The organism is Arthrobacter sp. MSA 4-2, assembly GCF_016405885.1.
Classification (GTDB): Bacteria; Actinomycetota; Actinomycetes; order Actinomycetales; family Micrococcaceae; genus Arthrobacter_D.
This window is the reverse complement of the sequence record NZ_JAEKGC010000004.1, coordinates 55,185-110,561: the sequence shown is the minus strand read 5'-3', so window position 1 is coordinate 110,561 and position 55,377 is coordinate 55,185. Positions and strand designations below refer to the sequence as shown.

The window sequence follows — 55,377 nt, the reverse complement described above, 5'->3', positions numbered from 1 at the left end:
TGCCCTGCTTGCCGCGGTCGCCGCCGCGCTCCTGCTTGGCTCCGGTGATGACCTGAACCAGGTCACCCTTCTTGATCTTGAGCTTTCCAGTCTTCTGTGCCATGGGCTAGAGCACCTCCGGCGCCAGTGAAATGATCTTCATGAAACGCTTGTCGCGCAGTTCGCGGCCGACAGGGCCGAAGATACGGGTACCGCGGGGGTCGCCGTCGTTCTTCAGGATCACTGCTGCGTTTTCATCAAACTTGATGTAGGAACCGTCCGCGCGGCGGCGTTCCTTCTTGGTGCGGACGATGACCGCCTTGACGACGTCGCCCTTCTTGACGTTGCCGCCGGGGATTGCGTCCTTGACGGTGGCGACGATAACGTCGCCGATGCCTGCGTAGCGGCGTCCGGATCCTCCGAGAACACGGATGGTCAAGATTTCCTTGGCCCCCGTGTTGTCGGCGACCTTGAGCCGCGACTCCTGCTGAATCACTTATTACTCCTGTCGTCGCGCTGGTTCTCTCATCGAGCCTTGCGGAACGGATATGGGTGGGCCCCGTAATACTGGTACTCAGCACAAACGCGCGCCGAAACGCGCTGCGGTTTAGAGCGGATTTGTGTTGAACAAGATCATCGGGCTTTTGCCTATTTGCCGGTGTGAGGGCATGCGCCAGCCCACCAGACAGACAAGATTCTTATCGTATCGCGAAAATGCCCCGGACACGAATCCGTGTCCGGGGCATCTGCGCAGCTGGTGCTACTTGGCCTTTTCGATGACCTCGACCAGGCGCCACCGCTTGGTGGCGGACAGCGGCCGGGTCTCCGAGATGAGAACCATGTCGCCGATGCCGGCGGTGTTCTCTTCGTCGTGGGCCTTGACCTTCGACGTACGGCGCAGAACCTTGCCGTACAGTGCGTGCTTGACGCGGTCCTCGACCTGGACGGTGATGGTCTTGTCCATCTTGTCCGAAACGACGTAGCCGCGGCGGACCTTGCGGTATCCGCGTGCCTCGGCGTCGGTCACGGGTGCGTTTTCGCTCTTCTGCTCACTCATTTGGCGTCCTCCTCAGAAGCCTCGGTGTCCACGGACTTGGCGTGCTTCGTGGAGGCCTTCTTGGATTTCTTGGCCGGCTTTTCCTCGGTCTTTGCTTCCTCAACGGTCACAACGACGTCGGGCCGGATGCCCAGCTCGCGCTCACGCAGCACCGTGTAGATGCGGGCGATGTCGCGCTTGACCAGGCGCAGGCGGCCATGGCTCTCCAGCTGGCCGGTGGCCGACTGGAAGCGGAGGTTGAACAGCTCCTCCTTGGCCTTGCGGAGCTCCTCGACGAGACGATCCTTGTCGAACCCGTCAAGCTGATCCGTTCCTAGTTCCTTTGAACCCACTGCCATGCTATTCACCACCCTCACGACGCACGATGCGTGCCTTCAACGGCAGCTTGTGGATCGCGAGGCGCAGGGCTTCGCGGGCTACCTCTTCGGAAACACCGGACAGTTCAAAGAGAACCCGTCCCGGCTTGACGTTGGCCACCCACCACTCGGGCGAACCCTTACCGGAACCCATGCGGGTTTCGGCAGGCTTCTTGGTCAACGGGCGGTCCGGATAGATGTTGATCCAGACCTTGCCGCCACGCTTGATGTGGCGGGTCATGGCGATACGGGCCGACTCGATCTGGCGGTTGGTGACGTATGCCGGGCTCAGAGCCTGGATACCCCATTCGCCAAAGCTGACCTCGGTGCCGCCGGTCGCAGCGCCGGAACGACCCGGGTGGTGCTGCTTACGGAACTTGACTCGACGTGGGATAAGCATTTAAGCCTGTCCTCCTTCAGCCGCTGCGGGTGCTGCGGCGGTTTCGGCGGGTGCAGCTGCCGGCGCCTCGGCGGCGGGACGGCGGCGGCGGTCTCCGCCACGGTCGCGGTCGCCACCGGCGGGGCCACGGCCCGGACGGTCTCCGCCACGGCCACGCGACGGAGCTGCTGCAGCCTGGGCTGCCAGTTCCTTCGCGGTGACGTCACCCTTGTAGATCCAGACCTTCACGCCGATGCGGCCGAAGGTGGTCTTGGCTTCGAAGAACCCGTAGTCGATATTCGCGCGGAGGGTGTGCAGGGGCACACGGCCTTCGCGGTAGAACTCCGAGCGGCTCATTTCGGCGCCACCCAGGCGGCCGGAGCACTGGACACGGATGCCCTTGGCTCCTGCGCGCTGTGCCGACTGCATTGCCTTCTTCATCGCGCGGCGGAAGGCCACGCGGGAGGAAAGCTGCTCGGCGACGCCCTGGGCGACAAGCTGTGCCTCGATCTCGGGGTTCTTGACCTCGAGGATGTTCAGCTGAACCTGCTTGCCGGTGAGCTTTTCGAGCTCGCCGCGGATGCGGTCCGCTTCGGCGCCGCGACGGCCGATGACGATGCCCGGACGTGCCGTGTGGATATCCACGCGGACACGGTCGCGGGTGCGCTCGATCTCGACCTTGGCGATGCCGGCGCGGTCCATGCCCGTGGACATGAGCTGACGGATCTTGATGTCCTCGCGGACGAAGTCCCTGTAGCGCTGGCCCGGCTTGTTGCTGTCAGCAAACCAGTGAGACCTGTGGTCCGTGGTGATGCCGAGTCGGAACCCATGCGGGTTTACTTTCTGTCCCACTTAGCGGACCTCCACTTTCTCAGGGGTAGCGACTACAACTGTGATGTGGCTGGTCCGCTTGTTGATGCGGAACGCGCGGCCCTGGGCACGCGGACGGAACCGCTTCATCGTGGGGCCCTCATCGACAAATGCTTCGCTGATGACCAGGTCGCCCTCGTCGAAGGCAACGCCATCGCGGTCCGCGAGAACGCGGGCGTTGGCCATTGCCGACTGAACTACCTTGAATACCGGCTCTGAAGCAACCTGTGGGGCAAACTTCAGAATAGCCAGAGCCTCATTCGCCTGCTTACCACGAACAAGGTTGACGACGCGCCGGGCCTTCATAGGCGTTACGCGGATATGACGCGCAATTGCCTTGGCTTCCATTGCTTTCCTTCTCTCGTCTTAGCCGTAAAAGCCAGCGCCTAGCGGCGCTTGCCCTTGCGGTCGTCCTTAACATGGCCGCGGAAGGTCCGCGTAGGAGCGAATTCGCCGAGCTTGTGCCCGACCATCGACTCGGTGACAAACACCGGAATGTGCTTGCGCCCGTCGTGCACCGCGATCGTGTGCCCGAGCATGTCGGGGACGATCATGGAGCGGCGGGACCACGTCTTGATGACGTTCTTTGTGCCCGATTCGTTCTCGCGAGCGACCTTTACGTAAAGGTGCTGATCGACGAAGGGGCCTTTCTTCAGGCTGCGTGGCATGTTCCCAGGCTCCTATCGCTTGTTCTTGCCGGAACGACGGCGACGCACAATGAGTGAATCGCTTTCCTTGTTGGGACGGCGGGTGCGTCCCTCTGCCTTGCCGTTGGGGTTGACCGGGTGGCGTCCACCGGAGGTCTTACCTTCACCACCACCGTGGGGGTGGTCAACGGGGTTCATGGCCACACCACGGACGGTCGGGCGGATGCCCTTCCAGCGGTTACGGCCGGCCTTGCCCCAGTTGATGTTCGACTGCTCGGCGTTGCCGACCTCGCCGACCGTTGCACGGCAGCGGACGTCGACGTTGCGGATTTCGCCGGAGGGCAGACGCAGCTGGGCGAAGCGGCCTTCCTTGGCGACGAGCTGGACGGACGCACCGGCGGAGCGGGCCATCTTGGCGCCGCCGCCCGGACGGAGCTCCACAGCGTGGATGACCGTACCAACGGGGATGTTGCGCAGCGGAAGGTTGTTGCCGGGCTTGATGTCAGCCCCGGCTCCGGCCTCGACGAAGTCGCCCTGCTTGAGCTTGTTCGGCGCAACGATGTAGCGCTTGGTGCCATCAACGTAGTGCAGGAGTGCGATGCGCGCCGTGCGGTTGGGATCGTATTCGATCTCAGCTACGCGGGCGTCAACGCCGTCCTTGTCGTGGCGGCGGAAGTCGATCAGACGGTACTGACGCTTGTGTCCACCACCCTTGTGACGGGTCGTGATCTTGCCGGTGTTGTTACGGCCGCCCTTCTTGGGGAGCGGACGCACCAGGGACTTCTCCGGTGTCGATCGTGTGATTTCTGCGAAGTCGGCAACGCTGGAGCCGCGGCGGCCCGGCGTTGTCGGCTTGTATTTACGGATTCCCATGTGTCATTTCCTCGTTAAAGTGGTCTCCGCTCTAGGCGAGCGGACCGCCGAAGATGTCGATTGTGCCTTCTTTGAGGGACACAATGGCACGCTTGGTGCCCTTGCGCTGTCCCCAGCCGAACTTGGTGCGCTTGCGCTTACCGACACGGTTGATGGTGTTGATCGAGTCGACCTTGACGGAGAAAATCTTCTCCACGGCCAGCTTGATCTCTTCCTTGTTGGAACGCGGGTCGACCAGGAAGGTGTACTTACCTTCGTCGATCAGGCCGTAGCTCTTTTCCGAGACGACGGGTGCAATGACGACGTCGCGCGGATCCTTTGCGATGCTGCCGCTCACTTGGCCTCCTCCTTCGATGTTGCGTCAGCCGACTGGACGAACTCGTCGTAGGCGGCCTTCGTGAAGATCACATCGTCGGAAACCAGCACGTCGTACGTGTTGAGCTGGTCAACGTACAGCACGTGAACCCCGGGGACGTTGCGTACCGACAGTGCCGATACGTCGTTGGCGCGCTCGATGACCACGAGCAGGTTGGGCCGCTCGGAGATCGAACGCAGCGTCTCGATAGCACCCTTAGTCGACGGCTTCTCGCCGGCCACCAGGGACTCAAGAACGTGGATGCGGCCGTTGCGGGCGCGGTCCGAGAGGGCTCCGCGCAGGGCGGCGGCCTTCATCTTCTTGGGGGTGCGCTGGCTGTAGTCGCGGGGCGTGGGCCCATGGACAACGCCACCACCGGTCATGTGGGGGGCGCGGATCGAACCCTGGCGGGCGCGGCCGGTGCCCTTCTGCTTGAACGGCTTGCGGCCTGCACCGCTCACCTCGGCGCGGGTCTTGGTCTTGTGGGTACCCTGACGGGCAGCCGCAAGCTGGGCCACGACAACCTGGTGCAGCAGCGGCACGTTCGTCTGAACGTCGAAGATCTCGGCGGGGAGATCGACCTTTACTGTTTGGACAGCCATCTGGCTATGCTCCCTTCACGGCAGTGCGTACGAGGACGACCTGGCCGCGGGCGCCGGGTACAGCGCCCTTGATCAGCAGCAGCGACTTCTCGGCGTCCACGCCGTGAACCGTGAGGTTCAGCGTGGTCTGGCGAACGGCGCCCATGCGGCCTGCCATTTTCATGCCCCGGAAGACGCGGCTGGGGGTGGACGCACCACCGATGGAGCCGGGCTTGCGGTGGTTCTTGTGGGCACCGTGCGAGGCACCGACGCCGTGGAAACCGTGGCGCTTCATGACGCCGGCAAAGCCCTTGCCCTTGGTGGTGCCGATAACGTCGACCGTCTGGCCGGCAGCGAACATCTCAACGGAGAGTTCCTGGCCCAGCTCGTAGGTGTCGGCGTCGGCGGTGCGCAGCTCGACCACGTGACGGCGCGGGGTGACCCCGGCCTTATCGAAGTGGCCTGCCAGCGGCTTGGTCACCTTGCGGGGGTCGATCTGGCCGAAGCCGATCTGCACGGCGCTGTAGCCGTCCTTGTCCGCGGTGCGCAGCTGCGTGATGACGTTCGAGTCCGCCTGAACGACGGTGACAGGAACGAGGATGTTGTTCTCATCCCAGACCTGGGTCATGCCGAGCTTGATGCCCAGCAGGCCCTTGACCTGGCGCGTAAGTGAAGTAGACATGTGTATCCGCTCTCCCTTACAGCTTGATTTCGATGTTCACGTCCGCAGGCAGGTCGAGACGCATCAGCGAATCAACGGCCTTAGGCGTGGGGTCAATGATGTCGATCAGACGCTTGTGAGTCCGCATTTCGAAGTGCTCACGGCTGTCCTTGTACTTGTGCGGGGACCGGATCACAACGAAAACGTTCTTCTCCGTCGGCAGCGGCACGGGGCCAACTACCGTAGCGCCTGCGCGCGTCACCGTCTCAACGATCTTCCGCGCTGAAACATCAATGACCTCGTGGTCATATGACTTCAGCCGGATGCGGATCTTCTGTCCCGCCATGGCGTCTCGACTCTCTCTCTACATGAAAACTGCCGGGGGCAGTTCCGGTACGTACATTGTCTGCGCCCGTTGTTCGGCGCTCCCCCACAGGCTGAATCCGGACGATTCCGGGTTCCTCACCCTGCTGAGGCTCCGACCCCCGCGCTCGGGCGTGTCGCGTTTTTCTCGACACGCACATTCCGCGCATATCAGCCAGGCTGAACGGGATGGATTATATTTGGGCCACGCTGACCGGTGAACCTTGACCCTGCATCAGGCATTATCCTGACCGGGACCCGGGTCTCAAACCGCACGCGCAAGCACTTGAACAACTTGTCTAGTCTGGCAGAGATACCGCGCAAACGCCAATCCGCGGGGATTTGCGGCTATCTGGGCGGCGTGTCGTGCCCGGCGCGCGGGGGTGACGAGCCTCTCCCCCGGCCGGCCGCAGTGCGTCGGGTGCCGCGCCGGGCGGAGGGAGCCGCCGGACGGCGGGAGCCGCGCCGGCTGCGCCCGATTACGGCCCGCGCACCTAATCCCGATCAGCACGCCTGGAAGCGACCTGCGGACCGGAAATACCGGGGCGCTTTGTCGTTTTCGGGTTAGAACGTCGCCATGAGGAGGTCTCCGACCTGCCTCTGGCCCGCCGCCGACGCCGCGCTGGCCGGGACTGTCGCCCCTCCCGCCATGCATGCCACGCTGGCCGGAGCCTTCACCCCGCTCGCCGCGCTCAGGAGCCAGCACGACCAGCGCGCCCTACTACTGCCAGCGCGCCTGGAAGCGACCTGCGGACCGGAAATACCGGGGCGCTTTGTCGTTTTCTGGCTCGGCCGACGTTTCAAAGTGCGCCGGTCGTTGCGGATTGCAACCACCCCTGCCGGGCACTGGCAATCTGATAGATGCGTCGACGCGCTCCAGAGAGTCAGCTGGTTCTTATCCTTGGGCGCGAAGTACACGCGCCGGAATGACGGGTCGCCCAGGAACAAGGCCTGCCGAGGTGAGAAGGTCACGCAAGAATGCAGGATCTCGAAGGTCGTCCCAGGTCCAGCGCACGACACGCAGCCCGAGCGCCCGCAGCCGGTCTTCTCTGCGCTTTTCCTCGATGACGACCTCGCTGGGGGTCCTGCCGTTGAGGAACTCCGGCTTCGAGTACTTCACCAGCCCATCGAACTCCCCTACGTGACGCGCCTCCGGCCAGTAGAAGTCGACCCGGCCGATGAATCCCCGCGCATCGGTGAACACCCGCTGCAGTTCCGGCGCCTGAAAGCCCATCACCATGACCTGCACCCGGCTCAGGGACTCCCCCGGTGACTCTGCGTCGCCGCGGGCAAATTCGAGCACCGCTGCGAGCCGCGTCCGGGCTGCAGCCGTGCGTGGCATCTGCTCCAGCTCGGAAAACCGTCCCAGATCGGTCGTTCCCCGACGCAGCGCTTCATCGAGCGCGAGGACGCCGGCAGGGAAACCCGAACCGACGGCGAGGGCGACGATCGTGGACTCGAGCGAGGTCACCTGCAGCCCGGAAATCCGGATCACCGGGGGCGCAGCCGAAGAGCTGCAATGACGCCGGACCCCTCCCCGGGAGTGCGCCGAGCCGTCGGCGATTTGCTGGACATGCACGTGGGAAGGAACCGTGACGAGCGGTAGTCCATGGACCAGCGCCGCCGTTTCACGGCAAAAGACGGGTGGGCGGTGCGCTGTCAGGTGCACGGCCAGGATCCTCATTCGATAGCGGTCCCATCGATCGAGGACGGCCCACCTTTCGCTGGTGACATAGAGCCCCTGCCGGATCCGCACCAGTTCTCCTGCTGCGCAGCTCCGCTGAAGCGATCGGGAGCTCCGGCCCTGAGCCGAGAGTTCCGCAGTCGACAGCACTAAGGTTCTGAGCGTGGAAAACGTCGTCATGTCTCAACATTGACGGCGAGGCCCCGCTTCGCCCGCCGCCGCCGTCGGTATGTGGACAGGGACCCTGGACCGCGGCAGTGGCGGCGTTGCAGATCGCGACCGGCATCCCTGATTGCGACGAACGCACCGCATAAATCCGGCACCACGGTCGCTTTCGAGGGCGGCCGACGCCTTCGCGGCGCCTTCGGGTGTGCCCGACGCTTTCGGGTGCGCTGACGGCGACCCCCGGCTCTAATGGGGTACCCGTCGACGGGTCAAAGTCCACCGCCGACGCTTAAACTGTGGGTGTCCATCGGAACGAAAGGAGTTTTGCCATGCTCAGCACCAGCAAGGCGACGACGATCCTGCCTGTGAGAGACATGGACCGTGCACGAATGTTCTATGAGGAGTCCCTCGGCCTCACGCCAACGGGCCCCATGGAGGAGGGAACCTTCCTCTTCAGCGACGACGGCCGCAACGGAATCGAGCTCATGCTGAAACCGGACGGTGGTCCCTCCGGCAACACGGAAGTCAGCTTCGAGGTGGAGGACCTCGCATCTGAACTCAAAACTTTGGAGTCGAAGGGAGTCCAGTTCGAGGACTACGACCTCCCCGGCCTGAAGACCGTCAACCATGTCGCAGAAAGCGAAGCCCATAGGGCGGCCTGGTTCACCGACACGGAGGGGAACATCCTCTGCCTCCATGAGATCGTGAGCTGAGTCGACCCGGGCGGCTGACAGGGAGTGAAGGGCTCGAGCCCCGGACGACGAAAGGCGTGACACACAAAAAGGCCCCGCTGCCGAAGCAGCGGGGCCCTTCCATTAAGACTCAGGCAGTCGGAAGACTACTTGATGATCTTGGTGACACGTCCTGAACCAACGGTGCGGCCGCCTTCGCGGATAGCGAAGCCGAGGCCCTCTTCCATTGCGATCGGCTGGATGAGCGCAACGGTCATCTCAGTGTTGTCGCCGGGCATAACCATTTCGGTGCCCTCGGGGAGGGTGATGACGCCGGTTACGTCCGTGGTGCGGAAGTAGAACTGCGGGCGGTAGTTCGAGTAGAACGGGTTGTGACGCCCGCCCTCGTCCTTGGCCAGGATGTAGACGTTGGCCTCGAAGTCGGTGTGCGGGGTGATCGAACCCGGCTTCACGATGACCTGGCCGCGCTCGACATCTTCGCGCTTGATGCCGCGGAGCAGCAGGCCACAGTTCTCGCCGGCCCATGCCTCGTCGAGCTGCTTGTGGAACATCTCGATACCGGTAACCGTGGTCTTCTGGACCGGACGGATGCCGACGATCTCGACCTCGGAGTTGATCTTCAGGGTTCCACGCTCGGCGCGGCCCGTAACAACGGTGCCACGGCCGGTGATGGTGAAGACGTCCTCGACAGGCATGAGGAAGGGCTTGTCCTTGTCGCGGATCGGGTCCGGAACGGACTCGTCCACAGCAGCCATCAGGTCCTCGACAGACTTGACCCACTGGGCGTCGCCCTCGAGGGCCTTCAGGCCGGAAACGCGGACGACGGGAGCTTCGTCACCGTCGAAGCCCTGCGCGCTGAGCAGCTCGCGGACCTCCATCTCGACGAGGTCAAGCAGTTCCTCGTCTTCGACCATGTCGGACTTGTTCAGCGCGACCAGCAGGTAGGGAACACCAACCTGGCGGGCGAGCAGAACGTGCTCGCGGGTCTGGGCCATCGGACCGTCGGTGGCAGCAACAACGAGGATGGCGCCATCCATCTGTGCCGCACCGGTGATCATGTTCTTGATGTAGTCAGCGTGACCGGGAGCGTCTACGTGTGCGTAGTGGCGCTTCTCAGTCTGGTACTCAACATGCGAGATGTTGATGGTGATGCCGCGCTGCTTCTCCTCGGGAGCCGAGTCGATCGACGCGAAGTCACGCTGCTCGTTGAGAGTGGGGTACTTGTCGTAAAGCACCTTGGAAATGGCAGCCGTCAACGTCGTCTTTCCATGGTCAACGTGACCGATGGTGCCGATGTTAACGTGCGGCTTAGTCCGCTCGAACTTTGCCTTCGCCACGGGTTCCTCCTAGAACGTTTGAGAAGATTTGCTTCCCAGCCGCGCTTTTCGCAGCTGAAACTCATGCAAGTCTACTTGGGGGCTTTGGTTTTCTTGAAATTGCAGGGTACTGCCGGCCCCGAGGGGCCGTTGGCTGGTGGAGGGCCGGCGGACGGGATGTCCGCCGGCCCCACCGGATGCCTCAGTCGTTGCCGACCGGGGATCCGAAGTTACTCACCGCGGGTCTTCTGGATGATCTCGTCGGCAACAGCCTTGGGGACCTCCGAGTAGCTGTCGAACTGCATCGAGTACACGGCGCGGCCCTGGGTCTTGGACCGCAGGTCGCCGATGTAGCCGAACATTCCGGACAGGGGCACGAGGGCGCGGATGACCTTTACGCCGCTTGCGTCCTCCATGGACTGCATCTGGCCGCGGCGGGAGTTGAGGTCGCCGATAACTTCGCCCATGTACTCCTCGGGCGTGCGGACCTCAACATCCATGAGCGGTTCGAGCAGCACCGGCTGCGCCATCCGAGCGGCTTCCTTGAATGCCATGCGACCGGCGATCTTGAAGGCCATTTCGGAGGAGTCGACGTCGTGGTAGGCGCCGTCAAGCAGCGTCGCCTTGATGCCGACAACCGGGTAGCCGGCGAGCACGCCGTCGTTGAGGGCATCCTGGATGCCTGCATCAACGCTGGGGATGTACTCGCGCGGAACGCGTCCACCGGTGACCTTGTTGTCGAAGGTGTACAGCTCGCCTTCGGCGGTGTCCAGCGGCTCGATCGCGATCTGGATCTTCGCGAACTGGCCCGATCCACCGGTCTGCTTCTTGTGCGTGTAGTCGTGCTTGGCGACTGTGCGCTTGATCGTCTCGCGGTAGGCGACCTGGGGCTTGCCCACGTTCGCCTCGACCTTGAATTCGCGGCGCATGCGGTCCACCAGGATGTCCAGGTGGAGCTCGCCCATGCCGGCGATGATCGTCTGTCCGGTGTCCTCGTTGAGGGAGACCTGGAAGGTCGGGTCCTCGGCCGAGAGCTTCTGGATAGCCGTGGACAGCTTCTCCTGGTCGCCCTTGGTCTTGGGCTCGATCGCAACCGAGATCACGGGCTCCGGGAAGCTCATGGACTCGAGGACGATCTGGCTGCCGGAGTCGGAGAGGGTGTCACCGGTGGTGGTGTCCTTCAGCCCGATCGCTGCGTAGATGTGGCCGGCCAGTGCCTCTTCAACAGGGTTTTCCTTGTTGGCGTGCATCTGGAACAGCTTGCCGATGCGCTCCTTCTTGCCCTTGGTGGAGTTGACCACCTGGGTGCCGGCGGAGACCTGTCCGGAGTAAACCCGGATGAAGGTCAGCTGGCCGAAGAACGGGTGGGTCGCAACCTTGAACGCCAGAGCCGAGAACGGCTCGTCGGTGCTCGGCTTGCGGGTCATCTCGACGGTCTCGTCGCGGGGGTCGTGACCGACCATGGCGGGAACGTCGAGCGGGGACGGCAGGTAGTCGACGACGGCGTCAAGCATCGGCTGGACGCCGCGGTTCTTGAACGCGGAGCCGCAGAGGATCGGGTAGACCTCGGAGGCGATCGTCATCTTGCGGATGCCGGCCTTGATTTCCTCGACGGTGAGTTCTTCACCCTCGAGGTACTTGCCCATGAGGTTGTCGGAGGACTCTGCAACGGTCTCGACGAGCGCGGCGCGGTATTCCTCGGCCTTTTCCTGAAGATCGGCGGGGATCTCCTGGACCTCGTACTTGGCACCCATCGTCACGTCGCCCTTGGCGTCGCCCGGCCAGACCAGGGCGCGCATTTCGATCAGGTCGACGACGCCGATGAAGTCGTTCTCGGCACCGATGGGCAGCTGGAGGACCAGCGGCTTGGCGCCGAGGCGGCTGATGATGGTGTCGACGGTGAAGTAGAAGTCGGCGCCCAGCTTGTCCATCTTGTTGACGAAGCAGATGCGGGGAACTTCATACTTGTCGGCCTGGCGCCAGACGGTCTCGGACTGGGGCTCAACGCCCTCCTTGCCGTCGAACACGGCGACGGCGCCGTCGAGGACGCGCAGTGAGCGCTCAACCTCGACGGTGAAGTCAACGTGGCCGGGGGTGTCGATGATGTTGATCTGGTTGTTGTGCCAGAAGCTGGTCACGGCGGCAGACGTGATGGTGATGCCGCGTTCCTTTTCCTGTTCCATCCAGTCGGTCGTCGAGGCGCCGTCGTGGGTCTCGCCGATCTTGTGGTTTACACCCGTGTAGAACAGGATGCGCTCGGTAGTAGTGGTCTTGCCGGCATCGATGTGCGCCATGATGCCGATATTGCGGACCTTTGTAAGGTCTGTAAGCACGTCCTGTGCCACGGTGTCTCCCTTTTGACGAAGATGGAGTTCTGCTGGACCCCCGGGCGGGAACTGCCGATCGGCAGGCCCCGCCGGGAGCTCGTTTTACCAGCGGTAGTGTGCGAAGGCCTTGTTGGACTCGGCCATCTTGTGCGTGTCTTCGCGGCGCTTGACTGCAGCACCGAGGCCGTTGGAGGCGTCGAGGATTTCGTTCTGCAGACGCTCGGTCATCGTCTTCTCGCGGCGGGCCTTGGAGTACCCGACCAGCCAGCGGAGGGCGAGGGCGGTCGAACGCCCCGGCTTGACCTCGACGGGAACCTGGTAGGTGGCGCCACCGACACGGCGTGAGCGGACCTCGAGGGTCGGCTTGACGTTGTCCATTGCCTTCTTCAGTGCTGCGACGGGGTCGCCGCCGGACTTGGCGCGTGCGCCTTCGAGTGCACCGTAGACGATGCGCTCGGCGGTGGACTTCTTGCCGTCGACGAGAACCTTGTTGATCAGCTGAGTGACCAGGGGGGAACCGTAGACGGGATCTACAACGAGCGGCCGCTTCGGGGCCGGGCCCTTACGAGGCATATTACTTCTTCTCCATCTTTGCGCCGTAGCGGCTGCGGGCCTGCTTACGGTTCTTGACGCCCTGGGTATCCAGCGCCCCACGGACAATCTTGTAACGGACACCCGGAAGGTCCTTCACACGTCCGCCGCGCACCAGCACGATGGAGTGTTCCTGAAGGTTGTGCCCAACACCGGGGATGTAGGCGGTGACTTCGATGCCGCCGTTGAGACGCACGCGGGCAACCTTGCGGAGCGCGGAGTTCGGCTTCTTCGGGGTGGTCGTGTAGACGCGGGTGCAGACGCCGCGCTTCATCGGGCTGCCCTTCAGTGCGGGCGCCTTGGTCTTGGCGACCTTCGGTGACCGGCCCTTGCGGACCAGCTGGTTAATCGTAGGCACTTTCGTGTTCTCCGTAATGTCTCGGATGAGTTCTCTGTTAGCCCGACCCTGCGGTCATCCGGAACCACATGGGCAGCGGACCACCCGTGAGCGGGGGTTCTCAGTCGTTTGGCGCCGCCTGACAAGCTGCCGCAAAACGACCGTAGGCGTGCAAAAATGTGGCATTCGTTGTACAAGATCCCTACAACACGGAGATACGTTTCGCAACGCCAATCCACTGCCACACAAACAATTGAGGTCAAGTCTATCAGAGATTGGGCCGCGGCCGCGCCGCTCCCGGCGCCCCGCCCCGGAAACACGCGGATCTGAGCGGTAGAATGCCCCGATAAGGACGGCGTATGAAGCCGGGACGACGACGGTGGCTGGGGCCGGCCGGGCGCCCGGAGACCCGGGAACGGGAAAGGCCCCGGACCGTCTCGGGTCCGGGGCCTTTCGCCGTGTTCTACCGCTGCTCGCGCAGCGCGGGCTTCCTAGCGGAAGTCGTTGCCGAGGTCGTAGTCATCCAGGGGGATGGCGTGGAACTCGGGGTTCATTCCGCCCTCGACGCCGGCGTAGTCGAAGTCGCTGAACGCGCTCGGGCCGGTGAAGAGGTTGGCCTTGGCTTCCTCGGTGGGCTCGACCGTGATCTTCGTGTAGCGGTCTAGGCCGGTTCCGGCCGGGATGAGCTTACCGATGATCACGTTCTCCTTCAGGCCGAGCAGCGGATCGCTCTTGCCTTCCATGGCGGCCTGCGTGAGAACACGCGTGGTCTCCTGGAAGGAAGCGGCCGACAGCCACGACTCGGTGGCGAGTGAGGCCTTGGTGATGCCCATGAGCTCGGGACGGCCTGAGGCCGGCTTCTTGCCCTCGGACACCACGCGGCGGTTCTCGTCCTCGAAGCGGCGGCGCTCGGCCAGCTCTCCGGGGAGGAGATCCGATTCACCGGACTCGATGACGGTCACGCGGCGCAGCATCTGCCGGACGATGACTTCCACGTGCTTGTCGTGGATGCCAACACCCTGGCTGCGGTACACGCGCTGGACCTCGTCCACCAGGAACTCCTGGGCCTTGCGGGGGCCAAGGATACGCAGGATCTGCTTGGGGTCGACCGCGCCGAAGACGAGCTGCTGCCCGACCTCGACGTGCTCGCCGTCGGCGACCAGCAGGCGTGCACGGCGCAGGACCGGGTACGCGATCTCCTCCGAGCCGTCGTCAGGGGTGACCACCAGGCGAAGCTGCTTTTCGGCATCCTCGATGGTGACGCGCCCTGCGACCTCGGAGATCGGGGCGACACCCTTGGGGGTACGCGCCTCGAAGAGCTCCTGGATACGGGGCAGACCCTGGGTGATGTCCTCGGCCGAGGCAACACCGCCGGTGTGGAAGGTACGCATGGTCAGCTGCGTGCCGGGCTCACCGATGGACTGTGCGGCGATGATGCCGACGGCCTCTCCGATGTCCACGGTCTTGCCGGTCGCAAGCGAACGGCCGTAGCAGAGGGCGCAGGTTCCGACGCTCGACTCACAGGTCAGCACGGAGCGGACCTTGATCTCGGTGACACCTGCGGCGAACAGCTCGCCGATCAGGACGTCTCCGACGTCGGAGCCGGCAGCCGCCAGCACCTCGCCCTTGGAGTCGACGACGTCGGTGGCGAGCGTACGGGCGTACGCCGAGTTCTCGACCTCTTCGTGAAGGACCAGTTCGCCGTTGGCGTCAGGCACCGCAATGGTGACCTTCAGGCCGCGCTCGGTGCCGCAGTCGTCCTCGCGGACGATGACGTCCTGGGACACGTCCACGAGACGGCGGGTCAGGTAACCCGAGTTCGCCGTACGCAGCGCGGTGTCCGCGAGGCCCTTACGGGCACCGTGGGTCGCGATGAAGTACTCCAGCACCGACAGGCCCTCACGGTAGGAGGACTTGATCGGACGCGGGATGATCTCACCCTTGGGGTTCGCCACCAGGCCACGGATACCGGCGATCTGCCGGACCTGCAGCCAGTTACCACGGGCACCGGAGGACACCATGCGGTTGATGGTGTTGTCCTTCGGCATTGCCTCGCGCATGGAGGCGGCCACCTCGTTGGTTGCCTTGTTCCAGATGTCGATGAGCTCCTGGCGGCGCTCCTCGTCGGCGATCAGGCCCTTGTCGAACTGCGACTGGACCTTGGCGGCCTGCGTCTCGTAGCCCTCCATGATTCCGGCCTTGTTGATAGGCGCGGAGATGTCGGAGATGGCGACGGTAACACCGGAGCGCGTGGCCCAGTAGAAGCCGGCGTCCTTCAGGTTGTCCAGCGTCGCGGCGGTGACGACCTTGGGGTAGCGCTCCGCGAGATCGTTGACGATCGTGGAGAGCTGTCCCTTGTCGGCGACCTTCTCGACCCAGGGGTAGTCCTCGGGAAGGGTGTCGTTGAACAGGACCTGCCCGAGGGAGGTCTCGATCAGCGCCGGGGTGCCCGGCTCCCAGCCCTCAGGCGCGGGGGTGTCCGCGCTGGGGACGAAGTTGGGAACGCGGATGCGCACCACGGAGTTCAGGTGCAGCTCGCCGGCGTCGTGCGCCATGATGGCCTCGGCGGGGCTGGTGAACACGCGGCCTTCGCCCGCACTGCCCTCACGCTTGGTGGTGAGGTGGTGCAGACCGATGATCATGTCCTGTGACGGGAGGGTCACGGGGCGGCCATCGGAGGGCTTGAGGATGTTGTTCGAGGAGAGCATCAGGATGCGCGCCTCGGCCTGGGCCTCGGGGCTCAGCGGAAGGTGCACTGCCATCTGGTCGCCGTCGAAGTCCGCGTTGAAGGCGGCGCAGACCAGCGGGTGGAGCTGAAGGGCCTTGCCTTCAACCAGCTGGGGCTCGAACGCCTGGATGCCGAGGCGGTGCAGGGTAGGTGCACGGTTCAGCAGCACGGGGTGTTCGGTGATGATCTCTTCGAGAACGTCCCAGACCTGCGGGCGGTAGCGCTCGACCATCCGCTTGGCGCTCTTGATGTTCTGCGCGTGGTTGAGGTCTACCAGGCGCTTCATCACGAACGGCTTGAAGAGCTCCAGCGCCATCTGCTTGGGCAGGCCGCACTGGTGCAGCTTCAGCTGCGGGCCGACGACGATCACGGAACGGCCCGAGTAGTCGACGCGCTTGCCCAGGAGGTTCTGGCGGAAGCGTCCCTGCTTGCCCTTGAGCATGTCGGAGAGCGACTTCAGCGGACGGTTGCCCGGCCCGGTGACGGGACGGCCGCGGCGGCCGTTGTCGAACAGGGAGTCAACGGCTTCCTGCAGCATGCGCTTTTCGTTGTTCACGATGATCTCGGGGGCACCGAGGTCAAGCAGGCGCTTCAGGCGGTTGTTCCGGTTGATGACGCGGCGGTACAGATCGTTGAGGTCGGACGTCGCGAAACGGCCACCGTCGAGCTGGACCATCGGGCGCAGTTCCGGCGGGATCACCGGGACGGCGTCCAGCACCATGCCCAGAGGGCTGTTGGTGGTGGTGAGGAACGCGTTGACAACCTTCAGGCGCTTCAGGGCACGCGTCTTGCGCTGGCCCTTGCCGTTCTGGATGATGTCGCGGAGCATCTCGGCCTCGCCGGGCATGTCGAAGTTCTCAAGACGCTTCTTGATCGCCTCGGCGCCCATGGAGCCCTCGAAGTACAGGCCGTAACGGTCGCGCAGCTCGCGGTAGAGGCCCTCATCGCCTTCAAGGTCGGCGACCTTGAGGGTCTTGAAGCGCTCCCACACCTGGACCAGGCGCTCGATGTCGGCGTCGGCGCGCTTGCGCACGTTGGCCATCTGACGGTCCGCGGAGTCGCGGGCCTTCTTCTTGTCGGCGGCCTTGGCGCCCTCGCCCTCGAGGCGGGCAAGCTCGTCCTCAAGGTCCTTGGCGATCGCAGCGATGTCGGAGTCGCGCTGGTCGATCATCTGCTTCTTCTCAAGGTCGTGCTCGGCCTGGAGGTTCGGCAGTTCGGCGTGACGGTTCTCTTCGTCGACCGAGGTGATCATGTAGGCAGCGAAGTAGATGACCTTCTCAAGGTCCTTCGGTGCAAGGTCAAGCAGGTAGCCAAGGCGTGAGGGAACACCCTTGAAGTACCAGATGTGCGTGACGGGAGCGGCGAGCTCGATGTGGCCCATGCGCTCGCGGCGCACCTTGGCACGGGTGACCTCGACGCCACAGCGCTCACAGATGATGCCCTTGAAGCGCACGCGCTTGTACTTGCCGCAGTAGCACTCCCAGTCGCGGGAAGGGCCGAAGATCTTCTCGCAGAAGAGGCCGTCCTTCTCGGGCTTGAGCGTGCGGTAGTTGATGGTTTCCGGCTTCTTGACCTCGCCGTAAGACCAGCCGCGGATTTCGTCCGCGGTGGCAAGGCCGATTCGCATGAGGCCGAAGGAGGATTCGCTGGACATATGGTCCCTGTTCTCTCTTTGTTCTCTAAATTCTTGAAGTCTTGTGGGGTGCGGTGGGAAGTGCTGGCGCCCGGGTGTCCGGCCCGGCGCCTGGAACGGCGGCAACGAAATTTCCTCGGCCGCTGACGGCCTCCGAAATATTAAAGCCGCCTTCCTCCAGGCGCCGGACCAGACAGGATCCGGATGTCGCCTTAGACTTCCTCGACAGAGCTCGGCTCGGCCCGTGACAGGTCGATGCCCAGCTCTTCCGCGGCCCGGAAGACTTCTTCATCCGAGTCACGCATCTCAATCGTCGTTCCGTCGGTGGAAAGGACTTCCACGTTCAGGCACAGCGACTGCATTTCCTTGATCAGCACCTTGAAGGACTCGGGAACGCCCGGCTCGGGGATGTTCTCGCCCTTGACGATCGCCTCGTAGACCTTGACGCGTCCGTGGATGTCATCCGACTTGATCGTCAGGAGCTCCTGGAGCGTGTAGGCGGCGCCGTAGGCCTCGAGGGCCCAGACTTCCATCTCACCGAAGCGCTGTCCGCCGAACTGCGCCTTACCACCCAGCGGCTGCTGCGTGATCATGGAGTACGGTCCGGTGGAGCGTGCATGGATCTTGTCGTCGACAAGGTGGTGCAGCTTCAGGATGTACATGTAGCCGACGGAGATCGGGTCCGGGAACGGCTCGCCGGAGCGCCCGTCGAATAGACGCGCCTTGCCGGACTCGCCGATCAGGCGCTGGCCGTCGCGGGTCACGTTGGTCGAGTTGAGCAGACCGACGATCTCGTCCTCGGTGGCGCCGTCGAACACAGGGGTCGCGACGGTGGTCGAGGCGACCTCGCGGGGCAGGTTCGGAAGGTTCTTGACCCAGTCGGGCTCCCCTTCGATTTTCCAGCCCTGCTTGGCGGCCCAGCCCAGGTGAATCTCCAGGACCTGTCCGACGTTCATGCGGCCCGGAACACCCAGCGGGTTCAGGACGATGTCGACGGGGGTGCCGTCCTCGAGGAACGGCATGTCCTCGATCGGCAGGATCTTGGAGATGACGCCCTTGTTGCCGTGGCGGCCGGCCAGCTTGTCGCCGTCCGTGATCTTGCGCTTCTGCGCAACGTAGACGCGGACGAGCTGGTTGACGCCCGGGGGCAGCTCGTCGTCGTTGTCGCGGTCGAAGATGCGCACGCCGATGACGGTTCCCGACTCACCGTGGGGAACCTTCAGGGAGGTGTCGCGGACCTCGCGGCTCTTCTCACCGAAGATGGCGCGCAGCAGGCGCTCCTCCGGGGTGAGCTCCGTTTCACCCTTGGGGGTGACACGGCCGACGAGGATGTCGCCCGCCTCAACCTCGGCACCGATGTGGATGATGCCGCGCTCGTCGAGGGCGCCAAGGACCTCTTCGGAGACGTTCGGGATGTCGCGGGTGATTTCCTCGGCACCGAGCTTGGTGTCGCGGGCGTCGACCTCGTGCTCCTCGATGTGGATCGAGGTCAGCACGTCGTCGGAGACGATGCGCTGCGAGAGGATGATCGCGTCCTCGAAGTTGTGGCCTTCCCAGGACATGAACGCAACGAGCATGTTCTTGCCCAGGGCCAGTTCACCCTGGTCGGTGGAGGGACCGTCGGCGATGATCGAGTTGTACTCGACGCGGTCGCCCTCGCCCACCAGCACACGCTGGTTGTACGCGTTGCCCTGGTTGGAGCGGGCGAACTTCATGATCGGGTAGCTGGTCTCGGTGCCGTCGTCGTTGAGCACGGTGACGAGGTCGGCGGAGACTTCGCGCACGACGCCGGCCTTGGCGGCGGTGACAGCGTCACCGGCGTCGACGGCGGCGTACTTCTCCATGCCGGTGCCCACGAGCGGACGCTCGGAGCGCAGCAGGGGAACGGCCTGGCGCTGCATGTTCGCACCCATGAGGGCGCGGTTGGCATCGTCGTGCTCGAGGAACGGAATCAGGGCCGTTGCCACCGACACCATCTGGCGCGGGGAAACGTCCATGTACTCGACCTCGTCGGCGGCGACGAGCACGGGCTCGCCGGAGCCACCGCGGGTACGCACCAGGACCATGTCCTCGACGAACTTGCCCTCGGCGTCGAGCGGGGCGTTGGCCTGTGCGATCAGGCGCTCCACCTCGTCATCGGCGGTCAGGTAGTCGATCTGCTCGGTGACGATACCGTCGACGGCCTTGCGGTACGGGGTCTCGATGAACCCGAACGCATTGATGCGTCCGTAGGAGGCCAGCGAACCGATGAGGCCGATGTTCGGGCCTTCAGGGGTTTCGATGGGGCACATACGGCCGTAGTGCGACGGGTGGACGTCACGGACCTCCATGCCGGCGCGGTCGCGGGACAGACCACCCGGGCCCAGCGCGGACAGGCGGCGCTTGTGCGTCAGTCCGGCGAGCGGGTTGTTCTGGTCCATGAACTGCGAGAGCTGGGAGGTTCCGAAGAACTCCTTGATCGCAGCGACGACCGGACGGATGTTGATCAGGGTCTGCGGCGTGATCGCCTCGACGTCCTGGGTGGTCATGCGTTCGCGGACGACGCGCTCCATGCGGGACAGGCCGGTGCGGACCTGGTTCTCGATGAGCTCGCCGACGGCGCGGATGCGGCGGTTGCCGAAGTGGTCGATGTCATCGACCTCGACGCGCAGCTCGACGTCTTCGCCGTCGCGCTTGCCGCCGATGGTCTTCTCACCGGCGTGCAGGGCAACGAGGAACTTGATCATCGCGACGATGTCGTCGATGTTCAGCACCGACGCATCGGAGTCGGTGAGGTCCTTGTCGATGCCGAGCTTGCGGTTGATCTTGTACCGGCCGACCTTGGCCAGGTCGTAGCGCTTGGGGTTGAAGTACAGGTTGTCCAGCAGGGTCTGGGCAGCCTCAACCGTCGGCGGCTCTCCCGGGCGCAGCTTGCGGTAGATGTCGAGCAGGGCGTCCTCACGGGTTTCCGTGGCGTCCTTCTCCATGGTGGCGCGGATGGAGTCGTACTCGCCGAAGGTCTCGAGGATCTGGCCTTCGGTCCAGCCGAGGGCCTTGAGCAGCACGGTGACGGACTGCTTGCGCTTGCGGTCGAGGCGGACGCCGACCTGGTCGCGCTTGTCGATCTCGAGCTCGAACCAGGCGCCGCGGGACGGGATGATCTTCGCACTGAAGATGTCCTTGTCGCTGGTCTTGTCGGCGGTGCGCTCGAAGTAGGCGCCGGGCGAACGGACCAGCTGCGAAACGACGACACGCTCGGTGCCGTTGATCACGAAGGTGCCCTTGTCCGTCATCAGCGGGAAGTCGCCCATGAACACGGTCTGCTGCTTGATCTCGCCCGTGTTGTTGTTCATGAACTCGGCCTTGACGTACAGCGGAGCCGAGTACGTTGCGTCACGGTCCTTGCACTCGGCCATGGTGTACTTCGGGTCGGCGAACTCCGGCTCGGAGAAGCTCAGGGACATGGTGCCCTGGAAGTCCTCGATCGGTGAGATCTCTTCAAAGATGTCGGCCAGACCCGAGGTCGTGGCTACGCCCTGAAGTCCCTTCTCCAGAGCTTCCTCAACGCGCGCCTTCCAGCGCTCGTTGCCGACCAGCCAGTCAAAGCTGTCGGTCTGAAGGGCGAGGAGATTCGGAACATCGAGGGGTTCGTGAATCTTTGCGAATGAGAGCCGGGGTGCGGCGCCGTCGGCGTCGACCTGGCTGTTAGCGGTTGCATTATTAGAGGTGCTCGAGGCGACCAAGAGGGATCCTTCCACAGACCTTCAGGCTTGTCAGCGATCCGCCCTCAGCACCACCGCCGCAGATTGGTGCGGGGATCGAGTGCTAACCTGATGTCTCCACGCGTCATCTGAACCAAGTGGCCCGTTAAATGACGAGAGCAGAACAAAGCCCACCGCTATATGAAGGCTGAGGTTTAGAGGGAAGACGCAAATCCCCACACTACGGGACTCCTAGCGCAATGTCCAATGCCGCGTCAACCTCGCCACGCCCCTCAAGTGTCGCCTCCCTGATCTGCGGCGGGTATGCACTCCCCTTCTGGAACCCGTCCGCGGGGTGTCCGCCCGCCGTCAGGCCGGCTCCGGCAGCGGCCCGGTCGAGGTGTCGGAGCGCAGCCGCTTCACCACGAGCTCGGCGCTGATCAGGCACATCGGGATGCCGATGCCCGGCACGGTGGAGCTTCCCGCGTAGTAGAGCCCCTCCACCTTCCGGCTGCGGTTCGATCCGCGCAGGAAGGCGCTCTGCCGCAGGGTGTGGGCCGGGCCGAGGGAGGTCCCCCGCCAGGCGTTGAGGTCGGAGGCGAAGTCGCGCGGACCGTAGGTGCGCCGGAGCACGATCCGTTCGGCGAGGTCCGGGATGTGCGCCCACTCGGCGATCTGCGCGATCACGGCGTCGGCGAGCTCCTCGACCCGCGCGTCCCCGCCGCGGTCCACGCCCCCGCCGCCGATGCCGACGTCCGCGGGGATGGGCACCAGGACGAAGACGTTCTCGTCCCCGGCCGGGGACACCGAGGGGTCGGTGGCGCTGGGGCGGCAGACGTAGAGCGAGGCCGGGGACGGGATGGAGGTCTCGGCGCCGAAGATCCGCCCGAAGTTGTCCTTCCAGTCGGCGGTGAACAGCAGCGTGTGGTGCTCGAGCTGCGGCAGGGAGCCCTTCACGCCGAGGTAGAGCAGCAGCGCGCTGGGACCCGGAACCCGCCGGGACCAGTACTTCTCGGGGTAGGTCTGCCGGTGATCGGGCAGCAGGACCGTCTCGGTGTGGTGGAGGTCGGCGGCGGAGACCACGACGTCGGCCTCCACCCGGTGCACGGCTCCGCCGGACCGGTAGCTGACCCCGGTGACCTGGGCGCCGGGACGGCGGGGGCCCCGGCGGCGGGAGGAACCAGCGTGCGCGGCTGCCGTATCGAGGGGGGCGGTGTCGATGGGGACGGTGTCGATGGAGACCACGTCGGCGCCGGTGCGGATCTCCACGCCGGCCCCCTCGGCAACCCTCGTCATCGCCGCGATCAGGGAGGTGAACCCGCCCATCGGGTAGAGCACGCCGTCGTCGAGGTCCAGGTGGCTCATCAGGTGGTACATGCTGGGGGCGTCGAACGGTGAGCTGCCGAGGAAGACCGCCGGGTAGCCGAGGATCTGGCGCAGCCGCGGATCGGCAAACCGGCTGGCCACGAATCCGGAGAGGGGCTGCAGCAGCAGCCGGACGAGCTTGGGCAGGCGGACCAGGACGTCGGGTCGAAGCAGCGGCAGGAAGGATTCGAAGGTGGAGTACAGGAAGCGCCGCTTAGCGATCGTGTAGGTGTCTTCGGCCGAGTCGAGGTACTTCTCCAGCGCCTCCCCCGCGCCGGGCTCGAGGGATTCGAAGAGCTTCACCACGGCCGGGCGGTCGGCCGGGACATCCACGGCGTCGCGGTTTTCCTCGAAAATCACCCGGTAGCCGGGGTCGAGCCGGATCAGCTCGAGCTGCTCGGCGGCGGAGGTGCCCATCAGCCTGAAGAAGTGGTCGATCACCTCGGGCATGAGGTACCAGGACGGTCCGGTGTCGAAGCGGAACCCGCTGGCCTCCCAGGATCCGGCGCGGCCGCCCACCTGGTCCTGCTTTTCGAGCAGGGTCACGGTGTGCCCCTCGGCGGCCAGCAGCGCCGCGGTGGCGAGCCCGCCGATTCCGCCGCCGATGACGGCGACCCGCCGGCCGCCGACGCGGGGCGTTCCGGTGTTTCCCTGGACGCTCATGGTGTCCTCTCCTTCAGCTGGGTTTCCGGAGCCGAGCTTCCGGCCAGGGTCCGCGCCAGGATGCGCAGCTTGACCGCGTTGGGCACCCGGATGCGGGCCCTGAGCAGTTCCTCGGCCGGGGTGCGCCGCAGCCTCAAGGCCAGCTCGGTGAAGAGGGCCTGGGCCAGGGCCACGGCCCGGCGCGGTGCAGGGGGAAGTCCGGGCAGGCTCGCCAGGGAGATCCTGAGGTCCTCGTCGATGTCGTCGAGCAGGCGGTGCTTGTCCTGCTCGGTGAAGGATCCCGGCCGGATGCCGGGAAAGTAGCTGCGGCCCAGCGTGGAGAAGTCCTCGGCGAGGTCGCGGAGGAAGTTGATCTTCTGGAAGGCTGCCCCGAGGTGCCGCGCCCCGTCCGCGAGGATCTCCTCCTGCGCCGCATCGGTGGGGCGCCCGGCCAGGAACGCCTTGACGCACATCAGCCCGACCACCTCCGCGGAGCCGTAGACGTACCGGGAGAACGACTCGGGCGTGTGTTCGCGCTGGGTGATGTCGGCGCGCATCGACGCGAAGAAGGGGCGGGTGAGGTCCATGCCGATGCCGGTGGCCCGGGCGGTAACGGCAAAGGCGTGGACCACGAGGTTGGCGCTGTACCCGGTGGCGAGGGCGGTTTCGGTCTCCCGCTCCAGCGCGTCCAGCGTCGCTTCGACCTGTCCGGCGTCGAGCCCGGCGGCGGCGGCCGGCCCGTCGACGACCTCGTCGGCGACCCGGACCAGGGCGTAGACGGCTTCGATCCGCGCCCGGGTGGGGCCGTCGAGGAGCCGGCAGGCCAGGCCGAAGGACGTCGAGTAGCAGCGGATCACCTCGGCCGAGGTCTTCAGGGCCGCGGCGTTGTACCGCTCGAGCGCTGTCGTGTTCGCCATGGTCACCGTGTCCTGTCCACGGCCGCGGAGGCCACCGGTTGAAGTACGTCGCGCAGCCCGCGCGGCACGAGGTCGGAGTCGAGGTGGCGCCGGGCGCGGGAGGCATAGTCCACCGCGAGCCCCGCCGAGTACTCGCGCGCCCCCGAGTCTTCGAGGACCCGGCGGACGTAGTCGGCTTCGGCGGCGGACATCGCCGGTGACCCGACAAGGGAGGAGATCTCCTCCCATTCCGGGCGGTCCGCGACGAAGGACATCAGGGCCGTCCGCTTGCCTTCGCGCAGGTCCCCCCAGTTCGTCTTGCCCGTGCGGGATTCACTGCCGAAGACGCCCAGCAGGTCGTCGGCGATCTGGAAGGCGATGCCGGCGTCGCGGCCGAACTCGCCCAGGCAGTCCACCAGGGGGTCCTCAGCACCGGCGAGCACTGCCCCGGCCTGCAGGGGCCCTTCGAAGGAGTAGACGGAGGTCTTCAGCCGGGCCATGTTCAGGATGTCCTCAAGCGGTGGCATCCGCGGGGCCAGCATCGCCTCGATGTCGAGGTATTCCCCAGCCGCCGAGGCGAACACCGCCTCGTCGAGGATCTCGTTGAGCCGGCGGTGGGTCGCCGGGGCCGTGTGCACCCGGTCGAGGAGCCGGTAGGCGTTGGAGAGCGCGAGGTCCCCGGCAATAACCCCGGCGGAGAACCCGATGTGGTCGGCGGCGGCGGGTGCCATGCCGGCGTCGCGCGCAACCGCGCGATAGCGGCCCGACACGTTGGGGACGCCCCGGCGCACGAAGTCGCGGTCGATCACGTCGTCGTGGATGATGAACGCCGTATGCAGCAGTTCGAAGGACGCACCGACCAGGGCGGCGCTGGCCAGGTCCGTCCCGCCCAGCAGGGAGTACGCGGAGAGCACCAGGCGGGGACGGAAGCGCTTGCCGCCGGCGGTGCACGCTTCAAGCGTTTCCCACAGCCCCAGGTACCCGGGGCCTACCGCTGCGGCCCGCTGCCTGGACCTCTCAAAGAAACACCGGAGCACGTCCTCGACCTGCTCGAGCCCGTCCGGCTCGACCAACAGATCGTCGATGTTCATAGGTAAAGTAAACACGGACAAGCCGCCTTCAACTAACCAGGCGGACCACCGCACGGCCGGGCAGCATCCCGCCGTGGGAAAACCTCCCGAAATCCTTGCGGGAGACGATCGGGATGAGGACAATGGCGCGACATCTTGAAGAGCACCCCGCCGACCCCGAACTGGTGGTGCTGCTGGCCGAGGACGGCACGCCCATCGGCACCCAAGACAAGGCGAGTGTCCACACCGAGGACACCCCACTTCACTTCGCCTTCTCCACCCATGTCTTCAACGACGCCGGGCAGATCCTCGTGACGCGCCGTGCGCTGACCAAGAAGGCCTGGCCCGGCGTGTGGACCAACTCCTTCTGCGGACACCCGGGGCCCGGCGAGACGCCGAAGGAGGCGGTGGTGCGCCGCGCGCGTCAGGAGCTCGGCATGACGGTCCGTTCGATCACGCCTGCGCTTCCCGATTTCCGCTACCGTGCCGTCGATGCCTCGGGCATCGTCGAAAACGAAATCTGCCCGGTCTTCACCGCGGTGATCGATGGTCCGATCGCTCCGTCGCCGGAGGAGGTCATGGACATTCAGTGGGTTGAGCCTGGCCGTCTGGTCAACGCCGTGGAGGCGACGCCGTGGGCCTTCAGCCCCTGGCTCACGCTCCAGCTGCCGCTGCTCTACCCCTCCGGGAACCAGTTAATAACCGTTAGCTGAAATGGGCGGGGAGCGGTAGCCTTAAGGGGAGTACTTCAGGATTTCAATGACGAAAGCGAGCACTCCCCGCCATGGCCTTTCCAACCAACGCGCCCGACGACGTAGTCATCGTCGGCGGAGCACGTACCCCGTCCGGCAAGTTGAACGGCCAGCTGTCGGCCTTCAGCGCCGTTGAGCTCGGCGGCTTCGCCGTCGCGGGCGCCCTGGCCAACGCCGGCGTGCCACCCGAGTCCGTCGACACAGTGATCATGGGCCACGTCGTGCAGGCCGGCTGCGGCCAGAACCCGGCACGCCAGGCGTCCCTGCGCGCGGGCATCGGCTGGGACGTTCCGGCCGTGACCGTGAACAAGGTGTGCCTCTCGGGTCTCACTGCGGTGATCGACGCCGCCCGCCTGATCCGCAGCGGCGAGGCCTCCGTGGTCGTCGCCGGCGGCCAGGAATCGATGTCCCGCGGACCGCACCTGCTGCCGGGGTCCCGCCAGGGCTGGACCTACGGCAATATCGCCGCCCTCGACTCGGTCGCCCACGACGGGCTGACCGACGCCTTCGACAACGAGTCGATGGGCGCCTCCACCGAGCGGGGAAATCGAAAGCTCGGCATCGACCGGACCGCCCAGGACGAGGTGGCCGCGGCGTCCCACCAGCGGGCTGCGGCGGCCATTGAGTCGGGCATCTTCGCCGAGGAAATCGTGCCGGTCACCGTGCCGCAGCGCCGGGGCGACGACGTCGTCCTCACCACCGACGAGGGAGTCCGCCCGGCCACGACGGTTGACACCCTGGGCGGGCTCCGTCCGGCGTTCGACAAGGAGGGCACCATCACGGCGGGCAACTCCTCGCCGCTGTCCGACGGCGCCTCCGCGCTGGTGCTGACCTCCCGCGCCACCGCCGAACGGCTCGGCCTGAGGATCCTCGCCGTCACCGGGCAGCCCGGGCAGGTCGCCGGCCCGGACAATTCGCTGCATTCCCAGCCCTCCAACGCCATCACCCACGCGCTCAAGCGGGCCGGCTGGACGGCCTCGGAGCTGGACTTCATCGAGATCAACGAGGCCTTCGGCGCGGTGGCCGTGCAGTCCCTCAAGGACCTCGACTACCCGGCCGAGAAGTGCAACCTCCACGGCGGGGCTATCGCACTCGGGCACCCCATCGGCGCCTCTGGGGCACGGCTCGCGCTGCACGCGGCCTTCGAACTGCACCGCCGGGGCTCAGGCAAGGCGGCTGTGTCCCTGTGCGGCGGCGGCGGGCAGGGCGAGGCCCTCCTGCTCTGGCGCGAATAGCACCCGGCACGGCTTAAACGGAGAAGGCCCCGACCTGAGGTCGGGGCCTTTCCTGTCTGGCAGCGGGGCAGACCCCAGCTGCCGGATCTGCTACTTGAGGGAGACGGTGGCGCCGGCAGCTTCGAGAGCTTCCTTTGCCTTCTCCGCAGCTTCCTTCGTGGCGCCTTCGAGAACAGCCTTCGGAGCGCTGTCGACAACGTCCTTGGCTTCCTTCAGACCCAGTGAGGTCAGCGCGCGGACCTCCTTGATGACGGCAATCTTCTTGTCGCCGGCAGCTTCGAGGACAACGTCGAAGGAGTCCTTCTCTTCCTCGGCTGCTTCGCCTGCGCCGCCGCCGGCGGGGCCTGCGACTGCAACAGCGGCTGCGGTGACCTCGAAGGTCTCCTCAAACAGCTTTACGAAGTCGGAGAGTTCGATGATCGACAGTTCCTTGAAGGCTTCAATGAGCTCTTCGTTGGTGAGCTTCGCCATGGCTAAAGCATCCTTCCGTGAGTGGTGCACTGCACCGAGATGAATGGGTGAAGAGAACTACTTCTCTTCGGGTGCCGCAGCTTCTTCGGCCGGAGCCTCTGCCGGAGCAGCGGTCTCGTCGGCGGCGGGAGCATCGGCGTCTGCGGATGCAGCACCATTGCCCTCGTCGAGCTTGATGCGCAGGGCATCGATGGTGCGGGCGAGGGCTGCCATGGGTGCCTTGAGCACACCGGCAACCCGGGAAAGCTGGAGTTCGCGCGACTCGAGGGCTGCCAGGGCAGCGACCTCGGAGGCGTTGAGGGCCTTGCCCTCGAAGATTCCAGTCTTGATAACGAGCTTCGGGTTGGCCTTCGCGAAATCCGTGAGGCTCTTAGCAGCAGCAATTGCGTCACCCTTGATGAAAGCGATTGCAGTAGGTCCGGCGAGCTGGCCTTCGAACGCGTCGATGCCGGCTTCCTTGGCTGCAATGCCCGTCAAGGTGTTCTTGACGACAGCGAACTTGGTGTCCGCACCGAGTGAACGGCGCAGTTCCTTGAGCTGTGCGACCGTGAGCCCGCGGTATTCGGTTAGGACAGCGGCGGTGGAATCCTTGAAATCGTTAGTGATTTCTCCCACTGCATCTACCTTTGTTGGCGTTGCCATAACCCTCCTTCCGGGGAATAAAAGCCGGTATGTCAGCCCCAATAAAAAACGCCCCGCGCAGATGCACGGGGCTTTCTCGGGACACGGCACCTGGTGCTGTGCGGAGGAGAGCTTCGTTCACCTGCGTTGGCCGCCCTTGACGGGAACTTTCAGATCTACTTCCTTACCTTTCCGCGCAGCATTGCTGCCAGCGAAAAGGGTGGAGGCACATCGACCGACGGTCTTTGGTAGTTCAAGGGTACGTGAAGCGGCGGCGGCCTCCAAATCCGCTACCCGAGGGAGGGGTCAAGCCGTTTCTGCCAGCCGGCCACCCACCCCGCCGGAACGAAGCCCAGCTCGACGTTGACCGCCAGCATGAAGGAGTTCTCCTCCGCATTCCAGGTGTAGATCCGTTGCACGCCGGGCCAGGCGGACCGCAGGGCCAGCAGGTTCGCAGCCTTCAGCAGCATGCCCAGCCGGTGGCCGCGGTGCGCCCGGAGCACCAGGGTGTCCTCCTGGTTCGCGACGGCCGGAGCCGCCTCGTACCGCTCAAGGACGGTATGGCCTGCCAGCTCACCGGTCGGCCGGTGCAGTACGGCCGCGACGAGGCTGTGGCCGCCACCGCGTTCCAACCGGCTCTCCGCCTCGCGCACCCGCGCCGCGTCCCAGTCCTCCTCGTCGAGGTCAAGGTCCCCGAGGGGCGCATCGGTGCTCATCGCCTGACGGAGCCGGGCGTACTGGTCGAGGCGGTCATCGGGGCAGTGCCCCTCCCAGCGGAGCACTTCGTAGTCCGGGCCCGCGGCGGCCTCCGCGGCGGCGAAGGCATTCGCGGCGGCATCGCTCCCGCCGCCGAGGTCGAGCACGCTGCAGCGGTCCACTTGCGCGAGGTCGAACCGCCGGCTCAGGGCCATCCGGGCGCCGGGGTCCGCCGCAGGGAAGCTTCCGGCACCGTTGGCGGGAATCAGGTCCTCCCCCCGGCCGGGCGCCCCCGGCCCACGGCCGGCGCCTGTCAGCGACACCTCGCTCCAGCCCATGACGGTGGACCGTCCCCGGCTGCCGACATACCGCTCCGCCTCGGCGTAGAGGGCGCCCCCGACCCCTTCGCTGCGTGCCTCGGGGTGCACTGCCAGATCGAGGTAGCAGGCCGAGAGGTTGTCGGTCAGCGGCAGGTCGATGATGGCCCGGCCCACGATGCGTCCGCCCCGCCGCGCCACCAGGATGTGCCGCTCTTCATAGGGGTTGGACTGGGAGACCGCGTGTTCCTGCCTGCCGTCGCGGCGGAAGTCGTCGCTGCCCCACACGCCGCGCTGGACGAGGTTGCCAAGTTCGACGACGTCCAGGAAGTCCGCGGCGTCCGGCGAGGAGAGGTCGGGCGGGACGGGGACCGGGCCGATCTCCAGGGAATCGGTGCTCATGCTCGATTGTAGGCCGCGGACTCCGGCCCGCTTCAGCGCACGGGCCCCTCCCCTGCGGGAGAAGCGGCCTGCACCGGCCCGGGGAAGAAACTGCCCACCGGCCGGGGACGGTCGGTGGGCGGGCTTGACTGGGCTGGGCTGGACTGGCCGGAAAACCCAGCGGGGGTGGCCGCAGCCTTGGCTGCGGCCACCCCCGCTGGGTGGTCAGGTTCTGCGGGACGCTTACGCGTCGGCGAGGACCTTCGTGACGCTCGGGTCGACGGAGATGCCGGGGCCGAAGGTCGTGGAGACGGTGGCCTTCTGGATGTAGCGGCCCTTCGAAGCCGAAGGCTTCAGGCGCAGGACCTCTTCGAGGGCTGCGGCGTAGTTCTCCGCCAGCTTCTGAACATCGAAGGAGACCTTGCCGATGATGAAGTGGAGGTTCGAGTGCTTGTCGACGCGGAAGTCGATCTTTCCGCCCTTGATGTCGGTGACAGCCTTGGCCACATCGGCCGTAACGGTTCCGGTCTTCGGGTTCGGCATGAGGTTACGCGGGCCGAGGATCTTACCGAGGCGGCCGACCTTACCCATCAGGTCCGGGGTGGCGACGGCGGCGTCGAAGTCCACCCAGCCGCCGGAAACCTTCTCGATCATGTCGTCGGAGCCAACGAAGTCGGCGCCGGCGGCGATTGCCGCTTCGGCCTTCTCGCCGGTCGCGAAGACGAGGACGCGGGCGGTCTTACCGGTGCCGTGGGGCAGGTTGACGGTGCCGCGGACCATCTGGTCGGCCTTGCGGGGGTCGACGCCGAGGCGGAAGGCAACCTCAACGGTCGCGTCGAACTTGGAAGGGTTGGAGTCCTTCGCGAGGACTACCGCCTCGAACGGAGAGTACTGCTTCTCCGCCTCGATCTTGGCGGCAGCTCCCTTATATGCTTTGCTGCGCTTTGCCATCTGCTTTTTCTCCTTATGCAGTTGTGGTCTGCGGACCGCGCTGGGCCCTGCCACACTCCCACCGCGCGCCCGGCGCACGGTTTCGAATTTGGTTAGTGGTGGCTTCGGCGGCGGGTGCCGCGTCGGCCGGGTGGAGAGCTGTTAGCCCTCGACCGTGATGCCCATGGAGCGGGCGGTGCCGGCGATGATCTTGGCCGCGGCCTGGACATCGTTGGCGTTGAGGTCTTCCATCTTCGTGGTGGCGATTTCCTCGACCTGGGCCTGGGTCAGCTTGGCAACCTTGACGGTGTGCGGCGTACCGGAGCCCTTCTGGACGCCGGCTGCCTTCTTGATCAGCTCGGCTGCCGGAGGGGTCTTGGTGATGAAGGTGAACGAACGGTCTTCGTAAACGGTGATTTCAACGGGGATGACGTTTCCGCGCTGGGACTCCGTCGCGGCGTTGTACGCCTTGCAGAATTCCATGATGTTGACACCGTGCTGACCGAGCGCGGGACCAATGGGGGGAGCCGGGTTGGCGGCGCCTGCATTGATCTGCAGCTTGATGAGGCCGGTGACCTTTTTCTTCGGGGCCATGAAAGGGTCCTTTTCTTGCATTAGGTCCCCCGGGACAGGAGCGTCCCGTGGGTTGGTGGTCATCATGGCGTGATGACCGGCCGTCCTCCCCGGCTAAGCGGGCCGGGGGAGAACGAAGCTTGATGCCGCCGCCCTACTGGATCTTGGTGACCTGGTTGAAGGACAGCGTGACGGGAGTTTCGCGTTCGAAGATCGACACCAGCACAACCAGCTGCTGGGATTCGGGCTTGATCTCCGAAATGGTGGCCGGCAGGGTCTCGAACGGTCCTTCGTTGACGGTGACGGATTCGCCGACCTCGAAGTTGACGGTGACCGGAGTGGACTGCTGCTTGACCGGCTTGCCGGAGGCCGCGTCGGTGTGGACGACGGTGTGCTCAAGCATGGAGAACACCTCGGCCAGGCTCAGCGGCACCGGGTTGTGGGCGTTGCCGACGAAGGCGGTGACGCCCGGGGTGTGCCGGACGGCACCCCACGACTCGTCGGTCAGGTTCATGCGCACCAGCACATAGCCCGGGATGCGGACCCGGTTCACGATCTTGCGGGTGGTGTTCTTGATCTCCACGACCTCTTCCATGGGGACCTGGATTTCGAAGATGAAATCCTCCATGTCGAGGGTCTGGATGCGGGTTTCCAGGTTGGCCTTCACCCGGTTCTCGTACCCGGCGTAGGAGTGGATGACGTACCAGTCACCCTCCTGCCGGCGCAGCTTGGCCTTGAAGGCCTCAACCGGGTCCTCCTCGGCGGGCGCCCCGGCCTCGCCGGATTCGGACTGCTCCGCGTCGTCGGCCTCGGCGGAAGCCTCAACCTCGGAGTCTTCTACCTCGGAGTCGTCTACCTCGGAGTCGTCTACCTCGGAAGTCTCGGCCTCTGAGCCTTCTGCCTCGGAATCCTCTGCTGCGGTCTCCGCGGGCACGTCAAGCTCGGCGGAGTCGTCAGCGACGCCCGCCTCGACGGCCTGATCCTCGTTCTCCAGACCATCGTCAATTGTGATCTGCCGTTCGAGTTCTTGCTCGGACACCTAGCTGCCTGCTTTCTGGGTTTCTTCAGCTTTATATTGCTTGGGCTATAACGTCACCTGCGGGCTGGACGGTTCAGCTTTCGCTGTCCCCAAACACCCAGACCGCCCCGGTTCCAAAGACGTAGTCGAGACCCGTGACGATAAGGATCATCAGGATCACGAATGCCAGCACCGTGATGGTGAACCTCACCAGTTCCTGACGGGTCGGGGTGACGACCTTCCTCAGTTCGGCGATGACCTGCCGCACAAAGAGAGTGATCCGCCCGAAAAACCCGCGCTTGGGGTTCTCCTTGCTGGCGGGGCTACCCTTGGAGCTGCTCGCGGCCGTATCGGTCACCTTCAACCTCATCAATCTGTGTGGGTTTCCAGCCGGGCCGCGTTCACGCGGCTCCGACTACTCATAAGTCATGCCGAGCAGGTCTTGTGCCTGTACCGGAAACTTCGTGATGTTCTACTGCCGCACCGCCGCGTCCTGCTCGACGGTTACGCGCAGGGCAGACAGGACTCGAACCTGCAACCTGCGGTTTTGGAGACCGCTGCGCTACCAATTGCGCCACTACCCTATGGAACCGGATCACCGTCCGATCCGCTCCGCTGCGATCCCTGGGGGACGTTTCGCGGGCACGAACCATTGGAGTGATCCAACACCGAGGATCAAGTCTACGCAATACCCGCCGGAGAGTCGAACCGGCGCCTTGGGGCGGGGGTCGGAGGGCGCCGGCGTCACGGATCGGCGCAGGAACGGGCCAACAGCCTAAGCTGGGACTGCCATACTTCTTCACGAGAAAACGGGACCCGATGACCGAGCTTTCCACCCGTCACTCCCTGCCGCGCGTCTCCCGCAGGATCGCCTCAATCGCCGAATCCGCGACGCTTGCCGTCGATGCCAAGGCCAAGGCCCTGAAGGCCGCGGGCCGGCCGGTGATCGGTTTCGGCGTCGGCGAGCCCGATTTCCCCACCCCGGACTACATTGTCGAGGCGGCGGTCGAGGCCGCCCGCCAGCCGCGCTTCCACCGCTACTCCCCCGCCGGGGGCCTGCCGGAGCTGAAGCAGGCCATCGCGGTGAAGACGCAGCGTGACTCCGGCTACGCCATCGACCCCGCCCAGGTGCTCGTGACCAACGGCGGCAAGCAGGCAGTCTACGAGGCGTTCGCGTCACTGCTCGACCCCGGCGACGAGGTGCTCGTGCCCACCCCGTTCTGGACCACCTACCCGGAGGCCATCCGCCTGGCCGGCGGTGTTCCTGTCCAGGTTTTCGCAGGGCCCGAGCAGGGCTACCTGGTCACCGTCGAACAGCTCGAAGCGGCCCTGACGCCGCGGACAAAGGTGCTCCTGTTCGTGTCGCCGTCGAACCCCACCGGGGCCGTGTACCCGGCGGATGCGGTGCGGGACATCGGGAACTGGGCGGCGGACCAGGGACTGTGGGTGGTCACCGATGAGATCTACGAACACCTGACGTACGACGGCGTTCCCTTTACCTCGATCGCCGCGGCGGCGCCCGCGCTGGGCGACCGGGTGGTGATCGTCAACGGCGTGGCGAAGACCTATGCCATGACGGGCTGGCGCGTCGGCTGGATGGTCGGCCCGCAGGACGTAGTCAAGGCGGCGACGAACCTCCAGTCCCATGCGACGTCGAACGTGGCGAACGTGTCGCAGATGGCCGCCCTGGCTGCCGTCTCGGGCCCGCTCACCGCGGTCGAGGAAATGAAGACCGCCTTCGATCGGCGCCGCCGGGCCATGGTGGCGGGGCTGAACGCCATTGACGGCGTCGAGTGCCCCACGCCCCATGGCGCGTTCTACGCCTACGCCGACGTGCGCGGCCTGCTGGGGCGCAGCCTGGCCGGAACCACCCCGCGGACCTCCGCCGAGCTGGCCACCCTCATCCTGGAGCAGGTCGAGGTGGCCGTGGTCCCGGGTGAGGCCTTCGGCCCGAGCGGCTTCCTCCGGCTCTCGTACGCCCTCGGCGACGAGGATCTGGCCACCGGCGTGGCGCGGCTGCAGGAGTTCCTGTCCGGCGCGAAGTAGGCGGCGAAGTGGACCCCGCTCAGAGCAGTCGCCGTTCGGCGGCCCACCGGGTCAGTTCGTGGCGCGAGGAGAGCTGGAGCTTGCGCAGCACCGCCGACACGTGGGTTTCGACGGTCTTGACCGAGATGAACAGCTCCTTGGCCACCTCCTTGTAGCTGTAGCCGCGGGCGATCAGCCGCATCACCTCGAGCTCCCGCGCGGACAGCCGGTCCAGCTCGGTGCCGGTGGAGGCGACGGCGGCGGTGCCGAAGGCGTCAAGGACGAAGCCGGCCAGCCGTGGGGAGAACACCGCGTCGCCTGAGGCGATCCGGAAGACGGCATCGGAGATCCCCGCACCGGAAATGGTCTTCGTGACGTACCCGCGGGCGCCGGCGCGGATGACCGCCACGACGTCCTCGGCGGAATCGGAGACGCTCAGGGCCAGGAAGCGCGTCGAGGCGCCCAGGTCGCCGCAGCCGGCGATCACTTCGGCCCCTCCCCCGCCCCGGCCGCCGGGCAGGTGCACGTCAAGCAGGACGACGTCCGGCCGGCGGGCCCGGACCACGGCGACCGCCTCCTCGACCGTGGCTGCCTCACCCACCACCCGGATCCGGCTGTCCAGGTCCGAGCGGAGCCCGGAGCGGAAGATGGCGTGGTCGTCAACGACGACGACGGACACCGTTGAAGGCGGATTGTTCGGTACTGGCTCATCCGTCATGGCTGCGGTTCTCCTGCTCGGGCATCTTCAGATGGACTTCGGTCCCGTCGGGACCGCTGCGGATGGTGGCGGCGCCCCCGTGCCGCTGCATCCGCGTGGTGATGGACTCGCGGATTCCGAGGCGGTCGGCCGGCACCGCGAGCGGGTCGAACCCGGGCCCCCGGTCACGGATGAAGGCCTCGGACCCGGAGGGCCCCGCCTCCAGGTAGACCGAGACGGTGCCCCCGGCATGCTTGGCCGCGTTGACGATCGCTTCGCGCGCCGCCTGGGCGAGCGCCTCCTGCCCGGCGGTCAGGGGCGCGTCACCGACCGCGACCACCTCGACGGGATGCCCATAGCTGTCCTCGACCTCTCCGGCCAGGGCCCGGAGGCGCTCGGTGAGGTTGCCGGAGTGGCCGGCCGGATCGGCGTAGAGCCAGTGCCGCAGTTCACGCTCCTGCGCCCGGGCCAGGCGCACGACGTCCTGTTCGGAGCCGGCGCGGTTCTGGATCAGGGCGAGGGTCTGCAGCACCGAGTCGTGGAGGTGGGCGGCGATTTCGGCCCGCGCCGCCTCCCGCACCCGCCCGGCCCTCTCATCCTCGAAGTCCTTCCAGAACCTCAGCGCCCAGGGAGCGAGCACCAGCGCCACCCCGGCGAGGACCGCCCCCGTGGCCAGGAGGGTGGCCCAGGTCAGGTCCCAGGAGATCGCCCCGGAGACCATGACCAGGACGCCGACCATGACCAGCACCAGGCCCAGCAGGAGCCGGGCCAGTCCGGCGGCGCGGTCGGCTCCCGCCTTGTTCCTCAGGCCCTCGCGCCGCGCGTCATCGAGCTGGCTCCACGCCAGCACGGCGCCCACCCCCGCTGCGGCGACGGGGAGGACCTGCCTCAGGCTCACGGCGAAGCCGAGCTCCTGCGCGATGAAGACTCCGGCCAGGAGCAGCAGGCCCACACCAAGAAGCAGTTCCTTCCGCCCGGGACGGAGGCGTCCGCCGGCCCGCCGGGCCGGACGCACGAACGCACCGGCCACGGGCGGAGCGGCGTTGCCGGGCTCCGAGGGTGCGGACGGTGGATGCGGGGCGGCCGGGGACGGCAGGGCGGCGGCAGCCGGGAGGAACAGCGCAGGAGCGGGCGGGGGCCTCAGGGTGGGGGCGGGCGGAGCGAACCGGAGCGGGGCAACGAGCCGGTCCGAGGCCATGGGCACGAAGATCCAGAGCCAGGCGTAGAGGAAGACCCCCGCCCCGCCGGCCAGGGCCAGCAGGACCATGAGGACCCGCACGACGCGCAGCCGCACGCCGAGGTGGACGGCCAGTCCACCGCACACGCCGGCGACCAGGCCGTCGGGCGAACGCAGCAAGGGCGGTTTCATAGCTCAATCCAAGCACGCCGATGGGCTTCGGGGATGCCCCGGGCGCACAATCAGGGGTTCCCTCAGGGGTGAATTCAGGGCAGCCCCCGATGGCTGGCGCAGCAGCGCACTGGAAGGATCGAACTATGACTTCCGAACCGCCCCTTGAACCGCTGCCTCCCGAACGCCCCGCCGGCGACGCCCCTCCGGGCCGCGTCCCCGATCCGGCCGGTTTCTCCACCGGCCCGGGTGGAGGCTATTCCAGCCGGTCCGGCTCCACGGCGGCCCCGCCGCCCCGCCCTGCGCCGTCAAACGGCTTCTTCGACCGGATGCGCTCACTGCAGATCACCCGCACCTCGGACCGCTGGATCGGCGGGGTGGCGGGAGGCATCGCCTACCGCACAGGGCTCGATGTGGCCCTGGTCCGGGGCATCGTCGTCGTGCTGGCGATCTTCGGCGGCATCGGCGTCCTGCTGTACGGCCTGGCGTGGGCGCTCCTGCCCGAACCGGACGGACGCATCCACGCCGAGTCGGCCGGACGCGGCACCTGGACCTCCGGTATGACCGGGGCGCTGCTGCTGGTCATCGCCGGGCTCTGGCGGCCGAACCTGCCGTTCCTCGGTGACGAGGGCGGCGGCTGGGGCGGCTGGGGGGTGCTCTGGACCCTGATCTGGGTGGGCGCCGCCGTCTATGCCGTGTACTGGGCACTGACCGCGCGCAGCAGGAACAACCCGGCAGCCGCCGGCAGGCCGGCCGGCGCACCCGGGATGATGGGGGCGTACGGCGCACCCGGAACGACCCAGCAGTTTCCGGCCACGAGCTACCAGGCGGGACCTCCGCCCACCGGCCAGCAGTACCCCTCGACGGAGGCCCTGGGCACGGGCGCTGTCCCTCCGCGCCCGGCCGACCCGCTGCCGGCCGACTTCCCCGGATCCGGGTACCCACCGACCACCGGGTACACGCCGTCCGATTACCTCTCCGGCGGGTCCGTTCCCCCGGGGTCGCTGCCTCCCGGCTACGCCCTGCGCCCGGTACCGCCGCCGCGCCCCCGCACCCCCGGCCCCACCGGCAGCGGCGTAGCGCTCAGCCTGGGCGTGGCCGTGCTCGCCGTCGGCATCATCCTCGCCCTCGACTACGCGGCCCTGATCGACCTCGGCCGGACCGCGCTTCCCGTGGCCCTCGCCTCGGGCGCCGCCGTCCTAGGGATCGCCGTGGTGACCCTGGGCCTGCTCGGGCGGTCCTCCGGGTTCGTCGGTTTCGCTGCCGGCGCCGCGGTCTTCGCCGCCCTCATCGGCTCCGCGGTGGCCGCCGCCAACTTCGACGACGGCGCCTCGGTGGTCGGCCGTGACACCCCGCTGTCGGCATCCTCGGTGCGGGCCGCGGAGGAGGGTTACACGGTGGTCGCCGGGCGCAGCACGCTTGACCTGCGCAGCCTCGACAACCTGAGGTCCGACGTCGTCGTCCCGGTGCGGGTGCTGGCCAGCAATGTGGACGTCCTTGTCCCGAACGACGTGCCCGTCGAGGTCCGTTCCGAGGTCGCCCTGGGCTCGGTGCGCACGGGCGAGGGCGTCGACGCCTCGGTCTCCGAAGGGTTCTGGCAGCCCGGAACCACCGAGCTGAACGAAACAGCCGACGGCCCGTCGATCATCCTCGAGGTCGGCGGCGCCGTCAGCCGGGTCAGCGTGTCACAAAACGAGATTGGATTCGACCAATGAGTACCTCCGAAAAGTCAGCAGCACCCCGCCGGGTGCGCACGGGAACCGTCGTCTGGGGAGCGGTGATCCTGGCGGTCGCGGCCCTGATCCTTGTCTCACTGCTCACCGGCATCCGGTTCGACCTGGGGATCGTGCTCCTGGGGCTGCTCATCGGCGCGGGTATCGCCCTCGTGGTGGGTGGCATCTCCTCGATGACGCGCCGGTCATCCGCGGCAGGCGACGACCCCGATGGCGACAACGGCCATACTGAAACTCCAAGCCTCTGACTCCGTCCTCCAACCGAAAGGCTCACCATGGACCCCCTCTTCCGGATCCTCCGCTCCTCCCCCGTCAAGCGCGCACCCGGCGGCATCCTCGGGGGCGTCGCCTCGGGGATCGCGGCGCAGTTCAACTGGCCGGTGTCCTACGTGCGGATCGCAATGCTCCTGAGCTTCCTGCTTCCGGTGGTGAGCCTTCCGATGTACGGGGTGCTGTGGCTCCTGCTGCCCAAGACCGACGGGACGATCGCCCTTGAGCAGCTGCTGAACCGCACCACCCGCCGATGACTCCAGAAAGACCCGGTGCGGCACATCCGCACCGGGTCTTCTGCTGCCCGGTTCCGGTGCGCGCGGCGGGCACCGGAACTACGATGATGCCGTGGAGCCCCTCTTCGAATTCGCCGGCAGCTACTGGTGGCTCATCTTTCCGCTGAGCGGGGTGTTCGCTGCCTGGGGACGGTCCTGGTCCCGGGCCAATGAGCGCAGGCACCAGCGCAAGGTGGAGCTTTACACCCTGAAGCACCAGGGCGAGCAGGTCCTGCAGGCGAGGATCGGCGAGGTGGAAGCGGTGACCGCCGCCCACGAGGCCGTCAACCGGAAGTGGCTGGACTACGAACTCGACGTGGGGAAGCTGATCGACTACCCCCTGATGACCGACGTGCGTGAACCCCTGACCGTCGCCTTCCTCCGCGCCAAGCGCGCAGCCGACGCACTCCGCCCGGCCGCACCGGACACCCTGAGCGCCGCCGGATTCGCCGAGTACCGCTCGGCGGTCAATGACTACGACGTCGCCTTCCAGGTCGCCGAGGCGGAGGCACGCCGGCTCAAGGACTCGGCCTTCACCGGACCGGAACGCCAGCGGCTGGCCCGGGCGCGGAAATTGCTCGCCCTGGCGCTCGACTACGCTGCCAGCCCGGCCGAGCGGCAGACCGCGTACCGGCGGGCGCGGCGGGAGCTCGACGGACTGATCGTGCTGCCGGACACAGCGGTCGCCTCCCTGGAGGCGAAGGTGGCAAGGATGCTGAACGGCGGTCCGGGATCCTCCGCCGCGGGATGACCTACACTTCGACCATGTCCCCGCCGGTCCTCTTTTCCGAGCAGCCCATCCTCAGGGGAACCCTGTGCACGCTTCGTCCCTTCACCGCCACGGACATCGAGGCGATGGGGCCCATCCTTGCCGATCCCGAGGTGCTGCGCCTCACCGGAAGCGTCCATTCCACGGCCGAGGCGGAGGCCGGGACGCAGGAGCTGGATGAGCGGACGCGCACCTGGTACCAGACCCGGGCCCATCAGCAGGACCGGCTGGACCTTGCCGTCCTCGACGCCCGGACCGGGGGCTGCGTCGGTGAAGCGGTGCTCAATGAGTGGCGGCCCGACGACGACGCCTGCAATTTCCGCATCCTGCTTGGGCCTGCGGGACGGGACCGCGGCATCGGATCCGAGGCGACCCGCCTTCTGATCGGCCATGCCTTCACCGCCACCGGGCTCCACCGGATCTCCCTCGAGGTCTTCGCGTTCAACCCCCGCGCCCGCCGGGCCTACGAGAAGGCGGGCTTCGTCGTGGAGGGAACCCTGCGGGAGGTGTTCAAGTTCGACGGCGAGTACATCGACGCCGTCCTCATGTCGGTTCTGCGCTCCGACTGGGAGCGCTCAGGCGGCTGAAGCAGTCCCTTAACTGAAGCAGCGGGCCCTCCATGGCCGGAGGACCCGCTGCTTCGGTCAGAGGAAGGTTCGTTCGGGACGGAGCGGCCAGCTAGCTGACCTGGAGCTCCCGGACGGTGAGGTCGGGGTAAAGCTGCGAGAGGTCGCCGGCGAGCGCCTCACGCACATTGTGGGTCAGCTCGCCGAAGAGCACCTCCGGCTCGCCGTCCTCGACGGCGTCCAGGGCCGCGGAGACCACTTCGGCGGGGTCGGATTTCTGCTCGGCCGGGATGTGCGCGCCCATGTCGGTGTCCATCCAGCCCACGTGCAGCGCGGAGACGGCGATCCCCTGGGGGGCGAGCTCCTGCCGGGCGGCGTTGGTCATCGCCCAGGAGGCGGCCTTCGCGGCACTGTACGCTCCGACGTCGGGGAAATGCGCCCAGGACAGCACGGAGAGCACGTTGTGGATCGCCCCACCGCCGTTCGCGGCAATGATCGGCGCGAACGCCCGCGTCATCTCGAGGGTGCCGAAGAAGTTGGTTTCCATCTCCTGGCGCACCGCGGCCGCGGTGCCCTCGAGGAGGCTGGTCGGGGTGAGGATGCCTGCGTTGTTGATCAGGATGTTGACGTCCTGCGCGGCGGCCGCGGCCGCGGCGACGGCGGCGGGATCGGTGATGTCGAGGGCCACGGGCACGACGCCGGGCTGGCTGACCTCGATGCCGGACCGGGAGGCCGCGTAGACCTTCACCGCTCCGCGCTCGAGGAGTTCCTCGACGAAGAGGCGGCCGAGGCCGCGGTTGGCCCCGGTGACAAGAACAGTTGAGCCCTGAATGCGCATGGAAAACCTTTTCTGGGAGGATGAGTCCTCAAAGAATATCATGCAGTCCTATTAAAGGACCAGTGCGTTCCCGGGGTGGTCAGGGATTGATGGCAAGGAAGATGAACGCCGCCAACAGGATGAGATGAACCGTTCCCTGGAGCCGGGTCGCCCGCCCCGGCGCCACCGTGAGCACGCTCACGACGACCGTCAGGGTCAGCAGCACGATCTGGGTGGACCCGAGACCGAGGATGAGGGGTCCCTCGAGCCAGAGCGTGGACAGGGCGATCGCGGGAATCGTCAGGCCGATGCTCGCAATCGCCGAGCCGTAGCCGAGGTTGAGGCTGGTCTGGATGCGGTCCCGCAGTGCCGCGCGGGTGGCGGCGAGGCCCTCGGGGGTGAGCACCAGCAGCGCGATGACCACGCCGACGAAGGACTCGGGGATACCCGCCGCCTTCACCCCGGCCTCGATGGTGGGCGAGACGGCCTTTGCCAGTCCAACCACGGCGATCAGGGCGACAGCCAGCAGTCCGAGGCTGACGAGCGCGGCACGGGTGGTGGGCGGCGCGGCGTGTTCCTCGGCGTCATCGGGGGCCGCGGTCCGCCTGCCGGGATGCGGGGGCACCGGCAGGAAGAAGTCGCGGTGGCGCACTGTCTGAGTTGAGACGAAGGCGGCATACAGGGCAAGGGAGGCGACCCCGGCAAAGGCCAGCTGCGCCGGCGAGAATTCCGGCCCGGAGCGGGCGGAGGTGAAGCTGGGCAGCACCAGGGTCATGGTGGCGAGCATGGCAATCACGGCAAGGGCGGCTCCCGTCCCCTCGGTATTGAACCGAACTGTCCCGAAGCGCACTGCGCCCACGAGCAGCGACAGACCTACAATCCCGTTGGCGGTGATCATCACCGCGGCGAAGACCGTGTCCCGCGCCAGGGAAGCGGTCTCGGGTCCGCCGGAGATCATGAGCGTGACGATCAGCGCCACCTCGATCACCGTCACCGCCACGGCAAGGACGAGCGATCCGAAGGGCTCCCCCACCCGGTGGGCAATCACTTCGGCGTGGTGCACCGCGGCCAGGATGGCACCCACCAGGACGACGGCGACCACTGTCACGGCCAGCGCCCCCAAGTTCCGCTGCCAGGTCAAGACGAGCATGAGCAATGCGACCGCCGGCACGGCGACGGTCCAGGAGGAGCGCAGGCGTCCGATCAGCGAAGGCACAGCAGACCTCCGTCCGTTGAGCGGTCTGTCATGACCCCGTCCGTCACCGCTCCGGTGCACCCACTGTTACGATCCATGCCGCTCTCTCCTGTTCCGACCCACACTGTTACGATCCACGCTGTTTACGCCCCCACTGCTCCGACCCATACTGTTCCGATCGAAAGTGTCCCCTCCACCTTCCCCGGTTGCGGTCCCCCCGCGCAACGCGGGGCGGGCGGGCCCGGCGCGGCGGCCGGGGTGGGGGCGCGATGGGGGCGGGGGCTGAACGGGGGTTGAACCGGGTGCTGAAACGGGTGCGGTAAATGGTCCGGAGTGCCCATAATGGTCCACCGGGGCCCGCACCGAGCGAAGGAACTCCATCATGACTTCCGAAGACGACTTCCCGAAAAACCTGTCAAACGACGTCGGCCCGGCCGAAAGCCCGGCTGTCGAGCCCGGGGGCCGGCTGCCGGAGGAGGAACCGTTTTCCTTCGCCGGTGCCACGGAATGGCTCAACTCGCCTCCATTGACCGGAGCTGCCCTCCGCGGCCGGGTGGTCCTGGTCAACTTCTGGACCTACACGTGCATCAACTGGCTCCGGGCCCTGCCGTACGTGCGCGCCTGGGAGGAGGCCTACCGGCGCCACGGCCTGGTGGTGATCGGGGTGCATTCACCCGAATTTTCCTTTGAGCACGACGTCGGGAATGTCCGGCCCACTCTGGAGGCCCTCTCCATCGGCTACCCGGTCGCTGTCGACAGCTCGTTCCGGGTCTGGCGCTCCTTCGACAACCATTACTGGCCGGCGGTGTATCTCGTGGACGCGCGCGGCCGCCTCCGCCATACCAGCTTCGGTGAGGGCGACTACGAGGAAACCGAGGCGGCGCTCCGGCGGCTGCTGGCCGAGGCGGGGGCCGCCGATCCCGGTCCGGCGGTGGGCCCGGTCACCGGCGCGGGAATTGAAGCCGCCGCGGACTGGAACACCCTCCGGTCAGCTGAAACCTACCTCGGATATCAGCGGACCTCCGGGTTCGCGTCCCCGGGCGGCCTGGCGGCCGACCGCCTGCACGCCTATTCCGCGCCTTCACGGCTGCGGCGCGGGCAGTGGGGCCTGGTTGGCAGCTGGACGGCCGGCGCTGAGGCGACGGTGTCCGACGCGCCGGGAGGGCGTCTGCTCTGCCGCTTCCACGCCCGCGACCTCCATCTGGTTGCGGCTCCGGCCGCACCGGGGTCGGCCGTGCGGCTGCGGGTCCTGTTGGACGGCCGGGAACCCGGCGCCGATTCCGGCCTCGACATCGATGAGGCCGGCTACGGCACGATCACCGGTCCCGGCCTGTACCAGCTCCTTCGGCGCAGCGGTCCCGGGATCGAGGGCACCGCCGAGATCGAGTTCCTCGACCCGGGAGCCGGGGTGTACTGCTTCACCTTCGGGTAGGGCGCCGGCCCGAAGGTCCGCGTGCAATGCCGCCGCCCGCCCCGCCCTATGGTGCGCCCGGCAGATGCAACGCCCGGCACATTCAGGGTGGGCGGAGGTCAGGCCCGGACGATGCGGCCGACGCGGAACTGTGCGATCAGGCCGATCAGCCCGAGGAGCAGGATCACGGCTCCGTATCCGACAACCGTCGTCGGCAGGCCTAGAGGCGCTGCCAGCAGGCCGACCAGGACGACCGGCAGGCCGAAGGCGAGGTACGCGATGACCAGGACGGAGGCAATGGTTCCCGCTCGGTGCTGCGGGTCGGCCAGCGGCATGATGAGGCGCAGCGACGCCGAGAAGGCGCTGCCGAAACCGACCCCCGAGATCACGAGGCTGGCGACCATCAGGGCGAGGCTTCCGATGAGCACGCCCGACACGATGCCGGTAGCGCCGGCGGCCGCGGCGTAGATCCCGAGCTTCATTCCGGCGCGCGGAGCCAGGCGCGAGAACACGATGCCGGCGACCGCCGAGGTGCCCGCAGCCAGGAAGCCGACCAGGCCGTTGAGCAGGGCGCTGTCAACCTCGAAGACGTTGCGCACGAGGGTCGGTGCGAGGCCGAGGGAAAGCCCGGCGAGCATCCAGGTCGCGGCGATGACGGGGGCGGCGGCTGCGAATTCCCTGCGGGCAGCGGACGCGACGGCCACGCGCGGGGTCAGGGAGCGCCACGCTCCCGGGCGGCGGGTTGCACTCTCGGGCGTCAGGGCGACGACGACGATGCCCAGGACCGCGATGACAGCGAGGATCGTGAAGATCAGGCCGTTCGGGGATGAGGTGAATTCGATGGCGAACCCGGCGAGCAGTGCGCCCAGGGCGAGGCCGCCGGTCACGCCGACGCTGCCGAGGATGGCGCCGAGCTTCTTGCGGTTCGCCGGGGCGAGTTCGGCGAGCGAGGCCGAGAACGCGCTCGTCGCCGCGCCCGTGGCGATGCCCTGGACAACACGCGCTGCGATCACCCAGCCGGCGTCGGGGGCGAGAACGAACAGAATGGTGGAGACGAGCTGCACCAGGAGGGCGCCGATGAGCACAGGCCGGCGGCCGATGTGGTCGGAGAGGGAGCCGACGGTCAGGAGGGCCGCGAGGAAACCCCCGGCATAGGCCGCGAACGCCACAGTCAGGATGACCGCCGGGAAGTCCCATTGCTCCTGGTAGAGCGGCAGCAGGGGTGTCGGTGCCCCCGCCGCGAGGTAGAGACTGGTGAAGGCGATCGCGCTTCCCACGAAGGCTACGGGGGCGGGAAGGGTGAAGCGGGAACGAGCAGCAGGTGCTGGGCTGTCGAAGGATGACTGGGTGGTGGACAAATGAGTCTCCTGGTGGCGCGGCTGACCGCGAGGTGATGTTGGCCGCCGCACCCTGACCGTGCAGCTCGTCGTCGACGGGCTCCGGCCTGAAATGCTGGACGTGCGGTCGACTTTGACGAAATGTGAATTACTGGAAGCGATCCGGAGTGTCCGCATCCGCGTGCTCCGCCGTCCAACCACCGCACTTCCGCACGAAAGGGGCCGGCACTGTGAACGCCTCCACGAATAGAGCTAACCGTTTTGCTATCACGCACATTCCCCGGCCGGTGATCCAGGCCCCCATGGCCGGCGGCCCGTCCACGCCGCGGCTGGCCGCCGCGGTGAGCGGGGCCGGCGGACTTGGATTCCTCGCCGCGGGTTACAAGACGGCCGGTGCACTGCGCGCCGAGATCGCCGCGGTGAGGGACGTGACCGACGCCCCGTTCGGCGTCAATCTCTTCGTCCCCCAGCCCTCGGTCGCCCGTCCCGACCAGCTGGCCGAGTACGCGCGGATCCTCGCCCCCGAAGCGGAGCACCTCGGGGTGGACGCGGGTGAGCCGAGATACGACGACGACGACTGGAAGAACAAGATCAGCGTCCTCCTCGAGCTCGCCCCGGCCGTCGCGTCCTTCACCTTCGACGTACCGGAGCCCGGCATCATCAGAGCGCTCCAGGACCGCGGGGTGGCCGTGACTGTCACCGTCACCTCACGGCCCGAAGCGGAGAAGGCCGCCGCGGCAGGGGCGGATTCCCTTTCCGTTCAGGGGCCCGAAGCCGGCGGCCACCGCGGGACCTTCGATGCCACGGCACCGGGCAACCCAACGCCCCTGTACGCGCTCCTGGAGGACCTGGCCGGAATGGGAATCCCCCTGATCGCCGCGGGCGGCATCGCCACCCGGGCCGATGTTCAGGAGGCCCTGTTCCGGGGTGCCGTGGCCGTGCAGGCCGGCACCGCCTTCCTGCGGGCCGAGGAAGCGGGAACGCGGGCGGCGCACCGGGCGGCGCTGGCCTCACCCGCGTTTCCAGCCACCGCGGTGACAAAGGCCTTCTCGGGCCGGTATGCCCGGGGCCTTTCCAACGACTTCATGAAGCGGTACGACCCGGTGGCGCCCTTCGGCTATCCCGAGATCCATCACCTGACGAGTCCGCTGCGGGCGGCCGCGGCGGCGGCGAACGACCCCCACCGCATCAACCTGTGGGCCGGCACCGGCTTCAACCGCTGTGTTGCCGGCTCCGCGGCGTCGATCCTGGACCGGCTCAGTGACTGAGCCGGTCCGGCGCCGGCCTGCGGCCCGCAGGCCGGTGGAATTCAGTCAAGCAGCCACTGGCGGCCGCTTGGCCGTGGTTCCGCCGCGCTCAGCGCAACATACATGCCTAAGACCATGACGGCGAAGCCGAAGACACCGACAGAGATGCTGGCCGCGAGGCCCGAAAGCATCACGCCAATGAAGACCAGGAGGAACCCTGCGACGTCAATGAGCACGCCCAGGACGATGCGGCGGGTGGACACGGTGGGAGCCGCGGCCGGAGCGAGCGCGGCGGCGAGCCGGGGGTCATCGTCTCGCAGCTGTTGTTCCAGCTGGTCGAACAGTTGCTGCTCGCGGTCCGAAAGCGCCATCGGGATCTCCTTGACTGTCCGGCGCAGGTGCCGGGGTGGGGTGCCCTGATACGGGCGGGTGGTGGTTGGCCCTCAGCGGGCGGTCGGTAGTTCGCCCTGTGCGGGCGGTCGGTAGTTCGCCCTGTGCGGGCGGTCGGTGTGCGTGTACCGCCAGGGGCGGCCCGGACGGGGGCCGCCCCTGGCGGAGCTGCGGTAGCCGGCGGGGCCGGTTACTTGGCCGAGACCGGCTGGGGGCGGCCGTAGGTCTCGAGCAGGCGCAGCCAGATCTCACTGATCGTCGGGTACGCCGGCACAGCGTGCCAGAGACGGTCAAGGGGGACCTCGCCGACGATGATCATGGTCGCGGCCTGGACCAGCTCCGCCACGTCGGGTCCCACGAAGGTCACCCCAAGGACGACCTTGCGCTTCTCGTCGACGATCATGCGGGCCTTGCCGGTGTACCCATCGGCGTGGACCGAGGCGCCGGCAGTCCAGCCGAGCTCGTAATCCACAACCCGGATCTCATAACCGGCGCGGCGTGCGGCCGCGGCGGTCAGTCCCACCGACGCCACCTCGGGGTCGGTGAAGGTCACCTGCGGAACCGCCTCGTGATCAGCGGTGGCCACATGCGTGCCCCACGGGCCGTCCGAGACCACGGCGCCGGTGGCCCGGGCCGCAATCACGTCACCTGCCGCGCGCGCCTGGTACTTGCCCTGGTGGGTCAGCAGCACCCGCCCGGTCACATCGCCGGCAGCGTAGAGCCAGTCATAGCCGGGCACCTGCATCGTGTCATCCGTTGCCAGCCAGGCACCGGCAGTGAGTCCCACGGTCTCCAGACCGATGTCGGTGCTGCGCGGGCTGCGCCCGGTTGCGACAATGACCTCTCCGGCGGTGATCGTGCCGCCGTCGGCAGTTTCAATGGTGACGGTATCCCCGTCCCGCGTGACCTTCGTGGTCTTGGTATCGGTGAGCACGGTGGCACCCAGCTCGCGCAGGGATGCGCCGACCATTTCACCCGCGAAGGGCTCCATCTCGGTGAGAAGGCCGCTGCGGGCGATTAGGGTGACCTTCGTGCCAAAGCCGGCGAAGGCGGTGGCCATCTCCGTTGCCACGACCCCGCCGCCGATGATGGCAAGGCTTTCGGGCACGGACTTGATGCTGGTTGCCTCCCGGGACGTCCACGGGCGGGCCTCTACCAGGCCTTCGATGGGGGGAATCACGGCATCGGAGCCGGTGGTTACGGCCACCGCGTGGCGTGCGGTGAGCACGGTGACGGTACCGTCAGCGGCGGTCACGGTGACCTCCTTGGTGCCACTGATCCGTCCGTGGCCGCGCACCAGGTCGATTCCGGCGCCTTCGAGCCAGCCCACCTGGCCGGCGTCGTCCCAGTTGCTGGTGAAGGCATTCCGGCGGGCCAGCACTGCGTCAACGTTCAGCTCGCCGGTGACCGCCTCCGCTACGCCGGGCATGTGCCGAGCCGCGCGCAGCACCTGGGCTGAGCGCAGCAGCGCCTTCGAGGGCATGCACGCCCAATACGAGCACTCGCCTCCGACCAGCTCGGCCTCAACGACCACTGCGGTCAATCCGCCCTGGACGGCACGGTCGGCCACATTCTCGCCAACTGCACCTCCGCCCAGAACAATCAGGTCGTACTCAGTTTTTTCCATCGTCGTGTCTTCCCTCAAAATTTCGGTTCTGCCTTGAATCTCTTCTGGGTGGATGTCTTGTACGTTCCGGTATTGCTCCACCGGCACGGTCCTGCGGATTGGAACCGCCGCGGCGTCCGGTGATCCGGACGCCGCGGCGGGGTCTATTGGCCGGAGTTAGATGCGGCCGGGCAGGCGGGTGGTGATTTCCTGGAGGAACCAGCCGTTGCCGTCGGGGTCGGTGAAGGAGGCGTAGGAGGCGTAGGTGTTGCGCTCGGGGTCGGGCCCGGGGACGCGGTCCTTCTCCCCTTCGTGGTGCCAGATGCCCTTGGCGTCGTGCCAGACCTCGGAGATCTCGATGCCGCGGGCGGCGATGTCCTCGCGTGCGGCGATGATGTCATCGACGATCAGGTACAGGCCCTGCAGCGAGCCGGGGGCGCCGGCGGTGATGCCCTTGCCGATCATGATCGAGGCACCCGAGCCCGGAGGGGTGAACTGGACGACCCGGAGGTCCTCGTCAACGGTGAAGTCGGCGTCGAAGCGCCAGCCCAGCGAGTCGTAGAAGGCCTTCGCACGGTCCACGTCCGTGACGGGAACGGCTACTACCTCGAGCTTGAATTCCATGACAGGTCCTTTTCTTGATCGGCTGTGTGATTTGCTGTTGAAGGTGCCGCCGGGCCGGGTCCCCCTGCACTATCCCGGCTCTCGTAAAGGCGGAAATGGTGAGTCTTATTCCGCGGAGGGCCGGCAGAACGACTACGGCCGGCTAGCTGACTTCCTATTGCCCGACGGTGGGCCTGCGGGCTGCCCGTCCGAAAAATCCTGCTACTCCTCAATTAGGAGTGCTTGATCGTGTATGCGTATCAACTCAGACGTGGAAAAAATAATTCCCCTGCGCCCGAACCCCCTTCCCGCGGTTGTTCCGCAGGGTCAGGGCGCAACGGCGGACCGGAGGGGGCAGAAATCTGCAGGTTGGAGCAGCGGGCGTCCGGCAGCGGCGGCCCGAAGGGAGTGCTGTTGAGCGCATGGAAGACCCCAGCGCCGGGACCGGCGGGCCCCCTCAGGAGGGGTGGCCGGCACCTACGGCCGCAGCACGGGAGGACGCAGTCCTAGTCGGCGATGCCGAACGGGCCGAGGCTTCCGTAGTCGAGGCGCAGGGCCTCCATCATGGCCCAGGCGTTGGGCAGGGTGAACACGTCCGCTCCGCCCAGCCGGTCCACCCAGCGCGGAATTAGTTCGTCGGCGGACTTCGCCGCGACCGCGTCGAGGTAGGCCCGGAAGACCGCCCAGGCGTTCGACATATCAACCGGGGCCATAATCTCGCCCAGATCGACCGAGGACAGCGCCGCCTCCGTCGTGTTGTACAGGTCCCTCAGGTACTCAGCCTGCACCTCGACATCCTTGCGGGTGCCGGTGCGGGTTACGTGTCCGGGGACCAGCTTCTCGAAGGAGTACCCCAGCGTCTGGTCGACAGCGGTGACGTATCCGGGGATATTGGCGGACACGGCAAGGTTCGAGAACGGCACCCACCCCGGGAAGATGACGTCCACAAGCATCAGCACCTGACGCTTGGGCTCGTGGATGAAGATGTTCCCTTCGGCATGGTTGGGACCCTTGTAGTCGAGCTGCAGGGTGTGATCGCCCGACTGCAGCGTGTAGCCGTCGTCGAACTCGACCGTGGGAAGGGGGCGGTTCGGATCGCCGAGCTTCCGCAGCCGCTCCGCAGTGATCCGCTGGGCATACCGGGGTACGTCCTGGGGGTAGAGCGACATCGCCCCGACGTGGTCGGCATGCTGGTGGCTGTAGACGATCTGGGTGATGGGCTTGGACGTCACGCCCTTGATCGCCCGAAGAATGTTGTGACCCAGGGTCGGCGGAGCGTCGACGGCAATGACTCCGTCATCGGTGACGACGAACATCATCTGATAGGTGCCGTCACTCAACAGGAACATTCCGTCGGCGAGCTCCTCGACGTAATATCCCTCCTCCGGAACCTTCGGCCCGCGGGCAGTCTCGGGAACGGGAGCGGTGGGGACCAATCGCAGCGACGCTGCGGCCTCGGTAAAACTGAACGGCTTCCAGGGGGCTTCCGGGTCTGCGGACATGATGGAACGCCTTCCTAGATGTTCGGTCCACTATAGGCTTCAGTTATAGGTGCGCGCCTATTATCATGTCAAGGATGGGAAGGCAAACCATGAAACATCACGAAATGAAAGGCGTGCAAGCATGACTTTGCTGCGGCACACGCGGGTGGCCGACCTGCTCGGCCTGGATTTCCCTATCATCCAGGGCCCCTTCGGCGGCGGCCTCTCCTCCGAATCCCTCGTCGCCGCCGTCGCGGAGGCGGGCGGACTCGGGTCCTTTGGCGCCCACCACCTCCGTCCCGATGAGATCACGGCGCTGGTTGGCCGGCTCAAGGACGCGACGGCCCGGCCCTTCGCAGTCAACCTCTGGATACCGCTGGGCGGTGATTCAGCGGCCGGCGTCGACCAACTGGTGGCACAGGCGGCGTTGTTGGCCCCGTACTTCGAGGAGTTGGGCATCGACCCGCCGGAGCCATCGGTGGGTGCGCCCATTGACTTCGATGCCCAGTTGGACGCACTCCTGGCCGCGGCACCACCGGTCATCAGTTTTGTGTTCGGCGCGCCTGCTGCCGACACCGTGGACCGCGCGCGGCGCGCCGGAATCCGCCTGGTGGGGACGGCAACGACGGTCGACGAGGCGGCCGCCCTTGAGGAGGCCGGCGTGGACGTGATCGTCGCCTCCGGCAGCGACGCCGGCGGGCACCGCGGTGCCTTTCTTGCCCCGGCGGAGGAATCCCTGGTCGGGACGTTCTCGCTGGTGCCCCAGATTGTGGCTGCTGTCGACACGCCGGTCGTTGCCGCCGGCGGAATCGCCACGCCCTCCCAGATCCGGGCGGCACACGAACTGGGGGCCGAGGGGGTGCAGGTTGGAACGGCGTTCCTCGTGGCGGACGAGTCGGCCGCCTCGGCGGTCCACAAGCAGGCGGTCACCGGGCCGGCCGGCCGCAGCACGGTCCTGACCGGCGCCTTCACCGGGCGCCTGGCCCGCGGCCTGGTCAACCGGGTGACCCGGGAGGCGTCCGGATGGGACACCCACGTTCCGTACCCGGCCCTTGGCGCGATGACCTCGCCGTTCCGCAGGGCCGCAGAGGAGGAGGGGCGGGCCGATCTCGCCAGTTTCTGGGCCGGGCAGTCGGCGCCCCTGGCCCGGCTGGGCCCCGCCGCCGAAATCTTCGCCTCGTTTGCAGGGGCGTACGACTGACGGCGGGGCCGGACCCTACTGGATCTTCGAGACGTGGTAGTGGCTGATGAGCCAGCTTCCGCCGGTTCGCTGCAGCACCACCGTCAGATGGACCGGAATTACCCGGCCGTCAAGGAACGAGAAGTCGACGTCGGCGTAGGCCACGAGGACGTCTACCGACAGCCGGCGGTGCTGGAGGATCCGGAAGTCGGCCTGCAGCCCGGCCGGCTGCTTGTCGTAGTAGGCGATGATGGCAGGACGGCCGATCCCGTGATCCCTGTCGAAGCCCTGGAAGAGGGCATCCTCGGTGAACTGGGAGGCCACCTCCTCGGGCCGGTGGTCCCGGATCCCGTTTGCCCAGGCGGTGAAGACCGTATTGACGATACCGAGTGTGCCGGCGTCCGAGGCGTTCGCTTCAGGTACTTCGATTCCAGACGTTTCCATGTCTTGTCCTTCAATTTGAGTGCGGACACCTCCGGTGTCCCTGTCGGTGCAGGAGCGGGAGCGGGAGCGCGGCCCGCTCCAGGAAACCTAGCTGCCGGCGCTCTGGCCGCCGTCGACGTGGAGGACCTCGCCGGTGACGAAGGGGGCCTGCTCCAGGTAGAGGACGCCCTTGGCGATGTCCTCGACGGTGCCCATCCGGCCGATCGGGTGCTGGCCCGCGAGTTCGTCGTGGTCGTGTCCGGCGTGCAGCGGGGTCTTGATGTGCCCCGGGGAGACGGCGTTGACGCGGATTCCGCGGCCCGCATATTCGACGGCTAGCGACTTGGTGACCGAGGAGACGCCGCCCTTGGTGAGGTTGGCCAGGGCGGAGGGAAGGCCCGAGTTCGCGTACTCGACCAGGGTTGTGGTCACATTCACTACGTGTCCGGAGCCCTGCTCGAGCATCCGGGAAATCGCCTGCTGGGTCACGTAGAAGAACCCGCCGAGGTTCACCTGCACCACCCGGTCGTAGTCCTCCTTGGTGTACTCGGTGAAGGGCTTCCCGACGAAGATGCCGGCGTTGTTCACGAGCGTGTCGATGCGGCCGAACTTCTCGATTGCCGTGGCGACGACCTTCTCCGCGACGGCGGGATCCGAGATGTCACCGGCGACGGTCACGAAGTCGGGCTCGTCGGCGGGGGCGATGGAACGGGAGTTTGCCACGACGGCATAGCCGATGTTGCGCAGGGCTGCGGCGAGCCCTTCCCCGATACCCTGTGATCCCCCGGTGACGACGGCGACTTTGCGAAATTCCATAGTGTGCAGCTTTCTGTAGACGATCGGTCAACTACCGAGTACACAGTTATAGCCGACTGGTCTTATAATTGCAACATGGGACGAAAATCAGACGCGCACCAAAGAATCCTCGATGCCGGCACGGCGCTCTTCCAGCAGCGCGCCTATGCTTCGATCGGAGTTGCCGAGATCTGCGCAGCGGCCGGCGTACCGAAGGGGAGCTTCTACCACTTCTTCCCGTCGAAGCAGGCGCTCGCCCTCGAAGTGATCAATGCGCACTGGATCAAGCAGGGTGCCCAGTGGTCGGGCATCCTCACCTCCTCGGAGCCCGCCCTCGACCGCCTGCGGAAGCTGTTTCTCGCCACGGCGGAGGTGCAGACGACGGCGCTGAAGGGAACGGGCTCGGTCACTGGGTGCCTTTTCGGCAATCTTGCCCTTGAAGTCAGCGCGCAGGATAACCCGGTCCGGGAACGCCTGCAGCAGATCTTCGAGGAACAGATCGACCTCATCGAGGCCACTGTCCGGGAGGGCGCCGCTGCCGGGGAATTCGCAGGAGTCGACCCCCGCGGCACGGCCAGGTCGATCGTCGCGCAGATCGAAGGGATGGTTCTCTTCGCCAAGCTGTTCAACGATCCTGGCCAGCTCGATGCCCTGTGGCAGAACAGCCTCGCCCTCCTCGGACTCCAACCCGCTCCTGCCACGTGAGGCCCCGGGAGGCCGCCCGCCTGACCGGCGGCGTCCGGCTGACCGGCGGCGTCGACGTGGCCCCATTGCATAGCTCGGACGCCGAGCGCCTTGCCGCCGCGTACAGCCGCAACCGGGACCACCTGGCGCCCTGGGAGCCCGCGCGCTCCGGCCGGTTCTTCACCCCCGCGGGTCAGCGGGAGGTAATCGACGCGAAAGCCGCCCTCGTCGAGGCCGGTTCGGAGGTGCCATGGGTCCTGCTCCGGAACGGGCAGGTCGTCGGGACGGTCACCATCACCGGGATCGTGCGCGGCCCCTTCCTCAACGGCCACCTGGGGTACTGGGTGGATTCGGAGTTGACCGGGCGCGGGATCGGCTCGGCCGCCGTCGCCTTCGCGGTGGCGGCAGCGCGGGATGTCCTGGGGCTGCACCGCCTGCAGGCGGCGACCCTCCCGCTCAACACCGCTTCCCAGCGGGTGCTGGACCGGGCGGGGTTCGAGGAGATCGGAGTGGCCCGGGCGTACCTCAGCATCGCCGGACGGTGGCAGGACCACCGGCTCTACCAGCGCATCCTCGAGCCCTCCGGTGCGGCCGCCGTCCGGGAATAGACGCAGGCCGCGGCCTGTTATCGGGAGCACGAGTTAGGTCAATCCTGGTCTCGTGAAAAGGAGAATAGGCACTTTATGGCAACCGATTACGACGCCCCACGCGTCGCCCAAGAGGACCAGCCCGTTAACGAGTCGCTTGAGGCGATCAAGGCCAAGCACAGCGCCAACTCGCAGACGGCGGTCATCGACGTTGAGGAAAGCGACCTGGCGGACGGCTTTGAACTGCCTGGAGCGGACCTCTCCCACGAGGAGCTGCAGATCCAGGTCGTCCCCCAGCAGCAGGACGAATTCACCTGTATGAACTGCTTCCTGGTCCGACACCGGAGCCAGCTTGCCCGTGAGCACAACGGAGCGATGTATTGCTCCGAGTGCGAGAGCTGAGCCGGTCCCCCGCACCCAGCACCATTCGTCCACGCCAGCAGCAGGGAGTACATCATGAAGGTACGCAATTCACTCAGGGCCTTGAAGGCCATCCCCGGTGGTCAGATCGTCCGCCGCCGCGGACGCACCATGGTCATCAATAAGAAGAACCCCCGGATCAAGGCCCGCCAGGGCTGATCAGGCACCCGCAGCGGCCGGCACGCATTGAGCGTGCCGGCCGCTGCCGTTAACGGCACCGCCACGCAACGGCACCGCCACGGCGGGCCGACCTGCAAAGATGGGCAGGTGCCGCACCCCGCCAGAACCCGCCGCTTCCCGCCCCTGCTCGCCGCCGCCTGCCTGTTCCTGCTGGTGTCCGGGTATTTCGTCGTCCGGTTCCCGGACACCCCGGGGGCCGAGACCGCCTCCTACTTCTTCAACCTCCTCATTGCGCTTCCCGCGTTCATCGCCCTGGTCCGGCAGCTGGGGCCGGCCCGGGCCGCGGCCGCACTGGCCGCGGTGTCGGTCTTCGGCTACCTGATCGAGGGCGTCGGCGTGGCCACCGGTTTCCCCTACGGGGACTTCTCCTACGGCGATCCCCTCGGGCCGAAGGCCTTCGGCCTGGTGCCGTTCCTGCTGCCGCTGTCCTATGTTCCGCTGGTGATCGGAACCGTCGCGGTCTTCGCGGGACGGTGGACGGCCCTGCGGACCATCATCGCCTCGGCGGTGCTGCTGGTCCTGGTCGACGGAGTGCTCGACCCCGGTGCTGTCTCGCTGCGGTTCTGGATCTGGGCAGACGGCGGACCTTACTACGGGGTACCGCTGAGCAACTACGCCGGCTGGCTGCTGTCCGGGCTGTGCGCCGCGGCGCTCCTGACCCTGCTGGGTGGACGGCGCCTCACCCGCCGCCCCGTCCGGCCCGGGCTGCTCGACAGCCTGCTGCTCTCGCTCAGTTTCTGGCTCGGCGTGTCCATCTTCTCCGCACTGGTTTTTCCCGCCCTGCTGGCGGCGGGGCTCCTCGCCTTCGTGGTGCGGCGCCGCATTGCGCTCGCCGCCGCCCCCGCGCCTGCTCCAGCCGCCCGGTAGGCCTGATCGGCGGGCTGGCAGGCCTGATCCGGAGTGCCGGTCAGGACCGCCGGCGCCGTGTAAGCGACCGCAGCAGCCGTTCCGAGGACATCATCGCCCCGCCCAGGACCGCCGGCAGTCCACCGCCGGGATGCACCGAGGCACCTACCCGCCACAGCCAGGGCCGGCGGGGGCTCCACGGGGCGGGAACGTGGAACGGCCCGCTGAGCCATGCGGGGTGGACAGCCCCG

59 protein-coding genes and 1 tRNA gene (2 of these 60 running past the window's edge) are annotated in these 55,377 nt (G+C 66.8%); 17 read left to right on the top strand and 43 right to left on the bottom strand.

The features are described from left to right. From rplX to I6N91_RS05690, 14 genes are all read right to left on the bottom strand, one after another. A protein-coding gene (gene rplX, locus I6N91_RS05755) for a 50S ribosomal protein L24 (protein ID WP_120164755.1) crosses the window boundary here: on the bottom strand, positions 1-103 show its beginning. Its footprint begins 275 nt before the window's first position; 103 of the gene's 378 nt are visible here — the first part of the coding sequence; it begins with the start codon at positions 101-103; its stop codon lies off the left edge, out of view. Positions 104-106: 3 nt separating this feature from the next. Then, positions 107-475, bottom strand: coding sequence for a 50S ribosomal protein L14 (gene rplN, locus I6N91_RS05750; RefSeq protein WP_049829173.1), 369 nt, complete (start codon positions 473-475; stop codon positions 107-109). 264 nt (positions 476-739) lie between these two features. Next, the gene (gene rpsQ / locus I6N91_RS05745) at positions 740-1,036 is read right to left on the bottom strand and encodes a 30S ribosomal protein S17 (protein ID WP_198811494.1); all 297 of its coding nucleotides are present in this window, start codon (positions 1,034-1,036) and stop codon (positions 740-742) included. Then, the gene (rpmC, locus tag I6N91_RS05740) at positions 1,033-1,374 is read right to left on the bottom strand and encodes a 50S ribosomal protein L29 (protein WP_198811492.1); all 342 of its coding nucleotides are present in this window, start codon (positions 1,372-1,374) and stop codon (positions 1,033-1,035) included. Before rpmC ends, rpsQ begins: the two co-directional genes overlap by 4 nt. 1 nt (position 1,375) lies before the next feature. Further along, entirely contained in the window at positions 1,376-1,792 is a 417-nt protein-coding gene (gene rplP, locus I6N91_RS05735; RefSeq protein WP_049829176.1) for a 50S ribosomal protein L16, read from the bottom strand. Then, positions 1,793-2,623, bottom strand: coding sequence for a 30S ribosomal protein S3 (gene rpsC, locus I6N91_RS05730; protein ID WP_120164750.1), 831 nt, complete (start codon positions 2,621-2,623; stop codon positions 1,793-1,795). Then, complete coding sequence (gene rplV, locus I6N91_RS05725) at positions 2,624-2,989, bottom strand: 50S ribosomal protein L22 (protein WP_120164749.1); 366 nt, start codon at positions 2,987-2,989, stop codon at positions 2,624-2,626. Between the two features lie 38 nt (positions 2,990-3,027). Continuing rightward, positions 3,028-3,309, bottom strand: coding sequence for a 30S ribosomal protein S19 (gene rpsS, locus I6N91_RS05720; RefSeq protein WP_026549122.1), 282 nt, complete (start codon positions 3,307-3,309; stop codon positions 3,028-3,030). Between the two features lie 12 nt (positions 3,310-3,321). Then, positions 3,322-4,161, bottom strand: a complete 840-nt coding sequence (gene rplB, locus I6N91_RS05715) for a 50S ribosomal protein L2 (RefSeq protein ID WP_120164747.1) — start codon at positions 4,159-4,161, stop codon at positions 3,322-3,324. A 31-nt stretch (positions 4,162-4,192) separates the two neighbouring features. Further along, positions 4,193-4,498 (bottom strand): 50S ribosomal protein L23, encoded by a 306-nt coding sequence (gene rplW, locus I6N91_RS05710; RefSeq protein ID WP_120164745.1) that lies wholly within the window; start codon positions 4,496-4,498, stop codon positions 4,193-4,195. Further along, positions 4,495-5,118 carry a 50S ribosomal protein L4 gene (rplD, locus tag I6N91_RS05705; protein ID WP_120164744.1) on the bottom strand — a complete coding sequence of 208 codons (624 nt, stop codon included), beginning with the start codon at positions 5,116-5,118 and terminating at the stop codon, positions 4,495-4,497. Before rplD ends, rplW begins: the two co-directional genes overlap by 4 nt. Positions 5,119-5,122: 4 nt before the next feature. Further along, complete coding sequence (rplC, locus tag I6N91_RS05700; RefSeq protein WP_120164742.1) at positions 5,123-5,779, bottom strand: 50S ribosomal protein L3; 657 nt, start codon at positions 5,777-5,779, stop codon at positions 5,123-5,125. A gap of 16 nt (positions 5,780-5,795) precedes the next feature. After that, positions 5,796-6,104, bottom strand: a complete 309-nt coding sequence (gene rpsJ / locus I6N91_RS05695; protein WP_026531952.1) for a 30S ribosomal protein S10 — start codon at positions 6,102-6,104, stop codon at positions 5,796-5,798. Between the two features lie 912 nt (positions 6,105-7,016). Continuing rightward, positions 7,017-7,877, bottom strand: coding sequence for a hypothetical protein (locus I6N91_RS05690; RefSeq protein WP_198811490.1), 861 nt, complete (start codon positions 7,875-7,877; stop codon positions 7,017-7,019). Positions 7,878-8,299: 422 nt separating this feature from the next. Between I6N91_RS05690 and I6N91_RS05685 the strand changes: the two genes are divergently transcribed. Further along, entirely contained in the window at positions 8,300-8,683 is a 384-nt protein-coding gene (locus tag I6N91_RS05685; RefSeq protein WP_198811488.1) for a VOC family protein, read from the top strand. A 125-nt stretch (positions 8,684-8,808) separates the two neighbouring features. Here I6N91_RS05685 and tuf read toward each other — a convergent pair whose 3' ends face one another. The 9 genes from tuf to I6N91_RS05640 form a co-directional block, all read right to left on the bottom strand. Next, the gene (gene tuf, locus I6N91_RS05680) at positions 8,809-9,999 is read right to left on the bottom strand and encodes an elongation factor Tu (RefSeq protein WP_120164739.1); all 1,191 of its coding nucleotides are present in this window, start codon (positions 9,997-9,999) and stop codon (positions 8,809-8,811) included. Between the two features lie 209 nt (positions 10,000-10,208). Then, complete coding sequence (fusA, locus tag I6N91_RS05675; RefSeq protein ID WP_198811486.1) at positions 10,209-12,323, bottom strand: elongation factor G; 2,115 nt, start codon at positions 12,321-12,323, stop codon at positions 10,209-10,211. An 84-nt stretch (positions 12,324-12,407) separates the two neighbouring features. Then, complete coding sequence (rpsG, locus tag I6N91_RS05670) at positions 12,408-12,878, bottom strand: 30S ribosomal protein S7 (protein ID WP_043440595.1); 471 nt, start codon at positions 12,876-12,878, stop codon at positions 12,408-12,410. A 1-nt stretch (position 12,879) separates the two neighbouring features. Beyond that, positions 12,880-13,254, bottom strand: coding sequence for a 30S ribosomal protein S12 (gene rpsL / locus I6N91_RS05665; RefSeq protein ID WP_120164735.1), 375 nt, complete (start codon positions 13,252-13,254; stop codon positions 12,880-12,882). A 470-nt stretch (positions 13,255-13,724) separates the two neighbouring features. After that, a complete protein-coding gene (locus I6N91_RS05660) occupies positions 13,725-17,615 on the bottom strand; it encodes a DNA-directed RNA polymerase subunit beta' (protein ID WP_198811484.1) in 3,891 nt (1,296 codons plus the stop codon). 191 nt (positions 17,616-17,806) lie between these two features. Then, positions 17,807-21,316: a DNA-directed RNA polymerase subunit beta gene (gene rpoB / locus I6N91_RS05655; RefSeq protein WP_198811483.1), complete on the bottom strand. Its 3,510-nt coding sequence runs from the start codon at positions 21,314-21,316 to the stop codon at positions 17,807-17,809. A gap of 327 nt (positions 21,317-21,643) precedes the next feature. Beyond that, entirely contained in the window at positions 21,644-23,302 is a 1,659-nt protein-coding gene (crtI, locus tag I6N91_RS05650) for a phytoene desaturase family protein (RefSeq protein ID WP_198811481.1), read from the bottom strand. Then, positions 23,299-24,198 carry a phytoene/squalene synthase family protein gene (locus I6N91_RS05645; RefSeq protein WP_198811479.1) on the bottom strand — a complete coding sequence of 300 codons (900 nt, stop codon included), beginning with the start codon at positions 24,196-24,198 and terminating at the stop codon, positions 23,299-23,301. The genes crtI and I6N91_RS05645 overlap by 4 nt, the downstream gene beginning before the upstream one ends. 2 nt (positions 24,199-24,200) lie before the next feature. After that, on the bottom strand, positions 24,201-25,268 hold the full coding sequence (locus I6N91_RS05640) for a polyprenyl synthetase family protein (protein WP_198811477.1): 1,068 nt from the start codon (positions 25,266-25,268) through the stop codon (positions 24,201-24,203). Positions 25,269-25,390: 122 nt separating this feature from the next. Between I6N91_RS05640 and idi the strand changes: the two genes are divergently transcribed. Continuing rightward, positions 25,391-25,960 (top strand): isopentenyl-diphosphate Delta-isomerase, encoded by a 570-nt coding sequence (idi, locus tag I6N91_RS05635; protein WP_198811475.1) that lies wholly within the window; start codon positions 25,391-25,393, stop codon positions 25,958-25,960. A 71-nt stretch (positions 25,961-26,031) separates the two neighbouring features. Beyond that, the gene (locus I6N91_RS05630) at positions 26,032-27,234 is read left to right on the top strand and encodes an acetyl-CoA C-acetyltransferase (RefSeq protein ID WP_198811473.1); all 1,203 of its coding nucleotides are present in this window, start codon (positions 26,032-26,034) and stop codon (positions 27,232-27,234) included. A 90-nt stretch (positions 27,235-27,324) separates the two neighbouring features. Here I6N91_RS05630 and rplL read toward each other — a convergent pair whose 3' ends face one another. The 8 genes from rplL to I6N91_RS05590 all read right to left on the bottom strand — a co-directional run bounded on the left by rplL (position 27,325) and on the right by I6N91_RS05590 (position 32,825). Further along, the gene (rplL, locus tag I6N91_RS05625) at positions 27,325-27,705 is read right to left on the bottom strand and encodes a 50S ribosomal protein L7/L12 (protein ID WP_159617675.1); all 381 of its coding nucleotides are present in this window, start codon (positions 27,703-27,705) and stop codon (positions 27,325-27,327) included. A gap of 57 nt (positions 27,706-27,762) precedes the next feature. Beyond that, positions 27,763-28,347, bottom strand: a complete 585-nt coding sequence (rplJ, locus tag I6N91_RS05620) for a 50S ribosomal protein L10 (protein ID WP_159617676.1) — start codon at positions 28,345-28,347, stop codon at positions 27,763-27,765. 269 nt (positions 28,348-28,616) lie between these two features. Continuing rightward, on the bottom strand, positions 28,617-29,741 hold the full coding sequence (locus I6N91_RS05615) for a GNAT family N-acetyltransferase (protein WP_198811471.1): 1,125 nt from the start codon (positions 29,739-29,741) through the stop codon (positions 28,617-28,619). 222 nt (positions 29,742-29,963) lie between these two features. Beyond that, entirely contained in the window at positions 29,964-30,671 is a 708-nt protein-coding gene (gene rplA / locus I6N91_RS05610; RefSeq protein ID WP_198811469.1) for a 50S ribosomal protein L1, read from the bottom strand. A gap of 141 nt (positions 30,672-30,812) precedes the next feature. Then, positions 30,813-31,244 (bottom strand): 50S ribosomal protein L11, encoded by a 432-nt coding sequence (gene rplK / locus I6N91_RS05605; protein WP_120164714.1) that lies wholly within the window; start codon positions 31,242-31,244, stop codon positions 30,813-30,815. A 133-nt stretch (positions 31,245-31,377) separates the two neighbouring features. After that, the gene (nusG, locus tag I6N91_RS05600) at positions 31,378-32,262 is read right to left on the bottom strand and encodes a transcription termination/antitermination protein NusG (protein WP_198811466.1); all 885 of its coding nucleotides are present in this window, start codon (positions 32,260-32,262) and stop codon (positions 31,378-31,380) included. Between the two features lie 73 nt (positions 32,263-32,335). Then, entirely contained in the window at positions 32,336-32,599 is a 264-nt protein-coding gene (gene secE / locus I6N91_RS05595) for a preprotein translocase subunit SecE (protein ID WP_307843249.1), read from the bottom strand. A 153-nt stretch (positions 32,600-32,752) separates the two neighbouring features. Further along, a tRNA-Trp gene (locus tag I6N91_RS05590) sits at positions 32,753-32,825 on the bottom strand. Between the two features lie 235 nt (positions 32,826-33,060). Here I6N91_RS05590 and I6N91_RS05585 point away from each other — a divergent pair. Continuing rightward, the gene (locus I6N91_RS05585; protein ID WP_198811462.1) at positions 33,061-34,287 is read left to right on the top strand and encodes a pyridoxal phosphate-dependent aminotransferase; all 1,227 of its coding nucleotides are present in this window, start codon (positions 33,061-33,063) and stop codon (positions 34,285-34,287) included. Positions 34,288-34,306: 19 nt separating this feature from the next. On the opposite strand, the gene I6N91_RS05580 is transcribed toward I6N91_RS05585, so the two are convergent. Both I6N91_RS05580 and I6N91_RS05575 read right to left on the bottom strand, forming a co-directional pair. Further along, a complete protein-coding gene (locus I6N91_RS05580; RefSeq protein ID WP_198811460.1) occupies positions 34,307-34,984 on the bottom strand; it encodes a response regulator transcription factor in 678 nt (225 codons plus the stop codon). Further along, positions 34,974-36,332, bottom strand: coding sequence for an ATP-binding protein (locus I6N91_RS05575; protein ID WP_198811458.1), 1,359 nt, complete (start codon positions 36,330-36,332; stop codon positions 34,974-34,976). Before I6N91_RS05575 ends, I6N91_RS05580 begins: the two co-directional genes overlap by 11 nt. Positions 36,333-36,457: 125 nt before the next feature. Between I6N91_RS05575 and I6N91_RS05570 the strand changes: the two genes are divergently transcribed. The 5 genes from I6N91_RS05570 to I6N91_RS05550 all read left to right on the top strand — a co-directional run bounded on the left by I6N91_RS05570 (position 36,458) and on the right by I6N91_RS05550 (position 39,945). Beyond that, positions 36,458-38,026, top strand: a complete 1,569-nt coding sequence (locus tag I6N91_RS05570; RefSeq protein WP_198811457.1) for a PspC domain-containing protein — start codon at positions 36,458-36,460, stop codon at positions 38,024-38,026. Then, positions 38,023-38,292, top strand: a complete 270-nt coding sequence (locus tag I6N91_RS05565; protein ID WP_198811455.1) for a hypothetical protein — start codon at positions 38,023-38,025, stop codon at positions 38,290-38,292. The genes I6N91_RS05570 and I6N91_RS05565 overlap by 4 nt, the downstream gene beginning before the upstream one ends. 27 nt (positions 38,293-38,319) lie before the next feature. Beyond that, positions 38,320-38,571 carry a PspC domain-containing protein gene (locus I6N91_RS05560; protein ID WP_198811453.1) on the top strand — a complete coding sequence of 84 codons (252 nt, stop codon included), beginning with the start codon at positions 38,320-38,322 and terminating at the stop codon, positions 38,569-38,571. Between the two features lie 91 nt (positions 38,572-38,662). After that, on the top strand, positions 38,663-39,340 hold the full coding sequence (locus I6N91_RS05555; protein WP_198811452.1) for a hypothetical protein: 678 nt from the start codon (positions 38,663-38,665) through the stop codon (positions 39,338-39,340). A 14-nt stretch (positions 39,341-39,354) separates the two neighbouring features. Beyond that, positions 39,355-39,945, top strand: a complete 591-nt coding sequence (locus I6N91_RS05550) for a GNAT family N-acetyltransferase (RefSeq protein ID WP_198811450.1) — start codon at positions 39,355-39,357, stop codon at positions 39,943-39,945. A gap of 91 nt (positions 39,946-40,036) precedes the next feature. Here the strand turns inward: I6N91_RS05550 and I6N91_RS05545 are convergent, their stop codons facing one another. Together I6N91_RS05545 and I6N91_RS05540 are read right to left on the bottom strand one after the other, a co-directional pair. Next, positions 40,037-40,762 (bottom strand): SDR family oxidoreductase, encoded by a 726-nt coding sequence (locus I6N91_RS05545; protein WP_198811447.1) that lies wholly within the window; start codon positions 40,760-40,762, stop codon positions 40,037-40,039. Between the two features lie 79 nt (positions 40,763-40,841). Beyond that, positions 40,842-41,891 (bottom strand): ionic transporter y4hA, encoded by a 1,050-nt coding sequence (locus tag I6N91_RS05540; protein WP_198811788.1) that lies wholly within the window; start codon positions 41,889-41,891, stop codon positions 40,842-40,844. Positions 41,892-42,318: 427 nt separating this feature from the next. On the opposite strand from I6N91_RS05540, the gene I6N91_RS05535 reads away from it, so the two are divergent. Further along, a complete protein-coding gene (locus tag I6N91_RS05535; RefSeq protein ID WP_198811445.1) occupies positions 42,319-43,368 on the top strand; it encodes a redoxin domain-containing protein in 1,050 nt (349 codons plus the stop codon). Positions 43,369-43,466: 98 nt separating this feature from the next. Here the strand turns inward: I6N91_RS05535 and I6N91_RS05530 are convergent, their stop codons facing one another. Further along, complete coding sequence (locus I6N91_RS05530) at positions 43,467-44,705, bottom strand: MFS transporter (protein ID WP_198811443.1); 1,239 nt, start codon at positions 44,703-44,705, stop codon at positions 43,467-43,469. A 266-nt stretch (positions 44,706-44,971) separates the two neighbouring features. Between I6N91_RS05530 and I6N91_RS05525 the strand changes: the two genes are divergently transcribed. Then, positions 44,972-45,952 (top strand): nitronate monooxygenase, encoded by a 981-nt coding sequence (locus I6N91_RS05525; RefSeq protein ID WP_307843248.1) that lies wholly within the window; start codon positions 44,972-44,974, stop codon positions 45,950-45,952. A gap of 41 nt (positions 45,953-45,993) precedes the next feature. On the opposite strand, the gene I6N91_RS05520 is transcribed toward I6N91_RS05525, so the two are convergent. The 4 genes from I6N91_RS05520 to I6N91_RS05505 all read right to left on the bottom strand — a co-directional run bounded on the left by I6N91_RS05520 (position 45,994) and on the right by I6N91_RS05505 (position 50,032). Further along, the gene (locus tag I6N91_RS05520; RefSeq protein ID WP_198811432.1) at positions 45,994-46,302 is read right to left on the bottom strand and encodes a DUF3040 domain-containing protein; all 309 of its coding nucleotides are present in this window, start codon (positions 46,300-46,302) and stop codon (positions 45,994-45,996) included. A 209-nt stretch (positions 46,303-46,511) separates the two neighbouring features. Then, the gene (locus I6N91_RS05515) at positions 46,512-47,948 is read right to left on the bottom strand and encodes an NAD(P)/FAD-dependent oxidoreductase (protein WP_198811431.1); all 1,437 of its coding nucleotides are present in this window, start codon (positions 47,946-47,948) and stop codon (positions 46,512-46,514) included. 156 nt (positions 47,949-48,104) lie between these two features. Next, positions 48,105-48,551, bottom strand: coding sequence for a VOC family protein (locus I6N91_RS05510; RefSeq protein ID WP_198811429.1), 447 nt, complete (start codon positions 48,549-48,551; stop codon positions 48,105-48,107). Positions 48,552-49,036: 485 nt separating this feature from the next. Beyond that, complete coding sequence (locus tag I6N91_RS05505; protein ID WP_198811427.1) at positions 49,037-50,032, bottom strand: MBL fold metallo-hydrolase; 996 nt, start codon at positions 50,030-50,032, stop codon at positions 49,037-49,039. Positions 50,033-50,153: 121 nt separating this feature from the next. Between I6N91_RS05505 and I6N91_RS05500 the strand changes: the two genes are divergently transcribed. After that, complete coding sequence (locus I6N91_RS05500) at positions 50,154-51,212, top strand: nitronate monooxygenase family protein (protein ID WP_198811425.1); 1,059 nt, start codon at positions 50,154-50,156, stop codon at positions 51,210-51,212. A 15-nt stretch (positions 51,213-51,227) separates the two neighbouring features. Here I6N91_RS05500 and I6N91_RS05495 read toward each other — a convergent pair whose 3' ends face one another. Both I6N91_RS05495 and I6N91_RS05490 read right to left on the bottom strand, forming a co-directional pair. Next, positions 51,228-51,635, bottom strand: a complete 408-nt coding sequence (locus I6N91_RS05495) for an SgcJ/EcaC family oxidoreductase (protein ID WP_198811423.1) — start codon at positions 51,633-51,635, stop codon at positions 51,228-51,230. An 87-nt stretch (positions 51,636-51,722) separates the two neighbouring features. After that, positions 51,723-52,430: an SDR family NAD(P)-dependent oxidoreductase gene (locus I6N91_RS05490; protein WP_198811415.1), complete on the bottom strand. Its 708-nt coding sequence runs from the start codon at positions 52,428-52,430 to the stop codon at positions 51,723-51,725. Positions 52,431-52,505: 75 nt separating this feature from the next. Here I6N91_RS05490 and I6N91_RS05485 point away from each other — a divergent pair, with 75 nt between their 5' ends. The 5 genes from I6N91_RS05485 to I6N91_RS05465 all read left to right on the top strand — a co-directional run bounded on the left by I6N91_RS05485 (position 52,506) and on the right by I6N91_RS05465 (position 55,147). Continuing rightward, a complete protein-coding gene (locus I6N91_RS05485; protein ID WP_198811412.1) occupies positions 52,506-53,114 on the top strand; it encodes a TetR/AcrR family transcriptional regulator in 609 nt (202 codons plus the stop codon). After that, positions 53,111-53,701: a GNAT family N-acetyltransferase gene (locus tag I6N91_RS05480; RefSeq protein WP_307843247.1), complete on the top strand. Its 591-nt coding sequence runs from the start codon at positions 53,111-53,113 to the stop codon at positions 53,699-53,701. The genes I6N91_RS05485 and I6N91_RS05480 overlap by 4 nt, the downstream gene beginning before the upstream one ends. A gap of 75 nt (positions 53,702-53,776) precedes the next feature. Next, positions 53,777-54,082, top strand: coding sequence for a DUF4193 domain-containing protein (locus tag I6N91_RS05475; protein ID WP_198811411.1), 306 nt, complete (start codon positions 53,777-53,779; stop codon positions 54,080-54,082). Positions 54,083-54,136: 54 nt separating this feature from the next. Continuing rightward, entirely contained in the window at positions 54,137-54,259 is a 123-nt protein-coding gene (locus tag I6N91_RS05470) for a ribosomal protein bL36 (protein ID WP_120164674.1), read from the top strand. Between the two features lie 108 nt (positions 54,260-54,367). Further along, the gene (locus I6N91_RS05465) at positions 54,368-55,147 is read left to right on the top strand and encodes a carotenoid biosynthesis protein (RefSeq protein ID WP_198811409.1); all 780 of its coding nucleotides are present in this window, start codon (positions 54,368-54,370) and stop codon (positions 55,145-55,147) included. 40 nt (positions 55,148-55,187) lie between these two features. On the opposite strand, the gene I6N91_RS05460 is transcribed toward I6N91_RS05465, so the two are convergent. Beyond that, positions 55,188-55,377, bottom strand: the final stretch of a protein-coding gene (locus I6N91_RS05460; protein WP_198811407.1) for an NAD(P)/FAD-dependent oxidoreductase. 1,244 nt of this gene lie beyond the right edge of the window; only the last 190 of its 1,434 coding nucleotides appear in the window; its start codon lies off the right edge, out of view; it ends in the stop codon at positions 55,188-55,190.

Coding starts and splice junctions, on each gene's coding strand:
- I6N91_RS05550 (WP_198811450.1), top strand. CDS start 39,355: ATGTCCCCGCCGGTCCTCTTTTCCGAGCAGCCCATCCTCAGGGGAACC.
- rplA (WP_198811469.1), bottom strand. CDS start 30,671: ATGGCAAAGCGCAGCAAAGCATATAAGGGAGCTGCCGCCAAGATCGAG.
- rplP (WP_049829176.1), bottom strand. CDS start 1,792: ATGCTTATCCCACGTCGAGTCAAGTTCCGTAAGCAGCACCACCCGGGT.
- rplJ (WP_159617676.1), bottom strand. CDS start 28,347: ATGGCAACGCCAACAAAGGTAGATGCAGTGGGAGAAATCACTAACGAT.
- rplB (WP_120164747.1), bottom strand. CDS start 4,161: ATGGGAATCCGTAAATACAAGCCGACAACGCCGGGCCGCCGCGGCTCC.
- I6N91_RS05565 (WP_198811455.1), top strand. CDS start 38,023: ATGAGTACCTCCGAAAAGTCAGCAGCACCCCGCCGGGTGCGCACGGGA.
- rplL (WP_159617675.1), bottom strand. CDS start 27,705: ATGGCGAAGCTCACCAACGAAGAGCTCATTGAAGCCTTCAAGGAACTG.
- idi (WP_198811475.1), top strand. CDS start 25,391: ATGGCGCGACATCTTGAAGAGCACCCCGCCGACCCCGAACTGGTGGTG.
- I6N91_RS05535 (WP_198811445.1), top strand. CDS start 42,319: ATGACTTCCGAAGACGACTTCCCGAAAAACCTGTCAAACGACGTCGGC.
- rplC (WP_120164742.1), bottom strand. CDS start 5,779: ATGTCTACTTCACTTACGCGCCAGGTCAAGGGCCTGCTGGGCATCAAG.
- I6N91_RS05540 (WP_198811788.1), bottom strand. CDS start 41,891: ATGCTCGTCTTGACCTGGCAGCGGAACTTGGGGGCGCTGGCCGTGACA.
- I6N91_RS05515 (WP_198811431.1), bottom strand. CDS start 47,948: ATGGAAAAAACTGAGTACGACCTGATTGTTCTGGGCGGAGGTGCAGTT.
- I6N91_RS05660 (WP_198811484.1), bottom strand. CDS start 17,615: ATGTCCAGCGAATCCTCCTTCGGCCTCATGCGAATCGGCCTTGCCACC.
- I6N91_RS05560 (WP_198811453.1), top strand. CDS start 38,320: ATGGACCCCCTCTTCCGGATCCTCCGCTCCTCCCCCGTCAAGCGCGCA.
- I6N91_RS05500 (WP_198811425.1), top strand. CDS start 50,154: ATGACTTTGCTGCGGCACACGCGGGTGGCCGACCTGCTCGGCCTGGAT.
- rplK (WP_120164714.1), bottom strand. CDS start 31,244: ATGGCCCCGAAGAAAAAGGTCACCGGCCTCATCAAGCTGCAGATCAAT.
- I6N91_RS05470 (WP_120164674.1), top strand. CDS start 54,137: ATGAAGGTACGCAATTCACTCAGGGCCTTGAAGGCCATCCCCGGTGGT.
- I6N91_RS05570 (WP_198811457.1), top strand. CDS start 36,458: ATGACTTCCGAACCGCCCCTTGAACCGCTGCCTCCCGAACGCCCCGCC.
- rpsJ (WP_026531952.1), bottom strand. CDS start 6,104: ATGGCGGGACAGAAGATCCGCATCCGGCTGAAGTCATATGACCACGAG.
- I6N91_RS05510 (WP_198811429.1), bottom strand. CDS start 48,551: ATGGAATTCAAGCTCGAGGTAGTAGCCGTTCCCGTCACGGACGTGGAC.
- rpsQ (WP_198811494.1), bottom strand. CDS start 1,036: ATGAGTGAGCAGAAGAGCGAAAACGCACCCGTGACCGACGCCGAGGCA.
- I6N91_RS05685 (WP_198811488.1), top strand. CDS start 8,300: ATGCTCAGCACCAGCAAGGCGACGACGATCCTGCCTGTGAGAGACATG.
- rpsS (WP_026549122.1), bottom strand. CDS start 3,309: ATGCCACGCAGCCTGAAGAAAGGCCCCTTCGTCGATCAGCACCTTTAC.
- I6N91_RS05580 (WP_198811460.1), bottom strand. CDS start 34,984: ATGACGGATGAGCCAGTACCGAACAATCCGCCTTCAACGGTGTCCGTC.
- I6N91_RS05630 (WP_198811473.1), top strand. CDS start 26,032: ATGGCCTTTCCAACCAACGCGCCCGACGACGTAGTCATCGTCGGCGGA.
- crtI (WP_198811481.1), bottom strand. CDS start 23,302: ATGAGCGTCCAGGGAAACACCGGAACGCCCCGCGTCGGCGGCCGGCGG.
- I6N91_RS05475 (WP_198811411.1), top strand. CDS start 53,777: ATGGCAACCGATTACGACGCCCCACGCGTCGCCCAAGAGGACCAGCCC.
- I6N91_RS05585 (WP_198811462.1), top strand. CDS start 33,061: ATGACCGAGCTTTCCACCCGTCACTCCCTGCCGCGCGTCTCCCGCAGG.
- rpmC (WP_198811492.1), bottom strand. CDS start 1,374: ATGGCAGTGGGTTCAAAGGAACTAGGAACGGATCAGCTTGACGGGTTC.
- rplD (WP_120164744.1), bottom strand. CDS start 5,118: ATGGCTGTCCAAACAGTAAAGGTCGATCTCCCCGCCGAGATCTTCGAC.
- I6N91_RS05485 (WP_198811412.1), top strand. CDS start 52,506: ATGGGACGAAAATCAGACGCGCACCAAAGAATCCTCGATGCCGGCACG.
- I6N91_RS05495 (WP_198811423.1), bottom strand. CDS start 51,635: ATGGAAACGTCTGGAATCGAAGTACCTGAAGCGAACGCCTCGGACGCC.
- I6N91_RS05545 (WP_198811447.1), bottom strand. CDS start 40,762: ATGCGCATTCAGGGCTCAACTGTTCTTGTCACCGGGGCCAACCGCGGC.
- I6N91_RS05645 (WP_198811479.1), bottom strand. CDS start 24,198: ATGGCGAACACGACAGCGCTCGAGCGGTACAACGCCGCGGCCCTGAAG.
- rplV (WP_120164749.1), bottom strand. CDS start 2,989: ATGGAAGCCAAGGCAATTGCGCGTCATATCCGCGTAACGCCTATGAAG.
- rpsG (WP_043440595.1), bottom strand. CDS start 12,878: ATGCCTCGTAAGGGCCCGGCCCCGAAGCGGCCGCTCGTTGTAGATCCC.
- I6N91_RS05490 (WP_198811415.1), bottom strand. CDS start 52,430: ATGGAATTTCGCAAAGTCGCCGTCGTCACCGGGGGATCACAGGGTATC.
- I6N91_RS05505 (WP_198811427.1), bottom strand. CDS start 50,032: ATGTCCGCAGACCCGGAAGCCCCCTGGAAGCCGTTCAGTTTTACCGAG.
- I6N91_RS05615 (WP_198811471.1), bottom strand. CDS start 29,741: ATGAGCACCGATTCCCTGGAGATCGGCCCGGTCCCCGTCCCGCCCGAC.
- I6N91_RS05575 (WP_198811458.1), bottom strand. CDS start 36,332: ATGAAACCGCCCTTGCTGCGTTCGCCCGACGGCCTGGTCGCCGGCGTG.
- I6N91_RS05520 (WP_198811432.1), bottom strand. CDS start 46,302: ATGGCGCTTTCGGACCGCGAGCAGCAACTGTTCGACCAGCTGGAACAA.
- I6N91_RS05640 (WP_198811477.1), bottom strand. CDS start 25,268: ATGAACATCGACGATCTGTTGGTCGAGCCGGACGGGCTCGAGCAGGTC.